Source organism: Mycobacterium sp. IS-1742, from assembly GCF_001500125.1.
In the GTDB taxonomy this organism is placed as follows: Bacteria; Actinomycetota; Actinomycetes; order Mycobacteriales; family Mycobacteriaceae; genus Mycobacterium.
Map to the genome: position 1 here is coordinate 1 of NZ_LQIV01000024.1, position 53828 is coordinate 53828.

At 69.3% G+C, this 53828-nt stretch carries 51 protein-coding genes, 2 tRNA genes and 1 pseudogene; 27 read left to right on the plus strand and 27 right to left on the minus strand.

Translation table 11 applies throughout. From position 1 onward, the window contains the following. Positions 1-123 (plus strand): MspA family porin (locus AU196_RS16215; RefSeq protein ID WP_197415812.1); only part of this gene is annotated, 123 nt, incomplete at its 5' end. Between the two features lie 54 nt (positions 124-177). On the opposite strand, the gene mscL is transcribed toward AU196_RS16215, so the two are convergent. The 4 genes from mscL to AU196_RS16235 all read right to left on the minus strand — a co-directional run bounded on the left by mscL (position 178) and on the right by AU196_RS16235 (position 2407). Beyond that, the gene (gene mscL, locus AU196_RS16220; RefSeq protein ID WP_059096115.1) at positions 178-633 is read right to left on the minus strand and encodes a large-conductance mechanosensitive channel protein MscL; all 456 of its coding nucleotides are present in this window, start codon (positions 631-633) and stop codon (positions 178-180) included. A gap of 65 nt (positions 634-698) precedes the next feature. Beyond that, a complete protein-coding gene (locus AU196_RS16225) occupies positions 699-1355 on the minus strand; it encodes an SAF domain-containing protein (protein WP_059096116.1) in 657 nt (218 codons plus the stop codon). A 68-nt stretch (positions 1356-1423) separates the two neighbouring features. Next, positions 1424-1747 carry an FmdB family zinc ribbon protein gene (locus tag AU196_RS16230; RefSeq protein WP_059096117.1) on the minus strand — a complete coding sequence of 108 codons (324 nt, stop codon included), beginning with the start codon at positions 1745-1747 and terminating at the stop codon, positions 1424-1426. A 66-nt stretch (positions 1748-1813) separates the two neighbouring features. After that, positions 1814-2407, minus strand: coding sequence for a 5-formyltetrahydrofolate cyclo-ligase (locus AU196_RS16235; protein ID WP_059096118.1), 594 nt, complete (start codon positions 2405-2407; stop codon positions 1814-1816). An 83-nt stretch (positions 2408-2490) separates the two neighbouring features. Here AU196_RS16235 and AU196_RS16240 point away from each other — a divergent pair, with 83 nt between their 5' ends. From AU196_RS16240 to AU196_RS16275, 8 genes are all read left to right on the plus strand, one after another. After that, positions 2491-3402 (plus strand): UTP--glucose-1-phosphate uridylyltransferase, encoded by a 912-nt coding sequence (locus AU196_RS16240; RefSeq protein ID WP_059096119.1) that lies wholly within the window; start codon positions 2491-2493, stop codon positions 3400-3402. 42 nt (positions 3403-3444) lie between these two features. After that, the gene (gene glp / locus AU196_RS16245; RefSeq protein ID WP_059096120.1) at positions 3445-4704 is read left to right on the plus strand and encodes a molybdotransferase-like divisome protein Glp; all 1260 of its coding nucleotides are present in this window, start codon (positions 3445-3447) and stop codon (positions 4702-4704) included. A 21-nt stretch (positions 4705-4725) separates the two neighbouring features. Further along, positions 4726-5379, plus strand: coding sequence for a GNAT family N-acetyltransferase (locus AU196_RS16250; RefSeq protein ID WP_059096121.1), 654 nt, complete (start codon positions 4726-4728; stop codon positions 5377-5379). Positions 5380-5514: 135 nt separating this feature from the next. After that, a complete protein-coding gene (sepX, locus tag AU196_RS16255) occupies positions 5515-6546 on the plus strand; it encodes a divisome protein SepX/GlpR (protein WP_059096122.1) in 1032 nt (343 codons plus the stop codon). 50 nt (positions 6547-6596) lie between these two features. Next, a tRNA-Ala gene (locus tag AU196_RS16260) sits at positions 6597-6672 on the plus strand. 200 nt (positions 6673-6872) lie between these two features. Then, positions 6873-7250, plus strand: a complete 378-nt coding sequence (locus AU196_RS16265; protein ID WP_059096123.1) for a hypothetical protein — start codon at positions 6873-6875, stop codon at positions 7248-7250. A 126-nt stretch (positions 7251-7376) separates the two neighbouring features. Further along, positions 7377-8375: an acetyltransferase Pat gene (pat, locus tag AU196_RS16270; RefSeq protein ID WP_059096124.1), complete on the plus strand. Its 999-nt coding sequence runs from the start codon at positions 7377-7379 to the stop codon at positions 8373-8375. Beyond that, positions 8375-9199 (plus strand): shikimate 5-dehydrogenase, encoded by an 825-nt coding sequence (locus AU196_RS16275; protein ID WP_059096125.1) that lies wholly within the window; start codon positions 8375-8377, stop codon positions 9197-9199. Before pat ends, AU196_RS16275 begins: the two co-directional genes overlap by 1 nt. A gap of 4 nt (positions 9200-9203) precedes the next feature. Here the strand turns inward: AU196_RS16275 and lpqN are convergent, their stop codons facing one another. Continuing rightward, the gene (gene lpqN / locus AU196_RS16280; protein WP_059096126.1) at positions 9204-9905 is read right to left on the minus strand and encodes an envelope biogenesis lipoprotein LpqN; all 702 of its coding nucleotides are present in this window, start codon (positions 9903-9905) and stop codon (positions 9204-9206) included. A gap of 556 nt (positions 9906-10461) precedes the next feature. On the opposite strand from lpqN, the gene AU196_RS16285 reads away from it, so the two are divergent. From AU196_RS16285 to AU196_RS16295, 3 genes are read left to right on the plus strand one after another with little or no spacing between them, the layout of a single operon-like run. Then, complete coding sequence (locus AU196_RS16285; protein ID WP_231737614.1) at positions 10462-11925, plus strand: PE-PPE domain-containing protein; 1464 nt, start codon at positions 10462-10464, stop codon at positions 11923-11925. Positions 11926-11960: 35 nt separating this feature from the next. Then, positions 11961-12614 (plus strand): DUF5642 family protein, encoded by a 654-nt coding sequence (locus AU196_RS16290; protein WP_059096128.1) that lies wholly within the window; start codon positions 11961-11963, stop codon positions 12612-12614. 28 nt (positions 12615-12642) lie between these two features. After that, positions 12643-13311 carry a DUF5642 family protein gene (locus tag AU196_RS16295; protein WP_059096129.1) on the plus strand — a complete coding sequence of 223 codons (669 nt, stop codon included), beginning with the start codon at positions 12643-12645 and terminating at the stop codon, positions 13309-13311. A gap of 3 nt (positions 13312-13314) precedes the next feature. On the opposite strand, the gene AU196_RS16300 is transcribed toward AU196_RS16295, so the two are convergent. Together AU196_RS16300 and soxR are read right to left on the minus strand one after the other, a co-directional pair. Continuing rightward, entirely contained in the window at positions 13315-13911 is a 597-nt protein-coding gene (locus AU196_RS16300) for an alpha-ketoglutarate-dependent dioxygenase AlkB (protein WP_059096130.1), read from the minus strand. Between the two features lie 32 nt (positions 13912-13943). Beyond that, the gene (gene soxR, locus AU196_RS16305; protein ID WP_059096131.1) at positions 13944-14375 is read right to left on the minus strand and encodes a redox-sensitive transcriptional activator SoxR; all 432 of its coding nucleotides are present in this window, start codon (positions 14373-14375) and stop codon (positions 13944-13946) included. Between the two features lie 47 nt (positions 14376-14422). Between soxR and arcA the strand changes: the two genes are divergently transcribed. After that, a complete protein-coding gene (gene arcA, locus AU196_RS16310; protein ID WP_059096132.1) occupies positions 14423-15631 on the plus strand; it encodes an arginine deiminase in 1209 nt (402 codons plus the stop codon). A 36-nt stretch (positions 15632-15667) separates the two neighbouring features. Here arcA and AU196_RS16315 read toward each other — a convergent pair whose 3' ends face one another. Together AU196_RS16315 and AU196_RS16320 are read right to left on the minus strand one after the other, a co-directional pair. Beyond that, positions 15668-16537, minus strand: coding sequence for a putative endonuclease domain-containing protein (locus AU196_RS16315; protein ID WP_059096133.1), 870 nt, complete (start codon positions 16535-16537; stop codon positions 15668-15670). A gap of 114 nt (positions 16538-16651) precedes the next feature. Further along, positions 16652-18220 (minus strand): dolichyl-phosphate-mannose--protein mannosyltransferase, encoded by a 1569-nt coding sequence (locus tag AU196_RS16320; protein ID WP_197415813.1) that lies wholly within the window; start codon positions 18218-18220, stop codon positions 16652-16654. On the opposite strand from AU196_RS16320, the gene rsmI reads away from it, so the two are divergent. After that, entirely contained in the window at positions 18219-19055 is an 837-nt protein-coding gene (gene rsmI, locus AU196_RS16325; protein WP_059096135.1) for a 16S rRNA (cytidine(1402)-2'-O)-methyltransferase, read from the plus strand. The two genes, AU196_RS16320 and rsmI, sit on opposite strands and share 2 nt — an antisense overlap. On the opposite strand, the gene AU196_RS16330 is transcribed toward rsmI, so the two are convergent. The 5 genes from AU196_RS16330 to metG all read right to left on the minus strand — a co-directional run bounded on the left by AU196_RS16330 (position 19052) and on the right by metG (position 25425). Further along, on the minus strand, positions 19052-20314 hold the full coding sequence (locus AU196_RS16330; protein ID WP_059096136.1) for an aminodeoxychorismate synthase component I: 1263 nt from the start codon (positions 20312-20314) through the stop codon (positions 19052-19054). The genes rsmI and AU196_RS16330 overlap by 4 nt on opposite strands. Positions 20315-20326: 12 nt before the next feature. Beyond that, complete coding sequence (locus tag AU196_RS16335) at positions 20327-21217, minus strand: RNA polymerase sigma-70 factor (protein ID WP_059096137.1); 891 nt, start codon at positions 21215-21217, stop codon at positions 20327-20329. Further along, positions 21214-22425, minus strand: coding sequence for an NAD(P)/FAD-dependent oxidoreductase (locus AU196_RS16340; protein ID WP_059096138.1), 1212 nt, complete (start codon positions 22423-22425; stop codon positions 21214-21216). The genes AU196_RS16335 and AU196_RS16340 overlap by 4 nt, the downstream gene beginning before the upstream one ends. A gap of 103 nt (positions 22426-22528) precedes the next feature. Continuing rightward, a complete protein-coding gene (gene gdhA, locus AU196_RS16345; protein ID WP_059096139.1) occupies positions 22529-23875 on the minus strand; it encodes an NADP-specific glutamate dehydrogenase in 1347 nt (448 codons plus the stop codon). Continuing rightward, on the minus strand, positions 23872-25425 hold the full coding sequence (gene metG / locus AU196_RS16350) for a methionine--tRNA ligase (RefSeq protein WP_059096140.1): 1554 nt from the start codon (positions 25423-25425) through the stop codon (positions 23872-23874). The genes gdhA and metG overlap by 4 nt, the downstream gene beginning before the upstream one ends. Before the next feature lie 13 nt (positions 25426-25438). On the opposite strand from metG, the gene AU196_RS16355 reads away from it, so the two are divergent. From AU196_RS16355 to AU196_RS16375, 5 genes are all read left to right on the plus strand, one after another. Further along, on the plus strand, positions 25439-26290 hold the full coding sequence (locus AU196_RS16355; protein ID WP_059096141.1) for a TatD family hydrolase: 852 nt from the start codon (positions 25439-25441) through the stop codon (positions 26288-26290). Positions 26291-26384: 94 nt separating this feature from the next. Continuing rightward, on the plus strand, positions 26385-27512 hold the full coding sequence (locus AU196_RS16360; RefSeq protein WP_059096142.1) for a resuscitation-promoting factor: 1128 nt from the start codon (positions 26385-26387) through the stop codon (positions 27510-27512). Continuing rightward, positions 27509-28393, plus strand: coding sequence for a 16S rRNA (adenine(1518)-N(6)/adenine(1519)-N(6))-dimethyltransferase RsmA (gene rsmA / locus AU196_RS16365; protein WP_059096143.1), 885 nt, complete (start codon positions 27509-27511; stop codon positions 28391-28393). The genes AU196_RS16360 and rsmA overlap by 4 nt, the downstream gene beginning before the upstream one ends. 59 nt (positions 28394-28452) lie before the next feature. Beyond that, a complete protein-coding gene (locus tag AU196_RS16370; protein ID WP_059096144.1) occupies positions 28453-29421 on the plus strand; it encodes a 4-(cytidine 5'-diphospho)-2-C-methyl-D-erythritol kinase in 969 nt (322 codons plus the stop codon). A gap of 320 nt (positions 29422-29741) precedes the next feature. Then, complete coding sequence (locus AU196_RS16375) at positions 29742-31376, plus strand: fatty acyl-AMP ligase (RefSeq protein WP_059096145.1); 1635 nt, start codon at positions 29742-29744, stop codon at positions 31374-31376. On the opposite strand, the gene AU196_RS16380 is transcribed toward AU196_RS16375, so the two are convergent. Next, the gene (locus AU196_RS16380; protein ID WP_059096161.1) at positions 31369-32889 is read right to left on the minus strand and encodes a lipase maturation factor family protein; all 1521 of its coding nucleotides are present in this window, start codon (positions 32887-32889) and stop codon (positions 31369-31371) included. The genes AU196_RS16375 and AU196_RS16380 overlap by 8 nt on opposite strands. A 71-nt stretch (positions 32890-32960) precedes the next feature. On the opposite strand from AU196_RS16380, the gene AU196_RS16385 reads away from it, so the two are divergent. Both AU196_RS16385 and AU196_RS16390 read left to right on the plus strand, forming a co-directional pair. Beyond that, positions 32961-33914: an ATP-binding cassette domain-containing protein gene (locus tag AU196_RS16385; RefSeq protein WP_059096146.1), complete on the plus strand. Its 954-nt coding sequence runs from the start codon at positions 32961-32963 to the stop codon at positions 33912-33914. Next, positions 33911-34759: an ABC transporter permease gene (locus AU196_RS16390; RefSeq protein ID WP_059096147.1), complete on the plus strand. Its 849-nt coding sequence runs from the start codon at positions 33911-33913 to the stop codon at positions 34757-34759. The genes AU196_RS16385 and AU196_RS16390 overlap by 4 nt, the downstream gene beginning before the upstream one ends. A 36-nt stretch (positions 34760-34795) precedes the next feature. Here AU196_RS16390 and AU196_RS16395 read toward each other — a convergent pair whose 3' ends face one another. From AU196_RS16395 to AU196_RS16435, 9 genes and pseudogenes are all read right to left on the minus strand, one after another. Next, a complete protein-coding gene (locus AU196_RS16395; protein WP_059096162.1) occupies positions 34796-35320 on the minus strand; it encodes a DUF488 domain-containing protein in 525 nt (174 codons plus the stop codon). A gap of 88 nt (positions 35321-35408) precedes the next feature. Continuing rightward, complete coding sequence (gene pth / locus AU196_RS16400) at positions 35409-35987, minus strand: aminoacyl-tRNA hydrolase (protein ID WP_059096148.1); 579 nt, start codon at positions 35985-35987, stop codon at positions 35409-35411. Positions 35988-35993: 6 nt separating this feature from the next. Next, positions 35994-36680: pseudogene (locus tag AU196_RS16405) on the minus strand (50S ribosomal protein L25/general stress protein Ctc). A gap of 159 nt (positions 36681-36839) precedes the next feature. Continuing rightward, positions 36840-37709: an oxidoreductase gene (locus AU196_RS16410; protein WP_059096149.1), complete on the minus strand. Its 870-nt coding sequence runs from the start codon at positions 37707-37709 to the stop codon at positions 36840-36842. 18 nt (positions 37710-37727) lie between these two features. Beyond that, positions 37728-38387, minus strand: coding sequence for an LpqN/LpqT family lipoprotein (locus AU196_RS16415; protein ID WP_059096150.1), 660 nt, complete (start codon positions 38385-38387; stop codon positions 37728-37730). Next, complete coding sequence (arsC, locus tag AU196_RS16420) at positions 38384-38725, minus strand: arsenate reductase (glutaredoxin) (protein ID WP_059096151.1); 342 nt, start codon at positions 38723-38725, stop codon at positions 38384-38386. Before arsC ends, AU196_RS16415 begins: the two co-directional genes overlap by 4 nt. Before the next feature lies 1 nt (position 38726). After that, entirely contained in the window at positions 38727-39707 is a 981-nt protein-coding gene (locus tag AU196_RS16425) for a ribose-phosphate diphosphokinase (protein WP_059096152.1), read from the minus strand. A gap of 102 nt (positions 39708-39809) precedes the next feature. Next, positions 39810-41291: a bifunctional UDP-N-acetylglucosamine diphosphorylase/glucosamine-1-phosphate N-acetyltransferase GlmU gene (glmU, locus tag AU196_RS16430; RefSeq protein ID WP_059096163.1), complete on the minus strand. Its 1482-nt coding sequence runs from the start codon at positions 41289-41291 to the stop codon at positions 39810-39812. A 4-nt stretch (positions 41292-41295) separates the two neighbouring features. After that, a tRNA-Gln gene (locus tag AU196_RS16435) sits at positions 41296-41367 on the minus strand. A gap of 121 nt (positions 41368-41488) precedes the next feature. Here AU196_RS16435 and AU196_RS16440 point away from each other — a divergent pair. Next, positions 41489-42085, plus strand: a complete 597-nt coding sequence (locus tag AU196_RS16440; protein WP_059096153.1) for a TetR/AcrR family transcriptional regulator — start codon at positions 41489-41491, stop codon at positions 42083-42085. A 1-nt stretch (position 42086) separates the two neighbouring features. Here AU196_RS16440 and AU196_RS16445 read toward each other — a convergent pair whose 3' ends face one another. Continuing rightward, on the minus strand, positions 42087-43766 hold the full coding sequence (locus tag AU196_RS16445; protein ID WP_231737615.1) for a PGRS repeat-containing protein: 1680 nt from the start codon (positions 43764-43766) through the stop codon (positions 42087-42089). Positions 43767-44062: 296 nt separating this feature from the next. On the opposite strand from AU196_RS16445, the gene mfd reads away from it, so the two are divergent. Together mfd and AU196_RS16455 are read left to right on the plus strand one after the other, a co-directional pair. Then, positions 44063-47698, plus strand: coding sequence for a transcription-repair coupling factor (mfd, locus tag AU196_RS16450; RefSeq protein ID WP_059096154.1), 3636 nt, complete (start codon positions 44063-44065; stop codon positions 47696-47698). Further along, positions 47695-48657 (plus strand): nucleoside triphosphate pyrophosphohydrolase, encoded by a 963-nt coding sequence (locus AU196_RS16455; RefSeq protein ID WP_059096155.1) that lies wholly within the window; start codon positions 47695-47697, stop codon positions 48655-48657. The genes mfd and AU196_RS16455 overlap by 4 nt, the downstream gene beginning before the upstream one ends. Here the strand turns inward: AU196_RS16455 and AU196_RS16460 are convergent. Together AU196_RS16460 and AU196_RS16465 are read right to left on the minus strand one after the other, a co-directional pair. Next, on the minus strand, positions 48642-49901 hold the full coding sequence (locus tag AU196_RS16460; RefSeq protein ID WP_059096156.1) for a Dyp-type peroxidase: 1260 nt from the start codon (positions 49899-49901) through the stop codon (positions 48642-48644). The genes AU196_RS16455 and AU196_RS16460 overlap by 16 nt on opposite strands. Then, a complete protein-coding gene (locus AU196_RS16465) occupies positions 49898-50818 on the minus strand; it encodes an EfeM/EfeO family lipoprotein (protein WP_059096157.1) in 921 nt (306 codons plus the stop codon). The genes AU196_RS16460 and AU196_RS16465 overlap by 4 nt, the downstream gene beginning before the upstream one ends. Positions 50819-51093: 275 nt before the next feature. Between AU196_RS16465 and AU196_RS16470 the strand changes: the two genes are divergently transcribed. The 3 genes from AU196_RS16470 to AU196_RS16480 all read left to right on the plus strand — a co-directional run. Beyond that, entirely contained in the window at positions 51094-51807 is a 714-nt protein-coding gene (locus tag AU196_RS16470) for a lytic transglycosylase domain-containing protein (protein ID WP_059096158.1), read from the plus strand. 80 nt (positions 51808-51887) lie between these two features. Then, a complete protein-coding gene (gene eno, locus AU196_RS16475; protein ID WP_059096159.1) occupies positions 51888-53177 on the plus strand; it encodes a phosphopyruvate hydratase in 1290 nt (429 codons plus the stop codon). A 20-nt stretch (positions 53178-53197) separates the two neighbouring features. Then, a partial coding sequence (locus tag AU196_RS16480; RefSeq protein WP_059096160.1) for an FtsB family cell division protein occupies positions 53198-53828 on the plus strand: 631 nt, incomplete at its 3' end.

Genomic DNA, 53828 nt, shown 5'->3' on the forward strand with positions numbered 1-53828 from the left:
TCGAACGCGCACGGCACGGTGACCGGTGCGGCCGGTGGTGTGCTGCTGCGTCCGTACGCCCGGTTGATCGCCTCCACCGGTGACAGCGTCACCACCTACGGCGAACCGTGGAACATGAACTGACGTCTGTACGACAGCGAACAGCCCCCGCCGCGGCGGGGGCTGTTTCGTTGCTGCTCAACGTCTGTCGGCGCTGGTGGTCTCGGCGGTGTCGGGGGTGGGCCCGGTCCCGGGCCCGGTGACCTGTCGCGGCGTGCCGCTGGTGTCGGCCAGTATGTTGCGGATCTCGGTGAGCAGGCTCAACTCAGTGTCCTGGGCCTGCTCGACCTTGCCCCGCTCGCGCAGCTTCTTGTAAGGCAGGATGATCAGGAAGTACACCACCGCCGCGATCAGCAGGAAGTTGATGATCGCCGAGAGCAGCACGTTCAGGTCGATGGTCTGACCGCCGCCGATGTTGATCCGCAGGATTCCGTAGTCCGCCTCACCGCCCGCTCCGATGCGGCTGATCAGCGGTTCGATCACGCTGTCGGTGAACGCCGTGACCAGCCCGGTGAACGCGGTGCCGATGACCACCGCGGTCGACAGGTCGATGATGTTCCCGCGGGCGAGGAACTCCTTGAAGCCTTTCAACATGCGTAGGACCCCCAGTTCAAGAGTGGATGGCTGATAGTGCGCAACGCTAGCCCTCGCGCTCCGGTTTAGTGGAAAGTCAGGGTGACCGCCTGCGTCAGCGACGCACCCGCCACCTCGTTGGCCGCCTGCACCGGCAGCGCCACCAGAACCGCGCGTTCGCCGGCCGCGCCTGCGCCCTGCCTCTTCTCCGACACCAGCACGACCACTGCGCGGGTGGCGACCACGCGGGGCGCCGGATCCGCGCCGGTGTCGGAGATCGGCGCCGCCAGAACGTCCACCACATCGCCTGTTCTCACCAGGTCGACCAGCGCGCCGTCGGCCAACTGCAGTGACACGATCCGGGCGTTCGGCCCGGCGGCGGCCTCGGCGATCCGCGGGCCGAGCACCCGGACGTCGGTGAGCACCTCGCCGCGGCGGGTGGGTCCGGCAACCGTCGATCCGATGACCGAGGACGGGTCGGCGGCGGCGCCGTCGGGAACGGTCGGCAGTGGGCGGCGCTCCAGGCGCAGATGTGTCCGGGTCAGTTCCGTACCGGGTGTGAGATCAGTCGCCGCGACGACAACGTCGACGTGATCGCCGTCGGGATCGGAGCGCACGGCCGCCACCGCGGCGAGCAGCACCAGTGCCGCCGCGGCGATGCGACGCGCGGGCACCGTGCGGCTCCAGTCCGGCCGCAGGCCGGCCAGCCGCGCAAGCGGTGTCGGGTCGAGTGATTCCCCCATGCCGCCAAACTAGGCAGCGAGGGCCCGGCGCGCGCGGATTCGGCGCCGGCCTGTGGATAACCTCCGGGTCAGCTGGAGGCGGCCGCGGCGGGGGCGGAACTGGTCGACGACGAACTCGACGAGGAATCGCCCGACGAGGTCGAGCTGGACTTCTCGGAGGAACTCGTCGACTCCGAGGTGCTCTTGGCCGAGCCGTTGCTCGACGACTTCGTGGCCTCGCGGCTGTCGGTGCGGTAGAAACCGCTGCCCTTGAACACGACGCCCACCTTGCCGAAGAGCTTGCGGAGCCGGCCGCTGCACTGGGGGCATTCGGTCAGCGCATCGTCGCTGAACGCCTGCACCGCATCGAACCGGTTGTCGCATTCGGTGCATGCATAGGAATAGGTAGGCACGAAAACCTCCGAGGTCGTCAAACTTGTTAGCACTCTACCGGCTCAAGTGCTAGAACCGCTACGCGGTCACTGTGATTCCCGCAGAGCGACCAGACCACACCCCGGCGTCAGCGCGTGCGTCATCCGCACGTCGTGGGCTTCGGCGGGCACCCGTGCGACGAGTTCCTCGTCACGCACCACCGCCACCAGCAGCGCCGCCGGCCTCGCCCATCCGAGCGAGCGGTCGTAGAATCCGGCCCCGCGCCCCAGGCGCATCCCGGAGCGGTCCACCGCCAGGGCCGGGATCAAGACCACATCGGCGTCGGCCACCGCATCGGCCGCCCGCCACGGCGCCGCCGGTTCCCGCAGACCGAACGGCGCGTCGACCAGGCGGCCCGGGCGGTACTCACCCCACCGCAGCGGCGTCGGGGCGCCGGCCTCGTCGTGCCGCGCGACCGGCAGCAGGACCCGCGTGCCGCGCGCCAGGAGTTCGTCCAGCAAGGCGAGCGATCCCGGCTCGGAGCCGATCGGCACGTAAGCGCACACGGTTCGCCCGGGCGCGGCGATTTCAGCAAGGTGCGCGGCGAGCGCCGCCGCCTCCCGTTCGTGCGCCTCCGGCGTCACTTTGCGGCGCGCTCGCAGCACCTGCGCGCGCATCTCGGCCTTGGTCGGCGACGTCACGCCTCCACCATGACATCCCGCCCACGGAATCCAGGTGTCGCCATAACGGGTTTAACCTGCGCCCAACGGTTAATCTGTCTGCGATGAGCCGGCCAGAAGTACCCATTCCGTATACCGCCGTCGTGCCCGCCGCGGGCCTTGGCACCCGTTTCCTTCCTGCCACCAAGACCGTGCCCAAGGAATTGCTGCCGGTGGTGGACACCCCCGGAATCGAACTGGTGGCCGCCGAGGCCGCCGAGGCGGGCGCCGAGCGGCTCGTCATCATCACCTCCGAGGGTAAGGACGGCGTCGTCGCGCACTTCGTCGAGGATCTGGTGCTCGAGGGAACGCTCGAGGCCCGCGGTAAGAAGACGATGCTCGAGAAGGTCCGTCGCGCACCCGCGCTGATCAAGGTGGAGTCGGTGGTGCAGGCCGAACCGCTCGGCCTCGGTCATGCCGTCAGTTGCGTCGAGCCCTCGCTGTCCGACGACGAGGATGCGATCGCGGTGCTGTTGCCCGACGACCTCGTGCTGCCGACCGGTGTGCTGGAGACGATGTCGAAGGTGCGCGCCAAACGCGGCGGGTCGGTGCTGTGCGCGATCGAGGTGCCGACGGAGAAGATCAGCGCCTACGGCGTCTTCGACGTCGAAGAGGTGCCCGACGCCGCGAATCCCAACGTCCTGCGCGTCAAGGGGATGGTCGAGAAACCCAAGGCCGAGGACGCGCCGTCGCCCTACGCCGCCGCCGGCCGCTATGTACTCGACCGCGCCATCTTCGATGCACTGCGCCGGGTGACGCGCGGTGCGGGCAACGAGATCCAGCTGACCGACGCGATCGCACTGCTGATCGACGAGGGTCATCCGGTCCACGTAGTGGTGCACCGGGGGACCCGACACGACCTGGGAAATCCCGGCGGCTACCTGAAGGCTGCGGTTGACTTTGCGTTGGAACGCGACGACTACGGCCCCGAGCTGCGGCAGTGGTTGGTCGAGCGATTGGGCCTGACCGAGGACTGAGAACTGCGCGACAGGCCCGACTGAGGTGGAGAAAGGCGTGTTGTGCGTTCGGTTGAGGAGCAGCAGGCTCGGATAGCGGCCGCCGCGGTGGCGCCGCGGCCGGTACGGGTCGCCATCGCCGAAGCCCAGGGCCTGATGTGCGCCGAAGAGGTGGTCACCGAGCGGCCGATGCCCGGCTTCGACCAGGCCGCGATCGACGGTTACGCGGTGCGCAGCGTGGACGTCCTGGGCGTCGGCGGCGGTGTGGGGGCCGACGACCACGACGGCCGCGATGTCAGCCTGCCCGTGATGGCGATGATCGAGGCGGGGGCGCGGACCCCGAGCCGGTTGCAGCCCCGGCAGGCCGCGCGGGTGCAGACCGGCGCGCCGATGCCGACGCTTGCCGATGCGGTGCTGCCGCTGCGGTGGACCGACGGCGGCGCGAACCGGGTGCGGGTGCTGCGCGGGGTGCGGTCCGGCGCGTACGTGCGCCGTGCCGGCGACGACGTGCAGCCCGGTGACGTGGCGGTGCGCGCGGGCACGATCGTGGGCGCCGCGCAGGTGGGACTGCTGGCGGCCGTCGGACGTGAGCGGGTACTGGTCCACCCGCGGCCGCGGCTGTCGGTGATGAGTGTCGGCGGCGAGCTGGTCGACATCTCACGCACCCCGGGCAACGGCCAGGTCTACGACGTGAACTCGTACGCGCTGGCCGCCGCGGGACGCGATGCCGGTGCGGAGGTGAACCGGGTCGGGATCATCGACACCGATCCCGTCCGGCTGCGCGAAGTCGTCGAGGGTCAGCTCAATCGCGCCGAGATCGTCGTGATCGCCGGGGCCGTCGGCGGTGCGGCGGCGGAGTCGGTGCGCACGGTGCTCTCGGAGCTGGGCGAGATGGAGGTCTCCCGGATCGCGATGCACCCCGGTTCGGTGCAGGGCTTCGGACAGTTGGGCCGGGACCGGGTGCCGGTGTTCCTGTTGCCCGCGAACCCGGTCAGTGCGCTGGTGGTCTTCGAGGTCATGGTGCGGCCGTTGATCCGGTTGTCGTTGGGCAAGCGGGCGCCGATGCGCCGCATCGTCGAGGCCCGCGCCCTGTCGCCGATCACCTCGGTGTCGGGCCGCAAGGGATACCTGCGTGGTCAGCTCATGCGTGACCAGGACACCGGCGAATACCTCGTCCAGGCCCTCGGCGGCGCCCCCGGCGCCTCGTCGCACCTGCTCGCCACGCTGGCCGAGGCAAACTGTCTGGTGATCGTGCCGACGGACGTCGACGAGGTCCGAACCGGTGAGACCGTGGACGTCGCCTTCCTGGCGCAACGCGGCTGAGCGCCGCTGATCTGAGTCGAGGTGAACCTGCTGCGGTCCAGTTCTCTCCATCCCGGATGGCCGATGCCGGTGGGCCCGTTGCGGGTGCCTGCCGGGGTGGTGCGACTGCGTCCGGTTCGGCTGCGCGACGCCGCGCAGTGGAGCCGTATCCGGCTGGCCGACCGCGCGCACCTCGAACCATGGGAACCGGTGACAGGAGTCGATTGGCAAGTGCGGCACTCGTTTTCGTCGTGGCCGTCGGTGTGTTCGACGCTCCGATCGGAGGCCCGCAAAGGACGGATGCTGCCGTATGTCATCGAGGTCGACGGGTATTTCGCCGGGCAGTTGACCATCGGCAACGTCACCCACGGCGCACTGCGCTCGGCGTGGATCGGCTACTGGGTGGCCAGTGAGCGCATCGGCGGGGGAGTGGCGACCGCGGCACTCGCACTCGGGGTGGACCACTGTTTCGGGCCGGTGATGCTGCACCGGGTCGAGGCGACCGTGCGACCGGAGAACGCGCCGAGCCGCCGGGTGCTGGCAAAGGTCGGCTTCCGCGAGGAGGGGCTGCTCAAACGCTACCTCGACGTCGACGGCGGATGGCGCGACCACCTGCTGGTGGCGATCACCGTCGAGGAGCTCAGCGGGTCGGCGTCGTCGACGCTGGTGCGTTCAGGTCGCGCCGACTGGGCCTGACGGCTGTTACTGATGTGACACGTGTGACTAGTGGTGCTTGTCACAAGCGAATTACAGGTGTGTAATTGTCTCGGCGCGTCGACCCCAGGTGCGCTGGTCAACCGACCTAGCCTGTAGGGGAAAGGAGCAGGCGCAATGCCAAGCATCCCCCAATCTCTGCTGTGGATCTCGCTCGTGGTGCTCTGGCTCTTCGTGCTGGTGCCCATGCTGGTGAGCAAGCGCGATGCCGTCCGGCGCACGAGCGACGTCGCGCTGGCCACCCGCGTGTTGAACTCAGGGCAGAGCGCTCGACTGCTCCGCCGGTCCGGTCCGGCCGCCGGCCACCACTCCGACCCGGACTGGCGCCCCTCCGCCGACGAACTCGAGGACGAACCGCTCGACGACGAGCGTGAGGGCGCCGTGGTCCTCGCCGCCGCGCCGCGGCGCGACGCCGAACCCGACTACCTCGACGTCGACATCGTGGAAGAGGACTCCGGTGCGCTACCCGTCGGGTCCGCGGCCGACGAACCGCTCGAAGACGTCCTGCCGACCAAGGCCGCGGTCGAGGTCGTGGACGACTTCGAGGACGATCCCGAGGCCGAGGATGAGGCCGAGGACGAATCCGGCGGTCTCGCAGAGGATTCGGACCACACCGAACACGCCGACGACGGCACCGAAGACGAGTACGAGTACGTGCCCGACTCGTCGGGGATCGAGACCGCCCCGGAGCCCGAGCAGGCCGACGACACGATCGGTGCGGCCCGCAGACGGCGCTACGAGTCGAAGACCGCCGAGGCCGTCAGCGCCCGCAAGTTCCGGTTCCGCAAGCGGATGGTGACCTCGATGGCGGTCGCGCTGCTGGCGTCGGCCGTGCTCGCCTACCTCGTCGCGCCGTGGGCGTGGTGGTTGTGCGGGGCGGTGGGTGCTGTGACCGTCCTCTACCTCGGTTACCTGCGCAGGCAGACCCGCATCGAGGAGCAGGTGCGGCGCAGGCGCGCTCAGCGCATTCGCCGCTCCCGGTTGGGTGTGGAGAACACCGACGACCCGGAACTGGACGTGGTGCCCGCCCGCCTGCGCAGGCCAGGCGCGGCGGTGCTGGAGATCGACGACGAGGACCCGATCTTCGAACACCTCGACGAGGTGGCCTTCGCCCGGCACTTCGACCTGCCCAGGGCCGCCGGGCAGTAGGTCGGTTTCGACCGGTGCGCGACGGCTGGTAGCCTTTCGTTCCGGTATCAGGGGCTATGGCGCAGTTGGTAGCGCGACTCGTTCGCATCGAGTAGGTCAGGGGTTCGATTCCCCTTAGCTCCACCAGTCAGACGCAGGGTCGGCCCCGGGCGCCTGTTCTCCTTCCCGCCACACCGATGTCGATTCGATGCCGGAAACCTGCCCCGAAAATTCACAGAATCTGATACGTCCGTGCAGGTGCGGGGTATGACCTTCCCTGATAATCTTCGTCAGCGCGCTTGAGTGAACAGTCCCGGGACCTGATCCCGCAGAGAAAGGGGAGGCAGATGGCCGAACACGCCGAAGCCCTCGTCCGCAGAACCAAGAAGCTGGGCATCCTGGGATTCGGTGCGGTCGCCGTCACCGGAGCCTTCCTGGCGTTCGGAGCCGGTACGGCCGGCGCCGACGTGGAGGACGTCGAGGGTGACCCCGCGGCGCCGTCCGCATTCCCCGTCGCCGAAGACGGCATCCGCGTCGCCGATCCCGGTGTGGTGAACGCCGGTCCATCCGAGGTGCGCGCGGCCGACGTCAACGCGCCGCTGCCGCCGGCCGGTGGCGAGTCGAAGGATTCGCTGCGCGCCGTGCCCTCCATCACCGGTGGTATCGGCTCGTACATCGACTTCGGTCCGTTCGGTGGCGCCGGCGCCCCGATCTGGGATTGGTAACCCCCGGCTCAGTCTGACGACCAGCGCCCGGTTCCGTGTCGACGGAACCGGGCGCTTCTCGTTGTGCGCAAGACGTCACTGACCTTTCCTTGTCGGCCCCGGCGCGTGCGCCGTAGCCTCGGACCCATGGCCGGTGCGACTGCCGCCCGCGCGGACGATCTCGCGGAACTGGACTTCTTCGCCGGCTGCTCCCCTCAGAACCTGGAGCCTTTGGCGGCACAGCTGCGCCCGTTGACCGCCGCGCCGGGCGAGATCCTCATGCGCCAGGGCGAACACGCGGTGTCGTTCCTGTTGATCTGCTCCGGCCGGGTTCAGGTGAGCCACACCGGCGCGGAGGGCCTGCACGCCGTCGTCGACGTCCACCACGGCATGATCGTCGGCGAGATCGCGCTGATGCGCGAGACCCCCCGCACCGCCACCGTCATCGCCCTCGACGAGGTGACCGGGTGGGTCGGCGCCCACGAAGCCTTCGCCACCATGCTCGAAGTGCCGAACATGATGGCCAAACTCGTCCGCCTCGCCCGTCAGCGGCTCGCGGCATTCGTCGCCCCCATCCCTATCGTGGTGCGCGACGGAACCGAGCTGTTCATCCGTCCGGTGCTGCCCGGGGACAACGAACGCACCATCAACGGCCCGGTCGAGTTCTCGAGCGAGACGCTCTACCGACGGTTCCAGTCGGCCCGTAAGCCCACGCCCCGGCTGATGGCCTACCTGTTCGAGGTCGACTACGCCGACCACTTCGTCTGGGTGATGACCGACGGCGCCGACGGCCCGGTGGTCGCCGACGCCCGGTTCGTCCGCGACGAGGGCGATCCCGCGACCGCCGAGGTGGCGTTCACGGTGGGCGACGACTACCAGGGCCGGGGCATCGGCACGGTCCTGATGTACGCACTCGTCGTCGCGGCGAGCTATGACGGCGTTCGCCAATTCACCGCCCGGGTGCTGACCGACAACTACGCGATGCGCCGGATTCTCGACCGGTTCGGCGCGCAGTGGCACCGGGACGATCTCGGCGTGGTCACCACCACCGTCGACGTGCCCGATCCCGCCACGTTGCCCTTCCCGCCGGAACTGACCGCCCAGATCCGCGACGTCACCCGTCAGGTTATCCGGGCCGTCGGCTGATGGCACGGCCGCCGCTGACCAAGGACACCCGGCTGTGCATCTCGCTGGCCGGCCGCCCGAGCAACATCGGCACCCGGTTCCACAACCACCTCTACGAGGTGCTCGGGCTGGATTTCCTCTACAAGGCGTTCACCACCACCGACATCGGTGCGGCCATCGGTGGGGTGCGCGCGCTCGGCATCCGGGGCTGCTCGGTGTCGATGCCGTTCAAACAGGACGTGCTCGCCCTCGTCGACGAGGTCGAGCCGTCCGCACGGATCATCAACGCCGTCAACACGATTGTGAACGACGACGGGAGGTTGACCGCCTCCAACACCGACTACCTCGCCGTGCAGCGACTCATCGACGACCACGCCCTGGACCCCGGGCAGTCCGTGCTGATCCGGGGCAGCGGTGGGATGGCGTCGGCGGTCGGCGCGGCGTTCCGCGACCGCGGGTTCGCCTCCGGAACGCTGGTGGCGCGCAACGAGACCACCGGCCGTGCCCTCGCGGAACGGCTCGGCTACGACTACGCCGCCGACGTGGGACCGCGCACCGCCGAGGTGATCGTCAACGTCACACCCATCGGGATGGCCGGCGGTCCCGAAGAGCGGCAACAGGCGTTCGACGCCGACACGATCGTCAAGGCCCACACCGTGTTCGACGTCGTCGCGACGCCCGCCGAGACCCCGTTGATCCGCGCCGCCCGCGAGGCCGGCGTCGGCGTGATCACCGGTGCGGAGGTGGTGGCCCTGCAGGCCGCCGAGCAGTTCGAGCGCTACACGGGTGTGCGGCCGACCCCGGAGCAGGTCGCAGAGGCGTCGGCGGTGTCCCGGCGGGGCTGACCGGTCAGGCGGTGATCGTCGTCTGCTCGTCGATCGCGGCCGTCGCGTCCATCAGCGGGCCGATCTGGTCTTCGAGCCCGTCGGCGTTGATCTGCAGAACGTAGAGCCCGCCGTCACCCGGGATGACCACGGTCTTCTGCGCGATCATGCGCTTGGCGCCGTCGCGGGTGTACGCGCCCCCGATCTGGTACGCGGCGAACCCGCCGAGCTCACTCGGGTTGCCGTCGCCCAGGTTCTCGTAGCCGGGCAGGTTCTTGATCTCGTTGGGGGCGTATTCGAGGATCTTCGCCGGGTCGGCGTCACCGGTGAGCTTCGACATCAGCGCGACGATCGTCGGCGGGTCCTCGGCCATCGCCGGGTCGGTGAACACCATTGCGCTGTAGGCCCATTCGGGTGCGCGATCGCCGGCGTCCTGCCACCCCGGTGGCAGCGGCAGGCTCACGTCCGGCGCGCCGGGGGCGCCGCGCTTGACCGGTGCCTCTTCGATCTTGTTGTCGCGGATGTAGTCCACGATCGTGTAGGCAGGCCCCTGCTGCTCCGGTGCGGTGGTCTCCGCGGCGGCCGGCGTCTCCGGCGCGCTGGTCGACGTTTCCTCGGCGGCGCTCGGCTGCTCGGAGGATGACGAGTCGGACCCGCATCCGGCCAGGGTGATGCCGAGCGCGACGGCGAGGGCCGCGACGCCGCCCACCCGCAGTGACGTTGCCATGGCGGTCTCCTCCTCGATCGAGAAAAGTCGGAATGAGCCTACGGTCCGGATGCGCCCGGCAGAGGGTGAAACGCCGCCGGGAACCGTCGGAGTGGCGCGATGTCTCTGCTGTCCACGCAGCGCAAGGGTCTCCGGGTTTGTGCAGTACGGACGGGTTCGGACCGGCAGTGATTCTTCTTCTCGGCAATGAGTTTCATTCCGCGTGCAAATTGTTTCTCAGGTTTGCCAGCTTCGCAGCATTTTGTGTAGTCAACAACCGGTAATTCCTTTGGAAACCATCTCAGAATAGATGGCCGGAGAATCTCGACTGGTTCGCTTCCACCCGGCAAAATTGCTGTGAACTGCTGGTGAGGTGGAAATACCGGTTGTCTGCCGATGCGGCAGTTACCCAAAAACCCCTCCCGGTGAATCTGGGGATATCGGAGGGGTCTTTTTCATGCGTGTTTCTGTCGGTTCGCTACTGACGGTTGTCACCGCCATCGCCGGTGCTGTACTCCTGGCATTCTCAGGAATGCTCACAGGAATTGTTCAGCTTCTGGCGACGACGGCCTTGATCATGGGCGGAACGGACCACCCGCTGTCCACGCCGCCGGACAGCATCGCCTTCGTGGACGGCTATATGGACGACGCCGTCGACAACTACATCGACCCCGATCCGGAGACCGACCCGTCCATCAACAAGGTCGCGGTCATCACGCCCGAGCAGTTCTTCCCCGCGTTCGGCACCATGACGTTCGACGATTCCGTGGAGCAGGGCCGCGACAACCTCAACGACTGCGTGGCCGGAACCTCGTGTGAGTACAACGACAGTCCCGCGCTCGGGTCGCAGGCGCCGGAGGAGGGCGACACCTTCATCATCTTCGGCTACTCCCAGAGCGCCGTCATCGCCTCGCTGGTCAAACGCGATCTCATGGAGCTGCCCGCCGCCGAAGCGCCCGATGCGTCGTTCGTGCTCGTCTCCAACGCGATGCGGCCCAACGGCGGCATCCTCGCGCGTGGTTTCGAGGGCATGACCATCCCGCTTCTCGGCGTCACCTTCCACGGCCCGACGCCCACCGACTCGTGTGAGGACAACGGGCCCTGTTACCGCACGGTCGACGTCGCCCAGCAGTACGACTTCATGGGCGGCGACGCCCCCGTGGCCCCGCTCAACGTCGTGGCGATGGCGAACTCGCTGGCGGCGTACTACTACCTGCACGGTGCGGTTCCGTCGAAGTCCCTCGACGACCCGAACGTCATCTACCAGGGCGAGTACGGCGATACCGACTACTACCTGATCCCGGCCGAGCGGCTGCCGCTGCTCATGCCGTTCGAGCAGGCCGGTGTCCCCTCGCCCATCCTGGCCGTTCTGGATGCGCCGCTGCGGGTCATCGTCGAAGCCGGCTACGACCGCGAGAGCAGCCCGGGCGAGCACGTGCAGTTCCGAATCCTGCCCATCGGCGACCCGTTCGACTTCCTGGTGAACCTCGCCCGGTCGGTTCCCGTCGGCATCGACGACGGGCTGCAGGAGGCCGGGATCGGCCGAGCACTGGGAACCGAGGACGTCTTCCGGCCGTACGGCGTGGGCGGTGAGGACCTGCCTCAGCCTGGCGACACCGCTCTCGCCGCCTCCAGTGCCGCCGACGACGACACGGCCCGCAATGCCGCGGTGCCCGCGGAGCAGGTCGGGTCGCAGGCTCCCGCCGGACCGGCTGCGAGTGGACCGGTCGACGGCACCCCGACCAATCGGGAAGCCGACGAGACGGGCACGCCGAGTGGCGATCCGGTTGTGCCGGCTGCCGAACCGGTCAAGGAACGACGGCTCTCATCGCTGATCCGCGGGCTGCCCGAGCGGGACGAAGCCGCCGCGCCGAAGCCGTCGATCCGCCTGCCGGGCGAGCGTCTGGTGCGGCGCGTGGTCGAGAGTGTGACGGGACCGCGCACCCAGCAGTCCGACGACTCGGAGGGTGACGCCGGCGGCGGGACGGACGCGGCGGGCAGCGATCCGGGCGGGGCCGGGAACGACCCGGGCACAACCTGACCGAAGTGCGGCGCACGTTGTGATATCAACGCGACGTGCGCCGCTTCGCGGTCGTTGTGGCCGTCGCCGTCAGTGTCTCGTCGTGCGGTCAACCGCCGCCTCCGCCACCCGCCCCGTCAGCCACTGAAGCGGCCGGTCCCATCGACCCGTCGCGGATGAACCGCGCCCGCTACGAACTGCCGCCGGGCTACGAGGTGTCCGATCTGCAGGGGCGGGTCGCACCGCTCGCGCAGTGGGGATACGGCCCCAACTGGTCGGCGGATCCACCGCAGTGCGGTGCGCTCGCCGAGCCCCCGGTCGATCCGGCCACGGTCCGCGGCTTCTCGGCTTCCGGTGACGGCGGCATCGTGTACGCGGTGGCGGCGGACGGGGCGATGCCGGTCGACCCCGTACTGCTCGACGAGTGCGGTCAGTGGACTCTGGCGGCCGGACCCACGAGCGGTGCCGTCCGCGGCACCGATCCGCCGCCGGTGCCCGGCGTCGCCGGCTTCGGAATGGTCGCCGACACCGTCACGGTCGTCGAGGGCGGAACGGAAACCCGTTCGCACGCAGAGACATTCGTAGCCGCCGAGGGCGAACGCCTGGTGTACGTAACCGTCGTGACCGACCCCGGATCGCCGAGCCCCGCGCTCGACGGCGAATTCGCCGCGGATCTGCTGACCCGGACCGTGGCGGCGTTGAGGGGTTGAACGCCGGCGGCCCGGTACATTGGCGGCGATGTCCACCCCGAAGAAGCTCGCGGCCACGGCGTGCGTCGGACTGCTCGCCGCATGCGGGTCCGCCCCGGGCGCCGAATCCGATCACGCCGACGCCGACATCGCCCGCATCTCGGAGGTCAGGGCGACGTTCGGGGACCGGTTCCAGTACCGCGACATCGCGCCGACCGGCATCGACCCCAAACTCCTCCAGCCTCAGAAGATGCCGCCCGGCATGACCTTTCAGCCCCCGGACTGCGCGAAGCTCGCCGAAGGACAGCTGCCCGAGGCGGACCTGAAGGGCAACATGGCCGCCGCGACCGCCGAGGGGGAGGGCAACCGGTTCATCGCCATGGCGGTCGAGACCAACTCCCCGGTGCCGGCCGCGGATCCGGGGGACTCCTGCAAGAAGGTCGGGTTCAGCGGGCCGGGGCTGCGCGGCGCGGTCGAGGTCGTGGAGGCGCCGCACATCGACGGTGTGCGCACCAGCGCCACGCATCGCGTCCTGCAGACCGTGGTGGCCGGCGCACCGCGCACCGGTGAGCTGTACAACTACACGGCGCGCTTCGGGTCGTACCTGGTGATCGTGACGGCCAACCCCCTCGTCACGCCGGGCAAACCGGTGGCGCCGGTGAACACCGAACGGGCCCGTCGCCTGCTGGTCGACGCGGTGGCCGCCGTCCAGGGCTGACCGTCACCGCACGTCGTGCGGCCGGAACTGGATGCTGATCCGGGGGCCGGTCGGCCGGGTGGTCTTCGGGATCGCGTGCTCCCAGGTGCGCTGGCAGCTTCCGCCCATCACGAGCAGATCGCCGTGGTGGTGCTGGATGCGCAGCGACGGACCGCCGCCGCGGGGCCGCAGCGCGAAGATCCGGGTGGCGCCGAGGCCGACGATCGCGACCATCGTGTCCTCGCGGCTGCTTCGGCCGATGTTGTCGCCGTGCCAGGCGACGCTGTCGTTGCCGTCGCGGTACAGGCAGAGGCCGGCGGTGGTGAAGGGTTCACCGAGTTCGCCGCCGTAGGTGTCGTTGAGCCGCCTGCGCATCTGTTTGAGGCGTGGATGCGGCGCCTCGTCCTCGACGAGGTTGTGGAAGCTCAGCAGCCGGGGCACGTCGAGCACCCGGTCGTACATCTGTCGGCGCTCGGCCCGCCACGGAATGCCCTCGCGCAGTTCGTCGAACAGGGTGTCCGCGTCGGTCAGCCAGCCCGACCGGACGTCGAGCCATGCGCCGTTGCCGAGTGTGCGGCGCTCTGCGTGCTCGAAAAGCGAGCCCTGTAGAGCCAGCTCCATGGCCCGAGTGTATCGCACAGGCGTTCGACATCTCAGAGGCGAACGGGTCCTGGTCCACTCCCGGCGAGGACGTCCCCGGGGTTGGCGAGGCTGCACGTCTTGAGGCTCAGGCAGCCGCAGCCGATGCAGCCGGCGAGGTTGTCGCGCAGGCGCTGGAGATGCAGGATCCGCTCGTCGAGGTCGGCGCGCCAGCTCTCGGAGAGCTTCGCCCAGTCCTTGCTCGTCGGCACGCGGTCGGCCGGCAGGGTGGCCAGCGCCGCGCGGATGCGGGCCAGCGGGATGCCGAGCCGCTGCGACATCCGGATGAACGCGACGCGCCGCAACGTCTCGCGCGCGTAGCGGCGCTGGTTGCCGGTGGTGCGCCGGCTGGTGATGAGGCCTTCGCGTTCGTAGAAGTGCAATGCCGAGACCGCGACACCGCTGCGGGCCGACATCTCGCTGGGGGTCAGCTCATGGCCGTCCATGACCTGAACAATACTTCAGGTCTCGGCGTCGAGGCGTTGGCGCTACGGTGCTAGATGTGACACTGGGCTGCGATTCCGAGGTCGGCACGCTGCGTGTGGTCATCCTGCACCGTCCCGGCGCGGAACTGCAGCGGTTGACCCCGCGCAACAACGACGCGCTGCTGTTCGACGGGCTGCCGTGGGTGTCGCGTGCGCAGGACGAACACGACGCGTTCGCCGACCTGCTGCGGTCGCGCGGTGTCGAGGTGCTGCTGCTGGCGGATCTGCTGGCCGAGGCGCTCACCAGCGGGGCGGCGCGGATGCACGGTATCGCCGCCGCCGTCGATCCTCGACGATTAGGACTGCCTCTGGCGCAGGAACTCTCGGCGTACCTGCGGACGCTGGAGGCGGCGCCGCTGGCCCATGTCCTGGTCGCGGGCATGACGTTCAACGAGTTGCCGTTCGCGGCGAGCGACCTGTCGTTGGTGCGCCGGATGCACCACGGTGGCGATTTCGTCATCGACCCGCTGCCGAACCTGCTGTTCACGCGCGACTCGTCGTTCTGGATCGGCCCTCGGGTGGCGATCACGTCGCTGGCGCTGCCCGCCCGGTCGCGGGAGACGTCGCTGACCGACCTGATCTACGCCCATCATCCGCGGTTCCTCGGCGTGCGACGGGCCTACGAATCGCGGTCGGCTCCGGTCGAAGGTGGCGACGTGCTGCTGCTGGCCCCGGGCGTCGTCGCGGTCGGGGTGGGGGAGCGGACGACGCCCGCCGGTGCGGAGGCGTTGGCGCGCAGCTTGTTCGACGACGATCTCGCACACACTGTGCTGGCCGTGCCGATCGCCCAGGAGCGGGCGCAGATGCACCTCGACACGGTGTGCACGATGGTCGACGTCGATGCCGTGGTGATGTATCCGAACGTCGTGGATTCGCTGTCGGCGTTCACGATTCGACGCAACGGCGACGGCGGGGTGCGGATCGACGACGCGGCGCCGTTCGTGAGCGCCGCCGCGGAGGCGATGGGGATCGACAGGCTGCGGGTGATCGATACCGGGCTCGATCCGGTCACCGCCGAACGCGAGCAGTGGGACGACGGTAACAACACGCTCGCGCTCGCGCCGGGTGTGGTGGCCGCCTATGAGCGCAATATGGAAACCAATGCGAGGCTTGCGGATTCGGGTATCGAGGTGCTGCCGATCGCCGCGTCGGAGCTCGGGACGGGCCGGGGCGGGCCGCGGTGCATGTCGTGTCCGGCGGCCCGCGACCCACTCTAGCGCCGCTGCTCTTCCGCGAAACAGCATTCCTTGTCGTCAAGCCGAGCGTTTGGCAACACTGTGCGCTGTCTCGCGTTGCGCCCACGCCTCGCGCACCCGTCGCACAATGTCATAGGGGCGGTCCTCGTTGATCACCCGGACATGAAGCCAGCCGCGACGTTTCAGCATGGTCAGCCGTTTGTGGTCCCACACATAACGCGGGCGGTCGACCTGATGTTGTTTGCCGTCGTACTCCACCGCGATCTTGAGGTTCTCCCAGCCCATGTCGAGATGGGCGAAGGGGTCCCCGTAGTCGTCCAGCACCGGAATCTGCGTAGTCGGCCGCGGGAAACCGGCGTCGAGGAGCAACAACCGGAGCCACGTCTCCTTGGGGGACTGGGCACCTGCGTCCATCAGATCGAGAGCCTTCCGACACAGCCGCACACCGCGCGCGCCCTTGTACCGGTCGGCGACGGGCATCACGTGGTCTGCAGTCAGACCCGTCGCACGCGCGAGCGCGTCGAGATGTGCGACGGCCGCGCCACGCCCGAGGAATCGCCCGAGGTCGAACGCCGTGCGCTGAATCGAGGCGACCGGCAAACCGTTGATCTCGACGACTTCGTCGCAGGTGAATCGATCGTTCCGCGTGATGATTCCCTGCGGAGGGCGGTTGTTGCGCCAGATCAGCTCGATCGGGGCGTTCTCGTCGATCCACTCGGCGCCGTGCAATGCGGCTGCTGCCCTGCCGGTGATCACGCCGCGACGCTTCGACCACAGCCATGCTCCGACCGTGTTCGCGTACAGTGACGGCTCCGCAACCGCTGGTTGGTAGACATCCGGAAAAATCGCCCGATACGCCGATCGGAGTCGATACTGTGGAATTTCGCCACGAGCCACTGCTTCGCTACCCAAGAAGACGGTTCCCATGGGCACAGATGATGCCCACTTCGTCCGACAGCTCGCCGAGACAGCAGCGAGGGTTGTCAAAGGGCCCGCCTGACGACAAGGAATGCTGTTTCGCGGACGGCAGCAACGAAGTCCCTAGCGCCAGCTCGGCAGCCAGATCTGCATGTTCCACGTCGACTGGCTGATCGGGATGCCCGTGAGGATCGGGAACAACCACGCGAAGTTCGTGATCACGAGCGCCACATAGCCGGCGACGACGATCAGCCCGAGCGTGCGCCGCTCGGCGTTCTGCCTCGGCGCGTGCAGGATGTCGCCGAGGATCAGCGCGATCGCCATCACCAGGAACGGCGCCATCACCGCCGCGTAGAAGAAGTACATCTGCCGGTCGATGTCGACGAACCACGGCAGGAAGCCCGCCGAATAGCCGACCAGCACAACGGCGTAGCGCCAGTCGCGCTTGACGAACGCCCGCCACACCGCCCAGCCGAGGACCGGCACCGCGATGAACCACATGGCGGGCGTACCGACCAGCATCACGGCCTTGACACACGACTGCGCGCCGCAGCCCGGCACGTCCTGGTTGTCGATCGCGTAGAGCACCGGTCGCAGCGACATCGGCCACGTCCACGGCTTCGACTCCCACGGATGGTGGTTGCCGTCGGAGTTCGTCAGCCCGGAGTGGAATCGGTAGGCCGCGTAGGTGTAATGCCACAGCGATCGGACGGCGTCGGGCACCGGCCACGCGCTGTCCTCGCCGATGGACTGCCCGGCCTCGTGCCGGTTCACCCCGGTCTCGGAGGCGAACCACGGCGTGTACGACGCCAGGTACACACCGAACGGGATCAACACCATCGCGTACAGCGACGGCCCGAGATCCCGCCGCAGCGCCCCTCGCCACGGCCGCGGCACCCGGTACTGCCGCCGTGCCACGATGTCGAGCACCAGCGTCAGGACACCGAAGAACGCGACGAAGTAGAGCCCCGACCACTTCGTCGCGCACGCCAGCCCGAGCAGCACACCGGCACCGAATCGCCACCACCGCACCCCGAGCCGCGGCCCCCAGGGCGTCTCGGCGATCCGCCCCTCGAGCAGCGCGACGTGCATCCGCTCGCGGACCTGGTCGCGGTCGACCATCAGGCAGCCGAACGCCGCGACCACGAACACGGTGAGGAATCCGTCGAGCAGCGCGGTGCGCGAGGTGACGAACGTGACGCCGTCGGCGATCAGCAGCAGCCCGGCGATGCCCCCGACGGCCGTCGAACGGCTGATGCGCCGCGCGATCCGGGCCACGAGCAGGATCAGCACCACCCCGCACACCGCGCCGGAGAACCGCCAGCCCACCCCGGTGTATCCGAACAGCGCCTCGCCGATCGCGATCAACTGCTTGCCGACGGGCGGGTGCACCACCAGCCCGTAGCCGGGGTTGTCCTCGACGCCGTGGTTGTGCAGCGCCTGCCAGGCCTGCGGCGCGTAGTGCTTCTCGTCGAAGATCGGTGTGCCCGCGTCGGTGGGCGAGCCGAGATTGAGGAACCGGGTGAGCGCGGCCAGGGCCGTGATCACCGCCGTCATGGCCCAGCCCTGCAGCCGGTCGACGGGTCCGAAGTCGGCCAACGGCATCAGAGGGGCGGGGCTGATGACCGGAACCGCGCGCGGAGCGTCGGTGGCGGGGGCGGTCACGCCTTCAGATCGTAGGCTGTTGGTCATGACCGCCGGTCGTCTGCTGCTCGGCGCCACCCCCCTCGGCCAGCCCGGCGACGCCTCGGAGCGGCTCGTGAACGCGCTCGCGCGGGCGGACGTCGTTGCCGCCGAGGACACCCGCAGGGTCCGCCAGCTCGCCCAGGCACTCGGCGTGCGGCCCGTCGGCAAGGTGCTCAGCCTCTTCGACCAGAACGAGGCGTCACGCGTTCCATCGCTGGTGGAGGCGATCAAGTCGGGCGCGACGGTGCTGGTGGTCAGCGACGCCGGGATGCCGCTGATCAACGACCCCGGCTACCGCCTGGTCAGCGCCTGCATCGAAGCCGGCGCGCCGGTGCACTGCCTGCCGGGCCCCTCCGCGGTGACGACGGCGCTGGCGGTCTCCGGGCTGCCCGCGGACCGGTTCTGCTTCGAGGGCTTCCCACCGCGCAAGCAGGTCGCGCGGACCGCCTGGCTGCGGGCGCTGAGCACCGAGCAGCGCACCTGTGTGTTCTTCGAATCGCCCCGCCGGCTGCCCGACACCCTGCGCGACGCCGTCGACGCGCTCGGCGGCGACCGCAGGGCGGTGGTCTGCCGGGAGCTGACGAAGACCCACGAGGAGGTCAGGCGCGGCACGCTGGCCGAACTCGTCGACTGGGCCGCCGACGGTGTGCTGGGGGAGATCACGGTCGTCCTCGCGGGTGCGGTGCCGTCCGCCGATCTGGACACGCTCGTCGCCGACGTCAACGACCGTGTCGCGGCGGGCGCGCGCGTGAAGGATGCGTGCGCGGAGGTGATCGCCGCCAACCCCGGGGCTCCGTCGCGGCGTGAGCTCTACGACGCGGTGTTGCGCTCACGCGGCTAGGACCGGTCGGCGGTGACCGCCACGGCCGGGCCTTCGCGCGGCTCCGCCGAACCCGAGCCGACGATGGACGCGGCCTTGTGCAGGCACTCGTCCCATTCGCGGTCGGGATCGGAGTCGGCGGTGATGCCGCCGCCGACGCCGAGCACCGCGGACCCGTCGGCGCCGAACTCGACGGTCCGGATCGCGACGTTCAGCTCGCACCCGGCTGCCGGTGAGGCCAGACCGATTGTGCCGCAGTAGATTCCGCGTCGATTGTGTTCCCACTTCCGCAGTAGGCTGCGCGCCCGGCCCTTCGGGGTGCCGGTGACCGACGCCGGTGGGAAGGTCGCGTCGAGCACGTCGGCCATCGGCAGGCCGGTGTCGACCTGTGCGGTGACCGTCGAGACCAGATGCCAGACCCCGGGCGCCGGCCGGACGGTCAGCAGTTCGGGCACCGTCACGGTTCCGGTTCGGGCCACCCGGCCGAGGTCGTTGCGGACCAGGTCGACGATCATGATGTTCTCCGCCACGTCCTTGACCGAGTTCCGCAGTTCGGACGGATCCGCCCAGGACGGCAGGGTGCCCTTGATCGGGCTGGAGGTCACCGCGGTACCGCGGCGGCGCAGGAACAGCTCCGGCGACAACGACGCCACCGCGCCCCAGTCGCCCGCCAGGTAGGCGGCGCGGGCCGGGGTGGTGCGGCGCACGGTGTCGACGAAGAAGTCCAGTGGGGACCCGTGCAGGCGTCCGGTGAACTGCGTGCACACGCAGGCCTGGTAGACCTCGCCGGCTGCGATCGCCGCGAGGCAGTCGGTCACGCCCTTGCGGTGGGCGTGGCGGTCCGGCGCCGTCCAGTCGACTCCGGCGGTCGACGGCGCCGCCGGCCGCCGCGCGGCATCCAGTGCCCATGCGGGAGCCGTTGCGTCGCAGAGGCTTTCGTACCACCAGCAGCCCTCGCGGTCGCGTCGCAGGACACAGTCCGACCAGCCGCCCGCCGCCGCGGGGATACGCGGTCCTGCGCCGTCGGCGCCCGGATCCGGATAGGACAGGTAGCCGAACCACCCGCCACCGACGGCCCGTCCGGCGCCGGGCGCCACCTCGAACACCGAGGTGGCCTCGACGGGCGCGATCACCACCGAGGGGGCGATCACGGCCGTGGCGCCGAACCAGTCGCCGAGCAGCGCCGCGGGCAGCGGCAGGCCGAGTGCCGCTCCCGACGAGGCGACCGCGGCGAGCACCGCGGGCGCGTCGCCGAGGTCGCCGAGCCGCTCGATCCGCACCGCCTCAGCTTCTCAAATCGTGCGCGTGATCTCCCGCGGGACGTCCGCGCCGACCAGCTTGTCCGGGTTGCGCATCGCATAGAAGTGGCTGATCCGGCCGTCGACGACCTCGGCGATCACGATGCCCTCGAAACTGTCGCCGAGGTAGAGCTTCAACGCGGGGGCGTTGTTGTAGACGGCCGGTTCGACGCGGCCGCCTTCCCCGGCCATCCGCATCAGGCCGAGGACCAGCTTGCGGACCCGATCGGCGCCGCTCACCGGACGGCGCGCCGCGCTCCGCTTGCCCGCGCTGTCGGCGGTCCACACCACGTCGGGCGCCAGCAGCTCCATCAGGCCGTCGACGTCGCCGGTCGACGCCGCGACGAAGAACCGCATGGTGATCTCCGACGAGGTCTTCGGATCGACCGGCTCGAAACGCTTGCGGCGCGACTGGACGTGCTCGCGGGCGCGGTGCGCCATCTGTCGCACCGCGGCCGTCGACTTGCCGACGGCCGCGGCGATCTCGTCGTGCCCGAACCCGAACACCTCGCGCAGCACGAACACGGCGCGCTCGTCGGGGGTGAGCGTCTCGAGCACCACCAGCATCGCCATCGACACCGACTCGGCGAGCACCACGTCGGCCTCGGCGTCTCTGCTGTCCACCAGCAGCGGTTCGGGTAACCACGGACCGATGTAGTCCTCCCGCCTGCGGGATTGGGCCCGCAGCGCGTTGAGGGCCTGCCGGGTGACGAGCTGGGCGAGGTAGGCCTTCGTGTCCTGCACCGTCGACAGGTCCACCTCCGCCCAGCGCAGGTAGCTCTCCTGCAGCACATCGTCGGATTCGGTTGCGCTACCGAGGATCTCGTAGGCGATCGTGAACAGCAGCGGCCGCAGCAGCGTGAACCGTTCGGCGTGGTCGTTCACGGCACCGGCACTTCTGGGCCGCTCATGGCGAGCCGTCGCTCGCGGTTGCCGCCCTTGAGCCAGAAGTAGCTGCCCGGTTTGCGCGCCTCGCGGGACAGGAACGAGACCGTGCCCTTGCAGACGGTCTCCTTGACGGAGGCGGCGACCCGCCCACCGATGTGCAGCGGCATCACCCGGTCGTCGAGGTGCGCGAGCTGGATGAGCCCGGCCTTGCGCCCCAGGCTGATGCACTGGCCGGTGAACGCCTGGTTCAGCACCTTGGGCTCGGCGCCGGCGATGCGGCTCAGCACGGTGTTGGCGGCCTGTGCGCCCAGCGGGATGGCGGCCTGGCAGCTCATGCGCAGCGGGAGGTTCGACGGTGCCGACGCATCGCCCGCCGCGACGATGCGGTCGTCGTCGACGCTGGTGAGGGTCTCGTCGGTGAGCAGCCGGCCGATGCGGTCGGTGGCCAGGCCGCTGCGCGCGGCGAGGTCGGGCACTCCGAAACCCGCCGTCCAGACGGTGACCGCGCCGGGCAGCCGGCGGCCGTCGGAGAGCGTCACCGCATCGTGGTGCACCTCGGTGACCACGGCACCCGGCCCGTCGAGCACGGTCACGCCGAGCTTGGCGAACCGCCTGTCGGCCGTCCGCCGTCCCGCGGTGCTCAGGTAGGGGCCCAGGACGCTGCCGCACACCAGGGTGACCCGACGGCCCTGCTCGGCGAGTTCGGCGGCCATCTCCATCCCCGTCGGCCCCGCGCCCACCACGACGATCGGCGCGTCGGGTGCGGCGCCGGCGACGGCGGCGCGCAGCGGTTCGCCGTGTTCGTATTCGGAGATCGGGTGGGCGGATTCGGCGGCCCCTGGCACCTCGAGCGCGGCGCCGGTGCTGCCGACCGCGTAGATCAGGTAGTCGTAGTCGACCGTGCCCCCGGACGCGAGGTCCACCCGACGGGCCGCCGCGTCGATCCGGTGCGCCGAGTCGACGACGAGTTCGATGCCCTCGCCGAGCACGGAGCCGAAGTCGACGACCGCGTCATCGGATCCGGTCACCAACTGGTGCAAGCGGATCCGCTCGACGAACTGCGGTCGCGGGTTGATGAGCGTGACGGCGACATCGCCGTCGAGGCGCAGATGGTTGGCGGCCATCACACCGGCATAACCACCGCCGACAACGACGACGTGGGTTTTCTGTCCTCCTCGCGTGCGGTGGGTCCTGGCTTCGGTCATTCTCTGTCTCCTCCGGTCATCCGGCTCCATCGCCGGTCTGTCCTCGAGACACCGCGACGCGTAGGAGTGTGACAGTTCGGACGCCGAATGTGAGCCAGGTCACCTAGATGAGGCCGAGGGCGAGCATCGCGTCGGCCACCCGGGTGAAACCGGCGATGTTCGCGCCGGCCACGTAGTTGCCCGGTTGCCCGTACTCGTCGGCGGTCTGCAGGCAGCGGTCGTGGATGCGGCCCATGATCTCGGCCAGTTTGTCCTCGGTCTCGTCGAAGGTCCACGAATCGCGGGACGCGTTCTGCTGCATCTCCAGCGCGCTGGTCGCCACCCCGCCGGCGTTGACGGCCTTCCCCGGGGCGAAGACGGTCCCCGCCTCGGCGAAGAGTTTGACCGCCTCGGGCGTACACGGCATGTTCGCGCCCTCGGCGACGATGCGGCAGCCGCCCTTGACCAGTTTCGCCGCGTCGGCGCCGTTGATCTCGTTCTGGGTGGCGCTGGGCACCGCGATGTCGCATTCGATGTCCCACACGTTGCCCTGCACGAAATGTGCTCGGCCGCCGCGCATCTCGGCGTAGTCCGAGACGCGGCCGCGCTGGACCTCCTTGACCTCCTTGAGCACCGCCAGATCGATGCCGTCCGGGTCGACGACGTAACCGTCGGAGTCCGAACACGCGATGACCGTGCCGCCGAGCTGCTGGATCTTCTCGATCGCGTAGACGGCCACGTTGCCCGATCCGGAGACCACCGCGCGCTTGCCCTCGAAGGATTCGCCGCGGGCCTTGAGGATGTCGGCGATGAAGTACACGGTCCCGTAGCCGGTGGCCTCGGTGCGGACCTGCGATCCGCCCCACGTCATGCCCTTGCCGGTCAGCACACCGGATTCGTAGCGGTTGGTGATGCGCTTGTACTGACCGAAGAGATAGCCGATCTCGCGCATGCCGACGCCGATGTCGCCGGCGGGCACGTCGGTGTACTCGCCGATGTGGCGGTACAGCTCGGTCATGAACGACTGGCAGAACCGCATGATCTCGCCGTTCGACCGGCCCTTGGGGTCGAAGTCCGAGCCGCCCTTGCCGCCGCCGATGGGCATGCCGGTCAGCGAGTTCTTGAAGATCTGCTCGAACCCCAGGAACTTCACGATGCCCAGATACACCGACGGGTGGAACCGCAAGCCACCCTTGAACGGGCCCAGCGCCGAGTTGAACTCGACGCGGAATCCGCGGTTCATCTGGACGGTGCCGCTGTCGTCGACCCACGGCACCCGGAACAGGATCTGCCGCTCCGGTTCGCACAGCCGGCGGATGACCGCGGCGTCGGCGTACTCCGGATGTTTGGCCACCACCGGTCCCAGGCTCTGCAGCACCTCGTAGACGGCCTGATGGAATTCGGTCTCGCCGGGGTTGCGCCGTGCGACCTCTTCGTAGATGTCCTGAAGGTTCTCGTGCAGCCCGTTCATGCTTCCTCCACCTGGTACCTCGGGAACACCCCAACGGGCTTCGGCAGTGCGGTGCCCGGGGTCAGGCGTGCCGAAACGGTGGCGAAGGTGCGCCGATCGGCCGGCTGGCCGAGCAGGTCGAGCAGAGTCGCAGATGAGTCCGGCATCACCGGCTGGGTGAGCAGTGCGGCGATCCGCACCGTCTCGAGCGTCGTGTACAGCACGGTGCGGAAGCGGACCTGGTCGGCGGCGGCCTCCGACTTCCGCAGCACCCACGGTTCCTGGGCCGAGAAGTAGCGGTTGGCCGCGCCGAGCACCGACCAGATCGCCTCCAGCGCCAGGTGCATCGCCTGGTCGTCGAAGTGGCGGCGGACCCGGTCCAGCAGCGCGTCGGCGGTCTCGAGCAGCGCGAGGTCCTCGGCGGTGAACTCGCCCGGCTCCGGCACGGCGCTGCCGAGGTTCTTGGCCACCATCGACAGGGAGCGCTGCGCGAGGTTGCCCAATTCGTTGGCCAGGTCGGCGTTGATGCGGCCGATGATGGCGTCCTCGCTGTAGCTGCCATCCTGGCCGAACGGCACCTCGCGCAGGAAGAAGTAGCGCACCTGGTCGAGGCCGAACGTGTCGACGAGGTTCACCGGGTCGACGACGTTGCCGATCGACTTGCTCATCTTCTCGCCGCGGTTGAGCAGCCAGCCGTGCGCGAAGACTTTGCGCGGCAGGTCGATTCCCGCCGACATCAGGAACGCGGGCCAGTAGACGGTGTGAAACCGGATGATGTCCTTGCCGATCATGTGCAGATCGGCCGGCCAGTAGCGCTGGAACGCCTCCGAGGAGGTGTCCGGGTAGCCGACGCCGGTGAGGTAGTTGGTCAGCGCGTCCACCCAGACGTACATGACGTGGTCGGGGTGGTCGGGCACCGGCACGCCCCAGTCGAACGTGGTGCGGGAGATCGACAGGTCGCGCAGTCCGCCGGAGACGAAGCTGACGATCTCGTTGCGCCGGACGTCGGGCTGGATGAAGTCGGGATGGGCCTCGTAATGGGCGAGCAGCCGGTCGGTGTAGGCCGACAGCTTGAAGAAGTAGGTCTGCTCCTCGGTCCACGTCACCGGGGCGCCGGTTTCGGTGGCGATGCGAACACCGTCTTCGCGCAGCGTCGTCTCACCCTCGGTGAAGAACCGTTCGTCGCGCACCGAATACCAGCCGGAGTAGGCGTCGAGATAGATGTCGCCGGCGGCGTTCATCCGCTGCCAGATGTCCTCGGACGCCCGGTAATGGTCGGTGTCCGAGGTCCGGATGAACCGGTCGAAGGAGATGTTGAGCTTCTCCTGCAGCCGCTGGAACACATCCGAGTTGCGCCGAGCCAGGTCGGCGACGGGCACGCCGAGCGCCGTGGCCGTCTCGGCCATCTTCTGCCCGTGTACGTCGGTGCCGGTCAGGTAGCGCACGTCATATCCATCGAGCCGCTTGAACCGGGCGATCGCATCTGTGGCGATGTACTCGTAGGCGTGGCCGACGTGCGGATCGCCGTTGGGGTAGGCGATCGCGGTGGTGATGTAGAACGGCTGACTCATTTGGGTTCACCTTATGGTGTGGGGCGTGAGTCGATCGAACCGTCCGGCGCCGCCCGCTCCCGAGCCGCTGACGCCGCTGATCGACGCGCACACCCATCTCGACGCCTGCGGCGCGCGCGACGCCGACGACGTGCGGGCGGCCCTGGACCGCGCGGGCGCGGTCGGGGTGCAGGCCGTCGTGACCATCGCCGACGACCTGGCCGCCGCGCGCTGGGCCACCCGGGCCGCCGAGTGGGACGACCGGGTGTACGCGGCGGTGGCGCTGCACCCCACCCGTGCCGGGGCGCTCACCGACGAGGCGAAGGCTGAGATCGAGCGGCTCGCCGCCCACCCGCGGGTGGTGGCGGTGGGGGAGACGGGGCTGGATCTGTACTGGCCCGGCAAGCTCGACGGATGCGCTGAACCGGACGTGCAGCGGGAGGCGTTCGCCTGGCACATCGACCTCGCCAAGCGGATCGGCAAGCCGCTGATGATCCACAACCGCGACGCCGACGCCGCCGTCCTCGACGTGCTCGCCGCGGAGGGCGCCCCGGAGACGGTGATCTTCCACTGCTTCTCCTCCGACGCCCAGATGGCGCGCACGTGCGTCGAGGCGGGCTGGCTGCTGAGCCTTTCGGGAACCGTGAGCTTCCGGAACGCTCATGCGCTGCGAGAGGCCGCGCACCTCATCCCGGGCGGACAGTTGCTCGTCGAAACCGATGCCCCTTTCCTCACCCCGCACCCGTACCGCGGCGCGCCCAACGAGCCGTACTGCCTGCCGTACACCGTGAGGGCGCTCGCGGAGGTCCGTGACCAGCCGGCTGAGGAGTTGGCTCAGCAAACAGCCGACAACGCCATCGGCGCATACCGGCTCGCAGCAAGTTGATCTCAGTAAAGGAGTTCGTTACCGTCTTGTGATCATAAGCGGACTTAGCGACGCATTTTTGAAACGTTTGTACCAAAACAGGGATTGAACCGACTTGACTGCTCTGAACAGGCTGCACGAGGCGCGTTCGCCCATGCTGCGCATCATCGTGGGCGCACTGCTGGTGGCGTTGACCTTCGCGGGCGGGTATGCCGTCGCCGCTCACAAGACCGTCACCCTCTCGGTGGACGGCACCGAGACCACGGTGTCGACGATGAAGTCGCGGGTGATCGACGTCGTCCAGGAGAACGGCTTCGAGGTCGGCGACCGCGACGACCTCTTCCCCGCCGGTGACGCCGAGGTGCGCGAGTCCGAGACCATCGTGCTGCGGCGCAGCCGGCCGCTGGACATCTCGCTCGACGGTCAGCACACGAGGCAGGTGTGGACCACGGCGTCGACGGTCGACGAGGCGCTGGCGCAACTGAAGATGACCGACAGCGCCCCGGCCGCCGCCTCGCGCGCCAGCCGGGTGCCGCTCGGCGGGATGTCGCTTCCGGTCGTCACTCCCAAGACCGTCCAGATCGACGACGGCGGGGCGATCAGCACGGTGCGCCTGGCCGCGCCGAACGTGGCCGGTCTGCTCGACGCCGCGGGCGCACCGCTGCAGCAGCGGGACAAGGTCGTGCCGGCCGCGTCGGCCCCGGTGGTCGACGGGATGCAGATCCAGATAACTCGGATCCGGGTCGAGAAGGTCACCGAGCGGCTTCCGCTGCAGCCGGCCGACACCCGCATCGAGGACGTCGAACTCAACATGAGCCGTCAGATCGTCGAAGATCCGGGCAGCCCCGGCGTTCAGGACGTAACCTTTGCTATTTCAAAGGTGAACGGCGTCGAGACCGGCAGGCTGCCAGTAGCCAATGTCGTTGTTTCACCTGCAAGGAACGCCGTTCTGCGGGTTGGCGCCAAGCCCGGTACGGAGGTCCCCCCGGTGCGTGCCGCGGCGACGTGGGACGCCCTCGCACAGTGCGAAGCCGGAGGTAATTGGTCCATCAATACCGGTAACGGATATTTCGGTGGCGTCCAATTTGATCAAAACACCTGGGAGCGCAACGGGGGTCTGCGGTATGCTCCGAGGGCAGATCTGGCAACAAGAGAAGAACAGATCGCGATTGCTGAGGTCACGCGGGCAAGGCAAGGCTGGGGAGCCTGGCCCACGTGTAGTGGAAGGTTGGGGGCGTCGTGACAATCCGACTACTCGGGCGCACCGAGATCCGGCGCCTTGCGAAGGACATCGATTTCCGCCCGCGCAAGTCGTTCGGGCAAAACTTCGTCCATGACGCCAACACGGTGCGCCGGATCGTCTCGGCCTCCGGTGTGCATCGCCACGATCACGTCCTCGAGGTGGGGCCCGGCCTCGGCTCGCTGACGCTGGCGCTGCTCGACCGCGGTGCGCACGTGACGGCGGTGGAGATCGATCCGCTTCTGGCGCAACAGCTTCCCACCACGATCGCCGATCACTCGCACAGCGAGATCAACCGGCTGACGGTGCTCAACCAGGACATCCTGACGCTGATGCCGTCGGATCTGGAGAACCAGCCGACCGCACTGGTCGCCAACCTGCCGTACAACGTCGCGGTGCCCGCGCTGCTCCATCTGCTCGCCGAGTTCCCGACGATCCGGTCGGTCATGGTCATGGTCCAGGCGGAGGTGGCCGAGCGGCTCGCCGCCGACCCCGGCGGCAAGGACTACGGCGTGCCGAGCGCGAAGGTGCGGTTCTACGGCAACGTCCGCCGCTACGGGATGGTGTCCCCGACGGTCTTCTGGCCCATCCCGCGGGTGTACTCCGGTCTGGTCCGCATCGACCGCTACGAGACGTCCCCGTGGCCGACCGACGCCGATTTCCGTGCCCAGGTCTTCGATCTGATCGACGTGGCGTTCGCGCAGCGCCGCAAGACGTCGCGCAACGCGTTCGCCGAGTGGGCCGGCTCGGGCAACGAGTCCGCGCGCCGGCTGCTGGCGGCCAGCATCGACCCGTCGCGACGGGGTGAAACCCTTGCGATCGCGGACTTCGTCCGGTTGCTGCAGCGCTCCGGCGAGGCCGAGGAGCAGGTGCGCGTCCAGTAGTGCCGGATTCGGTCGCGGCTGGAGTTTGCGCCGCTCACATGCGGCGTTAGTGTCGAGCGGTGCGCAACGGCAACACCGCCTCCGAGTGGGTTCCCACCGGGTCGGTCACCGTGCGGGTGCCCGGCAAGGTGAACCTGTTCCTGGGCGTCGGTGACCTGCGCGACGACGGCTACCACGACCTGACCACGGTCTTCCACGCCGTATCCCTGCTCGACGAGATCACCGTCTCGACCGCGGACACGCTGTCGGTGGAGCTGGCCGGCGAAGGCATGGAGTCGCTGCCCACCGACGACCGCAACCTCGCCTGGAAAGCGGCCGAGCTGATGGCCGACCACGTCGGCCGATCGCCCGACGTGGCGATCTCGATCGAGAAGTCGATACCGGTGGCCGGCGGAATGGCCGGCGGCAGCGCCGACGCCGCCGGCGTACTGGTCGCGATGAACCATCTGTGGGAGCTCGGCGTACCTCGGCGCGATCTGCACGCGATGGCCGCCGAACTGGGCAGTGACGTGCCGTTCGCGCTGCACGGCGGTACCGCGTTGGGCACCGGCCGCGGCGAGGAGCTCGCGACGGTCCTGGCCCGCAGCACCTTCCACTGGGTGCTCGCGTTCGCGAAGAAGGGGCTGTCCACGCCGAAGGTGTTCGGTGAGCTCGACCGGCTGCGCGCGTCGGCCGGCGGGGCGAGGTCCGAACCCGCCCGGCTGGGTGATCCGGAGCCGATGCTGGCCGCGCTGGCGTCCGGGGACGCCGATCAGCTGGCCCCGCTGCTCGGCAACGACCTGCAGGCGGCCGCACTGAGTCTCTATCCGGAGCTGCGGCGGACGCTGCGCGCCGGACTGGATGCCGGTGCCCTGGCCGCGATCGTGTCCGGTTCGGGGCCGACGTGCGCGTTCCTGTGCGCATCGTCGCCCGGGGCGATCGACGTCGGCGCCCGGCTGGCCGGTGCGGGGGTGTGCCGGACCGTGCGGGTGGCCAGCGGCCCCGTGCAGGGAGCCCGGGTGGTGCCCGCACCGTCGTCATCGGTGTGAGGTCATTGCGACCGGAAAGTGTGACCCACGCCTCAATCGTCGCGACGGTTTGGCAGGTTACTTAAGGGTCTCTTAAGATGGTCCGCGGTGAAAGCTAGCGGTCGAGCGGACGCGTGTCCTTTCCCCGCCGGCGCCGTCGGCGGGTCACCGTGTGATCCCACCGGACCCGATCGGGCCGCAAAGCACGCCCGGGCCGATCGTCCATCACCGTTTCGATACCCAACTGCTCCTCAATCGTGTGCGCGTGCCTACTCGGCAACGTGCGTGAACAGGCGGAGCATGAAAAGCCGGGCAGTGGCGCCGGTCCACAGGAGGATGTCGTGAGCAGGTTCACCGAGAAGATGTACCGCAACGCGCGAACCGTGAGCACCGGCATGGTGACCGGCGAGCCGCACGACCCGATCCGCCACACCTGGGGCGAGGTGCACGAACGGGCCCGCCGCATCGCCGGTGGACTGGCCGAGGCCGGTGTCGGCCTCGGGGACGCCGTGGGTGTGCTGGCCGGCTTCCCGGTCGAGATCGCCCCGACCGCCCAGGGGCTGTGGATGCGCGGTGCGAGCCTGACGATGCTGCACCAGCCCACCCCGCGCACCGACCTCGCGATGTGGGCCGAAGACACCATGAACGTCATCGGCATGATCGAGGCGAAGGCGGTCATCGTCTCCGAGCCGTTCGTGGTCGCGATCCCGGTGCTCGAGGAGAAGGGGATCAAGGTCCTCACCGTCACCGACCTGCTGGCCGCCGAGCCGATCGACCCCATCGAGGTGGGCGAGGACGATCTGGCGCTGATGCAGCTGACGTCGGGGTCGACGGGGTCGCCGAAGGCCGTGCAGGTCACGCACCGCAACATCCACTCCAACGCCGAGGCGATGTTCATCGGCGCCGAGTACGACGTCGACAACGACGTCATGGTCAGCTGGCTGCCCTGTTTCCACGACATGGGCATGGTCGGCTTCCTCACGATCCCGATGTACTTCGGCGCCGAACTTGTCAAGGTCACGCCGATGGACTTCCTGCGCGACACTCTGCTGTGGGCCAAGCTCATCGACAAGTACAAGGGCACGATGACGGCGGCGCCGAACTTCGCCTACGCGCTGCTGGCCAAGCGGCTGCGCCGCCAGGCCAAGCCGGGCGACTTCGACCTGTCCACGTTGCGCTTCGCGCTCTCGGGGGCGGAGCCGGTCGAGCCGGCCGACGTCGAGGACCTGATCGACGCAGGCAGGCCGTTCGGGCTCAAGCCCGAGGCCATCCTGCCCGCCTACGGCATGGCCGAGACCACGCTCGCCGTGTCGTTCTCGCCGTGCGGCGCGGGTCTGGTCGTCGACGAGGTCGACGCCGACCTGCTGGCCGCGCTGCGCCGCGCCGTGCCCGCCACCAAGGGCAACACCAAGCGACTGGCCGATCTGGGCCCGCTGCTCACCGATCTCGAAGCCCGCGTCATCGACGAGAACGGCAACGTCATGCCGCCTCGCGGGGTGGGCGTCATCGAACTGCGCGGCGAATGCGTCACACCGGGCTACATGACCATGGGTGGATTCATCCCGGCCCAGGACGACCACGGCTGGTACGACACCGGCGACCTCGGCTACATCACCGAGGACGGCCACGTCGTGGTCTGCGGGCGCGTCAAGGACGTGATCATCATGGCCGGGCGCAACATCTACCCGACCGACATCGAACGCGCGGCGGGCCGCGTCGAGGGTGTCCGTCCGGGTTGCGCCGTCGCGGTGCGACTCGATGCCGGACACTCGCGGGAGACGTTCGCCGTGGCCGTGGAGTCGAACGCCTGGCAGGATCCCGCCGAGGTGCGCCGCATCGAGCATCAGGTGGCCCACGAGGTCGTGGCCGAGGTCGAGATGCGTCCGCGCAATGTCGTGGTGCTCGGACCGGGCAGCATCCCGAAGACCTCCTCGGGCAAGCTGCGCCGCGCCAACTCGGTCTCGCTGGTCATGTAGTCCCGCGACGGCCGCCGTGAGTGTGGCGGCGTGGGGCCCTGTCCAGCGTGACGGGTGGCAGGTACTCGGCGACGAGGGTGCGCCGCCACCAGATCCGCTCGTGCACCAGCTCGTGCCACGTGGTGAACCGGTACTCGTAGAGCCGGGCCCGCACATATCGCGGCGGCGAATTGGGGAACGGGTTGTGCCGCAGCAGACGCAGTGTCGCCTCGTCGTTGCGTAGCAGCCGAATGATGAACTCGCCGAACCAGTCCCGCGCGTAGGCCGGGCTCAGCGCAACGAACCACATCAGCCAGTCCAGACGCAGATGGTAGGGCGCCCACTGGCGCGGGAGCCGGTGCGGGTCACCCGGCTTGCCCTTGAATCCGTACTCCTTCCACGCGGTGTGGTCGGTGATCTCCGCGTCGTCGGTCCCCTCGATCACCACCTCGTTCCGGACGCGGCTGATGCTGCCGAATGCGCCGTAGGTGTTCATCACGTGATACGGGTTGAACGCCGCGTTCATACGCTGTCGGGTCGAGACCATGTTGCGCACCGGCCAGTAGCTCATGACCACGGCCGCCGCGGCGGCCGCGGTCACCAGCGCCGCGAACCACACCGGTGTGTCCGGCTGGGCGGGCGGACCCGTCACCGGCAGCACCGACGCGAAGGCCGCGTCGTCGAGCGCACTGACGGCGAGGACGATCGTGATCCAGTTGAGCCAGGCGAAATTGCCGGAGAGCACCAGCCACAGCTGGGTGACGATGACGATCGCCGCGGCCACGCTCGCCACCGGTTGCGGGGCGAAGAGCGCGAAGGGGACGATGAGCTGGGCGACGTGGTTACCGGCGACCTCGACCCGATGCAGGGGTCTCGGCAGATGGTGGAAGAACCAGCTCAACGGACCCGGCATCGGCTGAGTCTCGTGGTGATAGTCCAGGCAGGTCAGGTCGCGCCAGCACCGGTCGCCGCGAAGTTTGATCAGGCCCGCGCCGAACTCCACCCGGAAGACCAGCCAACGGGCGAGCACGATCGCCAGCAGCGGTGGCGCCGTCTCATCGTTGCCGAGCAGGAGCGCCACCAGCCCCCCCTCCAAAAGGACTGACTCCCAACCGAATCCGTACCATCGCTGACCGACGTTGACGATGGACAGGTAGAGCGCCCAGATCACCAGCCACATGACCGTCGCCGCCGGGAGGGGAACCAGATCGGTGACGCCGGCGACCATCGCCGCGGACACGGCCGCGCCGAACCAGCAGACCGCGGCGAACAGACGGTCGGAGTAGCGGATGTGGAAGATGCTGGGCGCGGCCCGGAACGACACGCGCGCCACGTAGGCCGGGACGGGGAGCATGCCGCGTTCGCCGATCAACGCCCGGAACTGTCGCGCCGCAGCGATGAAGGCGATCAGGTAGATCGCCGCGACACCGCGCTGGAGGACCTCTCTGGCCAGCCGGTACTCGGGTGCTACGAACCACTGGGCGTCCACTTCGGGTACTCCTGAGACGACGGCCTGCTCCTCCCGTGTACCCATCATGCGCTGCGTACAGCCGGTCGTCCGAAAGTCATTCGCCCCGCGTCGGTGGTCGCGGTTACCGTCGTGGCATGACACCGGCAATCGAAGCGATCGACCTGGTGAAGCGCTTCGGCGACCAGACGGCCGTCGACCACGTCAGCTTCTCGGTGCCCGCGGGTACCGTGCTCGGGTTGCTCGGCCCCAACGGTGCGGGCAAGACCACCACCGTGCGGATGATGACGACGCTCACCCGGCCCTCCGGCGGGACGGCGCGGGTCGCCGGATTCGACGTCGTGCGCGAACCCGACGAGGTGCGCCGCCACATGGGGCTGACCGGTCAGGTCGCCACCGTCGACGAACTGCTCACCGGCCGGGAGAACATCCGGATGATCGGCGGGCTCTACGGCATCCGGCGCAAGGACCTGGCCCGGATGGGCGACGAACTGCTGGAGCGGTTCTCGATCGACCACGCCGCCGACCGGGTGGTGAAGTCCTACTCCGGGGGGATGCGCCGCAGGCTGGACCTCGCGGTCAGCCTGCTCGCCGCGCCGCCGGTGCTGTTCCTCGACGAACCGACGACCGGGCTGGACCCGCGCAGCCGCAGCGAGCTGTGGGAGGTGCTGCGCGGTCTCGTCGAGGGCGGCACCACGCTGCTGCTGACCACCCAGTACCTCGAGGAGGCCGACCAATTGGCCGACGACATCGTGGTGATCGACAAGGGCCGCATCATCGCCGAGGGTTCGCCGCTGGAGCTCAAACGGCAGGCCGGTAACGCCAGCCTGGTCGTGACGGTGGCCGACGGTGACGACCTGGCCGCGGCCCAGGCGCTGCTGGCGAAGACCGGCGCCGAGGTGTTCGTCGACCGGGGCGCCCGCCGGCTGACCGCGGCCGCCGACGGGCTGGCCGACATGGTCCGGGTCGCCGGCTGGCTACGCGACAGCGACATCGACGTCGACGACATCGGGCTGTCGCGGCCCAGCCTCGACGACGTGTTCCTGTCGCTCACCGGCCACCGCACCGAAGACGAGGAGGCCACCGCATGACCGCCGTCGAACCACGCCTGCAGCACCAGGCCCGGCGCCCGCTCACCCATCGCACCAATCTCGCGCAGCAGTCGTGGATCATGGTCAAGCGCAACATGATCCACACCAAGCGGATGCCGGAGATGTTGAGCGACGTGACCGCGCAGCCGATCATGTTCGTGCTGCTGTTCGCGTTCGTCTTCGGGGCGTCGATCACCAACACCGGCGGGGCGTCCTACCGCGAGTTCCTGCTGCCGGGGATCCAGGCGCAGACCATCGTGTTCTCCGCGTTCGTCGTGGCCTCCGGCATCACCGCCGACGTCGAGAAGGGCATCATCGACCGGTTCCGGTCACTGCCGATCTCGCGGTCCTCGGTGCTCATCGGGCGCAGTATCGCCAGCGTGATCCATTCGTCACTGGGGGTGGTCGTGATGGCGTTGACCGGTCTGGCGATCGGGTGGCGGATCCGGGGCAGTGTGGGCGAGACGGTGCTGGCGTTCGCGCTGCTGCTGTTGTTCGGGTTCGGGATGATCTGGTTCGGCATTCTGATCGGCTCGCTGATGCGCACGGTCGAGGCGGTCAACGGCGTCATGTTCACCGCGCTGTTCCCGATCACGTTCCTGGCCAACACGTTTGTGCCGACCGAGCCCATGCCGCACTGGCTCCGCGTGATCGCCGAATGGAATCCGGTGTCGTCGCTGGCGCAGGCCATGCGGGAACTGTGGGGCAACGGCGGCCCGGCCGCGCCGGATGCGCAGTTGCCGCTGCATCATCCGGTGCTGGCGACGGTGCTGTGGTCGCTGGCGCTGACGGCGGTGTTCGCGCCGTTCGCGCTGCGGGCCTACGCCAAGCGCACCGGAGGCTGAGCCCGCCGCTCGACCCCGAGTGTGCAATCGCGGCGTCTACCCGTCCCACACGACGTGGCCGTCGTCCCGCACGCGTGCGCCCGCCGCCACCGGATGCGGCGTCACCCTGCCGTCGTGCATGAGATGGCCGACCGCGGCGTCGAAGCGCAGCACCGCGACATCGGCCACCAGTCGGCGGTGGCAGCGCCACCACACGCTCTCGCTGCACATGACCGCGACTGTGCGGGAGGCGCTTTCGTCGAGTACCTCGCGCAGTGCCGCGTCGAACTCGGCGGTCCTGGTGTGCGTGGCGTAGGCGGCGAACTGGTCGACCTGCCACCACGGATCCAAGCGCGGGGCGTCGGCCGCAAGGCGCCGCCGCCCGCCCAGGCGTTCCTCCCACCGGTAGACGATCCCCGCGTCGGGCAACCAGGACCCCATCGCATCGCGGGACATGTCGGGGTGGGTGCGGCTGCCGGGGAAGCGGCGGATGTCGACGAGCGTCTGCACCCCGGCGCCGCGCAGCAGGTCGGTCAACTCCACGCCGGTGAGCCGACCGTGCCCGGCCGTCAGCAGCGTCATGGTCCCCATCCTTCGCGAGCAGACAGAGAATCGCCCGAATCCGCGAGGAATAGGGCGATTCTCCGTCTGCTCGCGGGGACGGGCCGGGTCATGCCCAGGCGTGCACGAGATTCTGCGCCGGCTCCAGCCCCTGCGCGATCAGCAGTTCGGTCGCGTCGGCGGCCTGTTCGCAGATCGTCGGCACCTCGGCCCGTTCGGGCGCGGTGAACGGTTCGAGCACGTACGTCGCCGGGTCTTTGCGGCCGGGCGGGCGGCCGACTCCCACGCGGACGCGCTGAAAATCCTTCGTGCCCAACGCCGCCGCCACCGACTTCAGGCCGTTGTGGCCCGCGACGCCGCCGCCGAACTTCAGCCGGATGCGGCCGAAGTCGATGTCGAGTTCGTCGTGGATGACGATGACGTCGGCGGGCGCCACCGAATAGAACTTCGCGAGGGGGCCGACGTTGCGGCCCGACTCGTTCATGTACGTGCGTGGCTTGGCCAGCACGACGGCCCTGCCCGCCAGGCGGCCGGTCGCGATGTCGGCGCCGGATTTCCGGTGCACCTTGTATCCCGATCCGATCCGCCCGGCCAGCAGATCCGCGACGACGAAGCCGACGTTGTGGCGGGTCTTGGCGTAGTTGGGCCCGGGGTTTCCCAGGCCCACCACCAGCAACGGGTCGGCCATGTCGTCTTACTCGGCCGATTCCTCGGCGGACTCGGCAGCCTCGCCCTCGGCAGCCTCGGCCTCGGCCTCGGCGACCTCCGCGGACTGCTCCTCGAGCGACGCGCCGCCGCCCTCGGCCTCGAGCTCCTAGGCGGTCGGCGCGCTGACGACGTTGACGACCAGGGTCTCCCGATCGGAGATCAGGGTGACGCCCGACGGCAGCTCCACCTGGCCAGCGGTGATCTGGGTGCCCTCCTCGGCGCCCTCGACCGACACGGTCAGCTGCTCGGGGATCGACAGGGCCTCGGCCTCGACCTCGATGGCGTTGGCCTCCTGGGTGACCAGCGCACCCGGGGTGGCCTCGCCCTCGACGACGACGGTGACCTCGACGGTGACCTTCTCACCGCGGCGCACGACCAGCAGGTCGGCGTGCTGGATGTTGCGGCGGATCGGGTGGATCTCGAGCGACTTGGTCAGCGCGAGCTGCTCGGTGCCGTCGATGTCGAGGGTCAGCACGGCGTTGGTGCCGGAGTGGCGCAGCACCGCGGCGAAGTCGCGGGCGTTGACCTCGAGGTGCTGCGGATCGGTGCCGTGGCCGTAGAGGACCGCGGGCACCTTGCCCTCGCGGCGGGCGCGACGGGAGGCGCCCTTACCGGTTTCGGTGCGGACGGCGGCGGTCAGCTTGTTCGGGGTGGAGGCCGCGTTCTTGGCCATGTTCTGTGCTCCTGTATGCCGGTGGTGGACACGGCAGGGGGAGGACAACAGCGTGAACAGTGTGTTCCCGTCGATAACGGTGGCCGGGCCACCCTCGCCGTGATGCGGCGTCGAGGTTACCGCAACCGGGTGGTGCATCAAAATTTCTGAGCGGGAAATTCAGAGCGGGAACGTGGTGCCGGTGAGCTGCTCGGACAGCGTCCACAGCGCGGCGGCCGTCTTCATGTCGCGGGCCAACGGGGTACGCCACACCGGGCCGGTCGGACCGCGCATCGCGAACCTCGGGCCGACGAACGTGTCCCCGGGCAGGTCCCGGGCGACCGCGTACAGCGTCTGACGGGCACCGAAGTCGGCGTCGGTCGCGAAGTACTTACCTCCGACGGCCATCACCGTGTCACCCAGTCTGCGACCGGACTGTCCCTGCAGGTTGGTGTGCGAATATCCCGGGTGGGCGGCCAGCGCCCGCACCGGTGAGCCGGCACGGCGCAGCCGGTTCTGCAGTTCGCTGGTGAACAGCAGGTTGGCCAGCTTCGACTGCCCGTAGGCCAGCCACGCGGAGTACGGCCGCGCCTTCCAGTTGAGATCGGCGAGGTTGATGCGGCCGAAGACGTGCATGAACGACGACACCGTCACCACACGGTCGGTGATCCTGGGCAGCAGCAGGTTGGTCAGCGCGAAGTGCCCGAGGTGGTTGGTGCCGATCTGGCTCTCGAACCCGTCGACGGTCCGCGCGTACGGCACCGCCATGATCCCGGCGTTGTTCACCAGCACGTCCACCCTGTCGGTGCCCGCCGCGAAGTCGCGGACAGACGCGAGGTCCTGCAGGTCGAGCTTGCGGACGGCGACGTTACCGGTCATGGTGGCCGCGGCCTCGTCGCCCTTGGCGGTGTTGCGCACCGCGAGCACGACGTCGGCGCCGACGCGCGCCAGCTCGCGGGCGGTGACCAGGCCGAGGCCGCTGTTGGCGCCGGTGACGATCACCGTGCGGCCGGAGAAGGAGGGAAGGTCGGCAGCGGTCCAGTCACTCATGGCTGCCACTGTATGCAGTTACTTTTTCGGCGCGACAGTGAACCCGGCGAGGATGGTCTCGATGTCCTTGCCGTGCTTCTCGGCCTCGTCGGCGAAGCTGGTCACCGTCAGCTGGACCAGGTAGCGCTGGTTGGCCGGCGGCGCCCCGGTTGCGATGACGATCCGGTTGTAGGTCTGCATCCGTTGGCCGTTGAGGTCGTAGGTGCCCTCGACCATCGCCGACGGCAGACCGCGCCAATTGTCCTGTGAGGCGTTGAGTTCCTTGAAGTTCTCCGACAGCCGGGCGTCGTCGTCGCCGTGTTTGATCGCCTCGGCGGGGTCGAACTGACCGGTGAGCTCCAACACCAGCAGCATCGCGATCGGATACGTGTCGCCCTTGGCGATGACGCGGGTGCCCGGTTCGAACTGGGTGCCGGGGTACGGCTGCCAGCCGGGCGGCGTCGGGATGCTCACGGTCAGGTCGGGCAGTTTCTCCGGGGCGACCGTGCGGCCGGTGACACCGGCTCCCTCCAGGTACTGCGCGATCGGAACCGGGGTCTCGGTGGGGGACTCCGACGGCGGGGGAGCACTGCTCGTGGTGCTCCAGAGCGCTTGGTAGTCAGGGGTTTCCGCGCCGCACGCGGTGGTGGCGAGGACCAGCAGCGCGGCTGCGGCCGCCGCGACGCGGCGAGGCGTCACAGGACCTCGCGCACCGCGTCGATCGGGCGGGCCAACCGGGTGCCCTTGTCCGTCACGACGAACGGCCGCTCGATGAGGATCGGGTGTTCGGCGAGCGCGTCGAGCAGCTCGTCGTCGGTCGCGTCGGCCAGATTCAGCTCCGCGTAGAGCGATTCACGTTTGCGGACCGCGGTGCGCACGTCGATGCCCGCGGCCTCGATCATCGCGGCGATCTGCTCCCGCGACGGCGGGGTCTTCAGGTACTGCACCACCTCGGGCTCGATCCCGCTCTCGCGCAACAAATCCAGTGTTTTGCGCGACGTCGAACACTTGGGGTTGTGGTAGATCCGTGCGTCCACGCTAGGCGGACCCGTCGAAAAGGCTTGTCACCGAACCGTTGTCGAACACCGCGCGGATGGTGTTGGCCAGCAGCGGAGCGATCGACAGCACGGTCAGCTGCGGGAACTGCTTGTCCTCGCCGATCGGCAGGGTGTTGGTGACGATGACCTCGCGGGCGCCGCATTCGGCGAGGCGTTCGCGCGCCGGATCCGACAGCACACCGTGGGTCGCGGCGATGATCACATCGTCCGCACCGTTCTGCTTGAGCAGCTTGACCGCTCCGGCGATGGTGCCGCCGGTGTCGATCATGTCGTCGGTGAGGACGCAGGTCTTGCCGCGCACGTCGCCGACCACGCGGTTGGACACCACCTGGTTCGGCACCAGCGGATCGCGGGTCTTGTGGATGAAGGCCAGCGGCGTGCCGCCCAGCGAGTCGGCCCACTTCTCGGCGACGCGGACGCGACCGGAGTCTGGGGAGACCACGACCATGTTCTCGCTCGGATAGTGCTCGGCGATGTAGCCGGTCAGCAGTTTCTGCGCCCGCATGTGGTCGACCGGACCGTCGAAGAAGCCCTGGATCTGGTCGGTGTGCAGGTCGACGGTGAGGATCCGGTTGGCGCCCGCGGTCTTGAGCAGGTCCGCGACCAGTCGGGCCGAGATCGGCTCGCGGCCCCGGTGCTTCTTGTCCTGCCGCGCGTACGGGTAGAACGGCAGGATCGCGGTGATCCGTTTGGCGCTGCCGCGCTTGAGCGCGTCGATCATGATGAGCTGTTCCATCAGGTGCTGGTTCAGCGGTGCCGGATGGGACTGCAGGACGAACGCATCGCAGCCGCGTACGGATTCGTCGAAGCGGACGAAGATCTCACCATTGGCGAAGTCGCGCGCGGTCTGCGCGGTCACCGGGGTGTCGAGCTCCTTGGCGACCTGTTCAGCCAGTTCCGGGTGCGCGCGGCCCGAGAAGAGCATCAGGTTCTTGCGGTTGTCGGTCCACTCGGTGCCCACTTGTGCGCCCTCGCCGGTCGGGGATCGTGTCGGCCCAATCGTACGTAGCGAATCTGGGTGCTCGTGCCCGGGTTGCCGGATCGCGAACAGAAGTGGTCGAGGTCACGACCCCTGGGAGTCGTCGGGGTGGCCGGGATCCCGCCCCGCTGCCTCGGCCCGTGCGCGCTCGGCCGCGCGTGCCGCGGCGGACCCGGGGCGTTTGCGCGCCACCCAGCCCTCGATGTTGCGTTGCGACCCCGACGAGACGGCCAGCGCGCCCGGCGGCACGTCCCGGCGGATCACCGTGCCCGCGCCGGTGTAGGCGCCGTCTCCGACGGTGACGGGCGCGACGAACATGGTGTCCGATCCGGTCCGCACGTGCGAGCCGATCGTCGTGCGGTTCTTGGTCTCGCCGTCGTAGTTGACGAACACACTCGACGCGCCGATGTTGCTGTGCTCGCCGATGTCGGCGTCGCCGACATAGGTGAGGTGGGGGACTTTGGTGCCCGCGCCCACCGTCGCGTTCTTGGTCTCGACGAACGCGCCGAGCTTGCCGTCGGCGCCCAGGACGGTGCCGGGCCGCAGATAGGTGAACGGACCCACGGTGGCGCCGTCGCCGATCACGGACTCCGAGCCGTGGGTGCGGACCACCGACGCCCCGTCGCCGACGGTGACGTCGGCGAGTGTGGTGTCGGGTCCGACCTCGCAGCGCCCGCCGACCCGGGTGCGGCCCAGTAGCTGGGTCCCGGGCCGGACGACGGTGTCGCGGCCGATGGTGACGTCGACGTCGATCCAGGTGGAGCCCGGATCGGTCACGGTGACACCGGCCCGCTGGTGGGCGGTGACGATACGACGGTTGAGTTCGGCGCCCAGCGCTGCCAGTTGGACGCGGTCGTTGACGCCGGCGACCAGGGCGCTGTCGTCGACATGCGTGGCCCGCACGCTCAGGCCGTCCTGACGGAAGATCGCAATGACGTCGGTGAGGTACAGCTCGTGCTGGGCGTTGTCCGACCCGAGCCGGCGCAACGCCGACCGCAGCGCGGTGATGTCGAACGCGTACACGCCGGCGTTGACCTCGCGGATGGCCTGCTGCGACGGGTTGGCGTCGGCCTGTTCGACGATGCGGGTGACCTCGTTGTCCTGCGTCCGCAGGATGCGCCCGTATCCGGTCGGGTCGTCGACCGTCGTGGTGAGCACGGTGGCCGCGGCCGATCCGTGGGTGGCCAGCAGGTCGGCGACGGTGCCGGCGTCGAGCAGCGGCACGTCGCCCGCGGTCACGACGACGGTCCCGGTGAAGTCCTCGGGCAGCGCCGAGAGGCCGCATTCAGCGGCGTGGCCGGTGCCGAGCTGCTGGTCCTGGATCGCGATGTCGACGGGGCGGCCGAGTTCGGCGGCCAGCGCGTCGACGGCGGGGGCGATGCGCTCGCGGTCGTGGCCGAGCACCACCACGAGGTGCTGCGGCGCGACCTCGGCCACGGTGTGCAGGGCGTGGGCGAGCATGCTGCGGCCGCCCAGTGTGTGCAGCACCTTCGGGATGTCGGAGCGCATCCGCGTTCCGGCGCCGGCGGCCAGCACGAGAATCGCGGTATCGGTCGATGTGGTCATGTTGCTCCGTCGCCAGGACTCGAACCTGAACTATCTGAACCAAAATCAGAGGTGCTGCCGATTACACCACGACGGATCGATCACCTCGAGACTGTAGTCGAAGCCGATACCGCCGACGGGCAGGAGCGAAGCGACCGGGGGATTACCCTGCGAATATGGCAGCGCCCGACAAAGAAGTGCGTCCACCCCGCGCCAGGATGACCGGCAGCGAGCGGCGGCAGCAGCTCGTCGAGATCGCGAAGTCGCTGTTCGCCCAGCGCGGGTACGAGGGCACCTCGATCGAGGAGATCGCACAGCGGGCGAATGTGTCCAAACCCGTGGTCTACGAGCACTTCGGCGGTAAGGAGGGTCTCTACGCGGTGGTCGTCGACCGCGAGATGTCGGCGTTGCTCGACGGCATCACCTCCTCGCTGACCAACAACCGCTCGCGGGTGCGGGTGGAGCGGGTGGCGCTGGCGCTGCTGACCTACGTCGAGGAGCGCACCGACGGCTTCCGCATCCTGATCCGCGATTCGCCCGCGGCAATCACCTCCGGCACGTATTCGACATTGCTCAACGACGCGGTCAACCAGGTCAGCTCGATCCTCGCCGGCGACTTCTCCCGCCGCGGCCTCGACCCCGAACTCGCTCCGCTCTACGCGCAGGCCCTGGTGGGGTCGGTGTCGATGACCGCGCAGTGGTGGCTCGACACCCGGGTGCCCAAGAAAGAGGTCGTCGCAGCGCATCTGGTGAACCTGATGTGGAACGGGTTGACCCACCTCGAGGCCGACCCCCGGCTGCAGGACGAGGAGTAGGTCAGTCGTCGGTGCCGCCGCTGCCGTTGGTGCCGTCGTGTCCTGACCGCGAGCGGGCCTCGCCGCCTGCGCCGCCGGTGCTGCCGCCGTCACCGCCGTCGCCGGCTCTGATGCCGCCGTCGCCGCCGCGACCACCGGAGCCCGACCAGCCGGTGCCGTCGCCGCCGTCGCCGCCGTCGCCGAATCCCCTGGCGTCGCCACCGTCGCCGCCGCCGCCGATGCCGTCGTCGTCGCCCCCGACACCGTCACCGCCACGGCCGCCGTTGCCGCGGATGCCGCCGCCCGCGCCCCCGTCGCCGCCGATGCCGGCGAAGGTGCCCGCGCCCTGGCCGCCGTCTCCGCCGTCGCCGATACGCCCGCCGTCGCCGCCGTCGCCGCCGACCGCGACGCCGTCGTCGGAATCGGCGACGATCTCGGCGTCACCGCCTGCGCCGCCGTTGCCGATGCCGTGGGCGTGTCCGCCCCAGCCGGCGACCGCGGTGGAGATGGCGTAGGCGTCACCGCCGCGGCCACCGTTGCCGGCGAGTCGTCCGCCGTTGCCGCCGTCACCGCCGTAGGCGACGTCGTCGTACTGTCCGCCGCGGCCCCCCTGGCCGCCGTTCCCGATCAGCCCGGCGGCGCCACCGTCGCCTCCGACGCCGTGATTGCCGATCGCGATGCCGCCCTGGCCGCCGCTCCCGACGAGCCGGCCGCCCCGGCCGCCCGTTCCGCCGGTCCCGTACTCGTAGCCCGAGAAGCCACCCACGCCACCGTTGCCGAACCACCCGGCGTCGCCGCCGTGGCCGGCGTCGACGAACTCTGGGCCGGCGATGCCGCCGTTGCCGCCGTTACCGAACAGGAGGCCGCCGCGACCTCCGTCACCCGCTGCGGCGGTGGCGGTCGCTCTACCGCCATGGCCGCCGTTGCCGATCAACCCGGCAGCGCCGCCGACGCCGCCGTTGGCACCGTCGCCGCCGTTGCCCCACAGCAGTCCGCCGCGACCACCGTTGCAGGCCGTGCCGGTGCAGTCCCTGGCGGCGTCGACCCCGTCGCCGAACAGACCGAACAAGGGGCCGCCGGGGCTCGGCATTGCGGCGAGTGCCGGACGCCCGAACGGGCCGGTGTTGGGTGGCGTGGAGCACACGACAGTGCCGTTGCGGCAGAACACATGCCGGTCACCCCTGAGGTGGTACGTGCCGCCGTGCACATTCCGGTAGTCGACGCTGTTCTCATATCCCAGGATCGACAGGACGAAATTGGAGCCCTCTGCGTTGACGTGGTTCGCGCGCCCGAGGTCGATCAGGACGGAGATGCCGTCTCCTTCGACCGTGGCGCGGCTGTGCGAGCTGTTGACCGTGGCGCGGCTGCCGGCTCCCGTCACGTAGGCCAGGCTGCGCTCCTCGGTCACCAGGGCGGTGGCGCCGTCACCGGTGGCTTCGGCGACCGACCGATCAGCGCGCACTTCCGCCCTGGCGTTCGCCCCCTTGGCCGTCGCCCAGTTGTTGGACGACCAATCGTTCTCTCCCCCGCCGACCGAGCTGGCGGTCGCGGTGCCCTGCTGGTGTTTGAGTTCACCGTTGATCGAGATGGCGAGGTGGCCGGGTGTGGGAGCGGTGGCCGCGTGCGCCGCGAACGAAGGGGTGAAGCCGACCCCGAGGGCGGCTGCGAGTACTGCGATTCGACCGACAGGCGTACGCGCCATCGTGACCTTTCGACTGCCCCGCACACGGTGACGGGTCGGTGATTGCCCCAGAGAAATCGTCGTTGTTGCTCGGTGTCGAGTTCACTGCTCGAAGCCGTGAGACGGCTCACCGGTTGGCGATGTCATCCCCGTCGGTTAACCCCTGTTCGACAACGTATCTCGCAAGCTAGAGCGAATTGTTTTCGCTGTCAATAAAGTTGCGTCAGCGTAACCGCGAATGTGCTCGGCAACGTGGTGAAGGTGGCTCTCGCCGGCCGTTTCGCGGCCGACGCGCCGACACCTAGAATGGGCTCATCATGACCGTATCGGGGCTTCAGCATGTCCAGACCCCGATTGCGGGGCTCGTCGAGTCGGCCCTGCGCGATCCGTGCCTGGCCGATCTCACCCGCCGCGCCCTCGACAAACCCGACGACCTCGCGATGGTCGGGCCGTCGAGCGCGCGGCTCCTCGTCACCGCCGCCCTGGCACAGGCCGGTCCGCTGCTGGTCGTCACCGCCACCGGCCGCGAGGCCGACGATCTGACCACCGAACTCAAAGGTGTGATTGGTGAGTCCGCGGCGCTGTTCCCGTCCTGGGAGACGCTGCCGCACGAGCGGCTCTCACCCGGTGTCGACACCGTCGGCGCGCGGATGATGCTGCTGCGCCGGCTGGCGCATCCCGACGACGCCCGCCTCGGCCCGCCGCTGCGGGTCGTGGTCACCGCGGCCCGCTCGCTGGTGCAGCCGATGGCCCCGGGTCTCGCGCAGGTCGAACCGGTCACGCTCGCCGTGGGCGCCGAGCTGGAATTCGAGGACGTCATCGCACGGCTGGTCGGCCTGGCCTACACCCGGTGCGACATGGTGGCCAAGCGCGGCGAGTTCGCCGTGCGAGGAGGCATCCTCGACGTCTTCCCACCCACCGCCGAACATCCGGTGCGCGTCGAGTTCTGGGGGGACGAGGTCTCCGAGATGCGGATGTTCGCGGTCGCCGATCAGCGGTCCATTCCGGAGATCGAGGTCGACACCGTCGTCGCGGTGCCGTGCCGCGAACTGCTGATGACCGAGGACGTCCGCAAGCGGGCCGCCGCCCTGGCCGCCGACCACCCCACCGGGGAGAACACCGTGCCGGGCAGCGTGCCGGACATGCTGGCCAAACTCGCCGAGGGCATCCCCGTCGACGGGATGGAGGCGCTGCTGCCCCTGCTCCGGCCCACCGAGTTGGCGATGCTGTCGGACCACCTGCCGGATTCGGCGCCCATCCTGGTGTGCGATCCGGAGAAGGTGCGCACCCGCGCCGCCGACCTGATCAAGACCGGGCGCGAATTCCTCGAGGCCTCGTGGTCGACTGCCGCCGTCGGCGGTGACGCGCCGATCGATCTGGAGGCGATGGGCGCGTCGGGTTTCCTCGGCTTCGAGGAGGTGCGCACCGGCGCGCGCGCAGGCGGACACCCGTGGTGGACGTTGAGCCAGCTGTCCACCGAGTCGGCGATCGAACTCGACATCCGGTCGGCGCCGTCGGCGCGCGGGCAGCAATCGTCGGTCGAGGAGATCTTCGCGATGCTGCGCGCCCACGTGGCGACCGGCGGATACGCCGCGGTCGTGACACCTGGCGCGGGCACCGCGCAGCGGGTCGTCGAGCAGCTCGGCGAAACCGACACGCCCGCAACGATGCTCGAGCCCGGCGCCGAGCCGAAGGCCGGTGTCGTCGGGGTGCTCAAGGGGCCGCTGCACGACGGCGTCGTGCTGCCCGGCGCCTCGCTGGTGATCATCACCGAGGCGGATCTGACCGGCAGCCGCGTCGCCGCCACCGAGGGCAAACGGCTGGCCGCCAAACGCCGCAACGTCGTCGACCCGCTGGCGCTGACCGCGGGCGATCTGGTCGTGCACGATCAGCACGGCATCGGCCGGTTCGTGGAGATGACCGAACGCGTCGTCGGCGGTGCGCGCCGCGAGTACCTGGTGCTGGAGTACGCCTCCTCCAAGCGGGGCGGTGGAAGCGACCGGCTGTACGTGCCGATGGATTCGCTCGACCAGCTGTCGCGCTACGTCGGTGGCGAGGCGCCGTCGCTGTCGAAACTCGGCGGCAGCGACTGGGCCAATACCAAGACCAAGGCCCGGCGGGCCGTCCGGGAGATCGCCAGCGAGCTGGTGGCGCTCTACGCCAAGCGGCAGGCCGCGCCCGGCCATTCGTTCAGCCCGGACACCCCCTGGCAGAACGAGATGGAGGATGCGTTCGGGTTCACCGAGACCGTCGACCAGCTCACCGCCATCCAGGAGGTCAAGGCCGACATGGAGAAGCCGGTCCCGATGGACCGGGTGATCTGCGGCGACGTCGGCTACGGCAAGACCGAGATCGCGGTGCGCGCGGCGTTCAAGGCGGTACAGGACGGGAAGCAGGTCGCGGTCCTCGTGCCGACGACCCTGCTCGCCGATCAGCACCTGCAGACCTTCACCGCCCGGATGGCCGGCTTCCCGGTCACTGTGAAGGGCTTGTCGCGGTTCACCGACCCCGCCGAGTCGCGGGCGACGCTCGAAGGCATGAAGGACGGGTCGGTCGACGTGGTGATCGGCACCCACCGCCTGCTGCAGACCGGGGTGCTGTGGAAGGACCTCGGGCTGATCATCGTCGACGAGGAACAGCGGTTCGGTGTGGAGCACAAGGAGCACATCAAGTCGATGCGCACCCACGTCGACGTGCTGACCATGAGCGCGACGCCGATCCCGCGCACGCTGGAGATGAGCCTGGCCGGCATCCGCGAGATGTCGACGATCCTCACGCCGCCCGAGGAGCGCTACCCGGTGCTGACCTACGTCGGCCCGCACGACGACAAGCAGATCGCCGCAGCGCTGCGCCGCGAACTGCTGCGCGACGGGCAGGCGTTCTACATCCACAACCGGGTGCGCACCATCGATCAGGCCGCCGCGAAGATCGCCGCTCTGGTGCCCGAGGCCCGGGTGGTGGTCGCGCACGGGCAGATGCCCGAGGAGATGCTGGAGAAGACCGTCGAGGGGTTCTGGAACCGCGAGTACGACATCCTCGTCTGCACGACGATCGTCGAGACCGGCCTGGACATCTCCAACGCCAACACGCTGATCGTCGAGCGCGCCGACACCTTCGGGCTGTCCCAGCTGCACCAGTTGCGGGGCCGGGTCGGGCGTTCGCGGGAGCGCGGATACGCCTACTTCCTCTATCCGCCCGAGCAGCCGCTGACCGAGACGGCCTACGACCGGTTGGCCACGATCGCGCAGAACAACGAACTCGGTGCGGGTATGGCCGTTGCGATGAAGGACCTCGAGATCCGGGGCGCCGGCAACGTGCTCGGCGCCGAACAGTCCGGCCACGTGGCGGGGGTGGGCTTCGACCTCTACGTGCGGCTGGTCGGTGAGGCCGTAGAAGCATATCGAGCGGCAGCCGACGGCAAAACCGTTGCCACACCGCAGGAATCGAAGGACGTGCGGATCGACCTGCCGGTCGACGCGAACCTGCCGCCGGACTACATCGGCAGCGACCGGCTGCGGTTGGAGGCCTACCGCAGGCTGGCCGCCGCACCCGACGACGCCGGGATCGACGCCGTCATCGACGAACTCGTCGACCGTTACGGGCCGCTGCCGGAGCCCGCGCAGCGACTGGTCGGGGTGGCTCGGCTGCGGCTGCTGTGCCGCGCCTACGGCATCACCGACGTCAGTTCGGTGTCGGCGTCGACGGTCAAGCTCTCGCCGATGGAGCTGCCGGACTCCGCGCAGTTGCGGCTCAAGCGGATGTACCCGGGTGGCGGTTACCGGGCGACGACGCAGACGGTGACCGTGCCGATCCCGCGCACCACCGACAGCGTCGGGTCGCCGCGGATCCGGGATGCCGAACTGGTCGCGATGGTCGCCGGTTTGATTCTGGCCCTCAACGGAAAACCGCAGGCTGACATCGATATGGCGAAGTTCGGGGGGTCACGGACATGACGGTCGTCCTGGTCGATCCCCGCCGCCCCACCCTCGTCCCGGTCGACGCGATCACCCTGCTCGCCGGCGACGTGCAGTACACCGAGGAGATGCCGATCAAGGTGCCGTGGTCGCTGCCCGCGGCCCGCCCCTGGTTCTCCGACGCGCCGGACGAGGAAGCCGCCCCGGTGCTGCTGTCGTCGGATCCGGACCATCCCGCGGTGAGAGCTCGCCTCGCGGCGGGCGATCGGTTGATCTCCGCGCCCGATCCGCAGCCCGGCGAACGCCTCGTCGACGCCGTCGCGATGATGGACAAGCTGCGCACGTCCGGGCCGTGGGAGAGCGAGCAGACCCACGATTCGCTGCGCCGGTACCTGCTCGAGGAGACCTACGAACTCTTCGACGCGGTGCGCAGCGGCGACGCCGAGGAACTGCGCGGCGAACTCGGCGATGTGCTGCTGCAGGTGTTGTTCCACGCCCGGATCGCCGAGGACGCGTCCCAGCACGCGTTCACCATCGACGACGTGGCCGATTCCCTGGTGCGCAAACTCGGCAACCGGGTACCGGCTGTGCTTGCGGGAGAATCGGTTTCGCTCGACGAGCAGCTCGCTCAGTGGGAGGAGCGCAAGGCGGCCGAGAAGACGCGCGAGTCCTGTATGGACGACGTGCCGACCGCCCAGCCGGCGCTGGCGCTGGCACAGAAGGTGTTGGCCCGGGTCGCCACGGCGGGTCTGCCCGCCGACCTGATCCCCGAGGCGCTGACGACGGTGCGGGTGTCGGCGGACCACGACGCCGAGAACGCCCTGCGCGCAGACATTCTCGAGTTCATGGACACCGTGCGCCGCGTCGAGCGCGCGGTCGCGGCGGCCCGCCGCGGCGAGGACGTCCCCGACGAACTCGACAGTGTGCCGCCCACCCGGATCGCCGAAGAGGAGTGGCGGGCGCACTGGCCGTCGGGCGTGACTCAGCCGACCAGCTGATCCCCGAGGAAGCGATCCTCACCCGTGACGCCCGGCAGCATGAAGAAGAATCCGCCGCCGACGGGCAGGATGTACTCCTCGAGCGGTTCGCCCTTGAGTCGGCGCGCAACGGTCAGGAAGCCTCTCTCGAGGCTGCGCTGGTATGACACGAACGCCAGACCCTGGTCGAGGCGGCCGGCGCCGTCGAAGCCCCGCGAGTACGAAAAACCGCGGCGCAGAATGAGATTCTGCTCGGTCTCGGCCGTGCGGGGGTTCGCCAACCGGATGTGCGCGTCGAGTTTGATGCGGGTGCCGTCCGGGTCCTCCGCGTAGTTGGGATCGGCGAACTCGTCGGTCATTCCGATCGGTGCGCCGCTGACCTTGCGCCGGCCGAAGATCGCCTCCTGCTCGGCGAGCTGGGTCCGATCCCAGAACTCGACGAACATGCGGATGATGCGCACGGCCTGATAGGAGCCGCCGACCGCCCATTCGGGTTCCCCGTCGTCGGGTCCCACCCACACGTGACGGTCCATCACCGCATCGTCCTCGGCATCGAGGTTCGACGTTCCGTCCTTGAAGCCCAACAGGTTGCGTGGTGTGGCGGCCTCCGACGCCGGGCCGGCGCCGATCCCGCGCGCGTAGCCGTCGATCATCCAGCGCAGCACGAGATGGCTGCGCGTGCGGCGCATCAACTGGCGCAGGGCGAACTGCAGGGTGTCGTGGTGGCCGGCCTCGAGGATGATCGACACGTCGCCGTGTGAGAGCTTGGGGTCCAGCCGGTCGTTCGCCAGGAACGGCATGGTCTCGAGTTCGCGGGGCTTGCGGTCGGCCAGGCCGAAGCGGTCGTCGAACAGGGAGGCGCCGACGCCGACCACCACCGACAGGTCGTCGGCAGGCGGTTTCTCACCGAGGATGCCGGAGTCGACCGGGGGATAGGCGGGGTCGCGCACCTCGGGTGGGCGGCCGGCCATCAGCCCGCGGATCTCGTCGGTCAGTTCGGCCAGCGTCGCCTTGAGCCCGGCCCGGTCCTTCGAGAGCACGTTGAAGGAGGCGATCAACCCCTGTTCGGGAATCGGCACCGCCGTGATGCCGGTCTGGTGCGGGCCGTCGAACGGCACGAAACGCGGGGCGTACACCGGTGCTGCCGGCGGCGCGTCCGAACATCCCGCCAGCGCGGCACCGACGCCGACTGCGGCGCCGGTGCCCAGGGCGCCGGTGAAAAATGATCGGCGCGATAAACCGGTACGCCGCGAACCTCCGGTCACGTCAGCTTCAACACCCCTGACACCTGGGACAGGTTCTCCGACAGCCCCGCCAGCTGCGCCTTCATCGTGTCGATCGTCGCGGGATCGACGGTCACCTCGGGGCAGCGCGGCGACGGGTACGGGTCGTTCTCGGTGCAGAACAGGACGAAGCCGTCACCGCGGCGCAGCGGGCCCAGGGTCGCGAAGATCTCCGAGAAACCGGCCTCGATCTTGCCCAACAGTGCGGGGTCGGCTTTCACCAGCGCAGGCGACAGCCGGTTCAGCGCGGCCTCCGAACCCTCCAGGTTCGCCTGGAAGTCCCACAGGTCGGTCTTGGAGTAGCGGTCCTCCTCGCCGGTGATCTTGCCCTCGGACACCTCTTCGATCAGCTCGGCCGCACCGTTCGACACGTCGACCGGCGTGACGTCGACGGTCGGCAGCTGCTTCTGCAGCGTCGCGACGTCCGCGTCGAGCTGATCGGCGAACTGGGCGCCGCCCTCGGTGGTGTTCTGCGAGAACAGCAGGTATTCGAGGCGGTGCCAGCCGGTGAACGCCGGGTCGTCGACGCCGGCGAAGTCGTCGACGCGTGCGTCGACCTTGCCGTCGATCTCCTCGACCAGGCCGGCCAGCGGCTCGATGCGCTCCCACGGCAGGCGCGAGGGGGCGTAGGCGTCCTGGGCGGCCTGCAGGTTGTTGGCCCGCACCGCGTCGGTCAGCGTCTTGACGGCCCCGACGAGCTCGTCGGCCTGTGCGATTGCGTACGCCTTGTAGTCGGCGGCCGCCTTCTCCGCCTCGGGGCTGGGCGCCGCGGCGGCCGCGGAGGTGGTCGTCGCCGAGGAGGTCTCGGACTCTCCGCCACTCTCGCTGTTGCTCGAACAACCGGCCAGAACCACAGCCAGTGCCACCACCGGTACCTGCCAGGCGATTTGCCGTCCCATCGGACCTCCTTGGTCGGAGCCGAACATTACCCTGCACCCACGCTGAGAGGGTAGGCATACCTAAAGATTGCCCCCGGGGTTCGGGCCACGGCCGTACTCCGGCGGAGTCGTTACCCTGGGAGACCGGCCTGTCGACGCGTCACAGCAACCTCGCCACGGCTCGCGAATCGGCCGGTTGCGTACCGTCGCATGGGAGTATGAAGCGACGACAGTCGGTTTGAGGGAGTGCGTTGTCTGACGAGGGGAGCCTGTCGACCCGGACGAAGAGTCGCTTGATGATGGTGGCAGCCGTCGTCGTCGCGACGCTCCTGGTGCTGGCCTCGAGCTGCTCATGGCAGATGGGCATCCCCATTCCGGAGGGTGTCCCGCCGCCGGCCGGAGACCCCGTCCCCGCGGTCGACACCTATGCCGAGGGACGGCCCGCCGATGCGCTGCACGAGTGGGCTGCGGAGCGGGCGCCGAAACTCGGCATCCCGGTGACCGCGCTGGAGGCCTACGCCTACGCCGCCCGGGTCGCCGAAGTGGAGAATCCGGACTGTTCTCTGACCTGGACCACGCTCGCCGGGATCGGCATGGTCGAAAGCCACCACGGCAACTACCGCGGTGCGATGGTCGCCTCCAACGGCGAGGTCACCCCGCCGATCCGCGGGATGCGCCTGGACGGGTCGAGCGGCAACCTCGAGATCAGGGACACCGACTCCGGCCAACTCGACGGCGACGACGAGCTGGACCGCGCGATGGGGCCGATGCAGTTCATCCCCGAGACGTGGCGGCTCTACGGGGTCGACGCCAACGGTGACGGCAAGGTCGACCCCGACAACATCGACGACGCCGCACTGTCCTCGGCGGGCTACCTCTGCTACACGGGCAAGGATCTGTCGACGCCGCGCGGCTGGATGAACGCGCTGCGGGCCTACAACTACTCCGAGCAGTACGCCCGCACCGTGCGCGACTGGGCCACCGCGTACGCCGAGGGCCGCCGTCTGTAAACGGGCCTCTGGTCACGCCGCCGCCGCACGCAGCCTTTAGGCTGAGGCGACGTCCGCACAGCCCCCCGAAGGAGACGCCAGTGCCCATCATCGAGCAGGTCGGAGCCCGCGAGATCCTCGACTCCCGCGGCAACCCGACGGTCGAGGTCGAGTTGGCGCTGACCGACGGCACGTTCGCCCGCGCCGCGGTCCCCTCGGGCGCGTCGACCGGTGAGCACGAGGCCGTCGAACTCCGTGACGGTGGCGCCCGCTACCTCGGCAAGGGCGTCGACAAGGCCGTGCAGGCCGTGCTCGACGAGATCGCACCCGCGGTCATCGGGATGAGCGCCGACGATCAGCGACTCATCGACCAGGCCCTGCTCGATCTCGACGGCACCCCGGATAAGTCCCGGCTGGGCGCCAACGCGATCCTCGGGGTCTCGCTGGCCGTGTCGAAGGCCGCCGCCGAATCGGCCGGACTTCCGCTGTTCCGCTACCTCGGCGGACCGAACGCCCACATCCTGCCGGTCCCGATGATGAACATCCTCAACGGCGGTGCGCACGCGGACACGGGCGTGGACGTGCAGGAGTTCATGGTCGCCCCGATCGGTGCGCCGTCGTTCAAGGAGGCGCTGCGCTGGGGTGCCGAGGTGTACCACTCGCTCAAGTCGGTGCTCAAGAAGCAGGGCCTGTCGACCGGGCTCGGTGACGAGGGCGGTTTCGCGCCGGACGTGGCGGGCACCAAGGCCGCACTGGACCTGATCTCGTCGGCGATCGAGGCCGCCGGGTTCTCGCTCGGCACCGATGTGACGCTGGCGCTCGACGTCGCGGCCACCGAGTTCTACACCGAGGGCACGGGTTACAGCTTCGAGAAGGAGACCCGCACGGCCGAGCAGATGGCCGAGTTCTACGCCTCGCTGCTGGAGGCCTATCCGCTGGTGTCGATCGAGGATCCGCTGTCCGAGGACGACTGGGACGGCTGGGTGGCGCTGACCACGCGGATCGGCGACCGGGTGCAGCTGGTGGGCGACGATCTGTTCGTCACCAACCCCGAACGCCTCGAGGAGGGCATCGAACGTGGCGCCGCCAACGCGCTGCTGGTGAAGGTCAACCAGATCGGCACGCTCACTGAGACGCTCGACGCCGTCGCGCTGGCCCACAACAGCGGGTACCGCACGATGATGAGCCACCGCAGCGGCGAGACCGAGGACACCACGATCGCCGACCTCGCCGTCGCCGTGGGCAGCGGTCAGATCAAGACCGGCGCACCGGCCCGCAGCGAGCGCGTCGCCAAGTACAACCAGTTGCTGCGCATCGAGGAGACCCTCGGTGACGCCGCCCGTTACGCCGGCGACCTGGCCTTCCCGCGCTTCGTCCTGGAGACCAAATAGGCATGGTGCGCTGAAAGACGATGCCCGAATCGAAGCGGCCCGATCCGAAACGTCGGTCCCCGGCCTCCCGGCCGGGTAAGCCCGGCGGTGCGAACCGGGGCCGCCCGAAGGGCACGTCGACCCCCCGCCGCGAACCGCGCGCGATCGAGGCCAAACCGGCGTCCGAACACCAGGATTCCGAACCGGTCGGTCATGCGATCGTGCGCCGGGCCGAACGGCTCGCGGTCGAGCAGTCCGAGCAGCGGTTCGGTTCGGCGGCACGCCGGGCCGCGATCCTGGCGGCGGTGGTGTGTGTGTTGACCCTGACGATCGCCGGGCCGGTGCGCACGTACTTCTCGCAGCGCACAGAGATGAAGCAGCTCAAGGCCACCGAGGAGCAGTTGCGTGAGCAGATCGCCGAACTGGAGCAGCAGAAGGTGAAGCTGGCCGATCCGGTGTTCATCGCCGCGCAGGCACGGGAGCGGCTCGGTTTCGTGATGCCTGGGGACATCCCGTTCCAGGTGCAGCTGCCGCCGGGGGCGGTGCGGCCCGGCGGCGTCCCGGCCGACGAACAGCCGAACGCTCCGTCCGGTCAGCCCTGGTACACGTCGCTGTGGAAGACCATCGCCGACGACCCGCACGGACCCCCCGCTGCGCCCCCCGCCCCGGGAC

Bases quoted from the DNA above. Each gene is read 5' to 3' on its own strand.
- mscL (WP_059096115.1), bottom strand. From the start codon at position 633: ATGTTGAAAGGCTTCAAGGAGTTCCTCGCCCGCGGGAACATCATCGAC.
- AU196_RS16225 (WP_059096116.1), bottom strand. From the start codon at position 1,355: ATGGGGGAATCACTCGACCCGACACCGCTTGCGCGGCTGGCCGGCCTG.
- AU196_RS16240 (WP_059096119.1), top strand. From the start codon at position 2,491: ATGAGCCGGCCAGAAGTACCCATTCCGTATACCGCCGTCGTGCCCGCC.
- sepX (WP_059096122.1), top strand. From the start codon at position 5,515: ATGCCAAGCATCCCCCAATCTCTGCTGTGGATCTCGCTCGTGGTGCTC.
- AU196_RS16265 (WP_059096123.1), top strand. From the start codon at position 6,873: ATGGCCGAACACGCCGAAGCCCTCGTCCGCAGAACCAAGAAGCTGGGC.
- pat (WP_059096124.1), top strand. From the start codon at position 7,377: ATGGCCGGTGCGACTGCCGCCCGCGCGGACGATCTCGCGGAACTGGAC.
- AU196_RS16275 (WP_059096125.1), top strand. From the start codon at position 8,375: ATGGCACGGCCGCCGCTGACCAAGGACACCCGGCTGTGCATCTCGCTG.
- lpqN (WP_059096126.1), bottom strand. From the start codon at position 9,905: ATGGCAACGTCACTGCGGGTGGGCGGCGTCGCGGCCCTCGCCGTCGCG.
- AU196_RS16285 (WP_231737614.1), top strand. From the start codon at position 10,462: ATGGGCGGAACGGACCACCCGCTGTCCACGCCGCCGGACAGCATCGCC.
- AU196_RS16295 (WP_059096129.1), top strand. From the start codon at position 12,643: ATGTCCACCCCGAAGAAGCTCGCGGCCACGGCGTGCGTCGGACTGCTC.
- AU196_RS16300 (WP_059096130.1), bottom strand. From the start codon at position 13,911: ATGGAGCTGGCTCTACAGGGCTCGCTTTTCGAGCACGCAGAGCGCCGC.
- soxR (WP_059096131.1), bottom strand. From the start codon at position 14,375: ATGGACGGCCATGAGCTGACCCCCAGCGAGATGTCGGCCCGCAGCGGT.
- AU196_RS16315 (WP_059096133.1), bottom strand. From the start codon at position 16,537: ATGGGAACCGTCTTCTTGGGTAGCGAAGCAGTGGCTCGTGGCGAAATT.
- rsmI (WP_059096135.1), top strand. From the start codon at position 18,219: ATGACCGCCGGTCGTCTGCTGCTCGGCGCCACCCCCCTCGGCCAGCCC.
- AU196_RS16320 (WP_197415813.1), bottom strand. From the start codon at position 18,220: ATGACCAACAGCCTACGATCTGAAGGCGTGACCGCCCCCGCCACCGAC.
- AU196_RS16340 (WP_059096138.1), bottom strand. From the start codon at position 22,425: ATGACCGAAGCCAGGACCCACCGCACGCGAGGAGGACAGAAAACCCAC.
- gdhA (WP_059096139.1), bottom strand. From the start codon at position 23,875: ATGAACGGGCTGCACGAGAACCTTCAGGACATCTACGAAGAGGTCGCA.
- metG (WP_059096140.1), bottom strand. From the start codon at position 25,425: ATGAGTCAGCCGTTCTACATCACCACCGCGATCGCCTACCCCAACGGC.
- AU196_RS16355 (WP_059096141.1), top strand. From the start codon at position 25,439: ATGGTGTGGGGCGTGAGTCGATCGAACCGTCCGGCGCCGCCCGCTCCC.
- AU196_RS16380 (WP_059096161.1), bottom strand. From the start codon at position 32,889: ATGGGTACACGGGAGGAGCAGGCCGTCGTCTCAGGAGTACCCGAAGTG.
- AU196_RS16385 (WP_059096146.1), top strand. From the start codon at position 32,961: ATGACACCGGCAATCGAAGCGATCGACCTGGTGAAGCGCTTCGGCGAC.
- AU196_RS16390 (WP_059096147.1), top strand. From the start codon at position 33,911: ATGACCGCCGTCGAACCACGCCTGCAGCACCAGGCCCGGCGCCCGCTC.
- AU196_RS16395 (WP_059096162.1), bottom strand. From the start codon at position 35,320: ATGACGCTGCTGACGGCCGGGCACGGTCGGCTCACCGGCGTGGAGTTG.
- pth (WP_059096148.1), bottom strand. From the start codon at position 35,987: ATGGCCGACCCGTTGCTGGTGGTGGGCCTGGGAAACCCCGGGCCCAAC.
- AU196_RS16410 (WP_059096149.1), bottom strand. From the start codon at position 37,709: ATGAGTGACTGGACCGCTGCCGACCTTCCCTCCTTCTCCGGCCGCACG.
- glmU (WP_059096163.1), bottom strand. From the start codon at position 41,291: ATGACCACATCGACCGATACCGCGATTCTCGTGCTGGCCGCCGGCGCC.
- AU196_RS16440 (WP_059096153.1), top strand. From the start codon at position 41,489: ATGACCGGCAGCGAGCGGCGGCAGCAGCTCGTCGAGATCGCGAAGTCG.
- AU196_RS16445 (WP_231737615.1), bottom strand. From the start codon at position 43,766: ATGGCGCGTACGCCTGTCGGTCGAATCGCAGTACTCGCAGCCGCCCTC.
- mfd (WP_059096154.1), top strand. From the start codon at position 44,063: ATGACCGTATCGGGGCTTCAGCATGTCCAGACCCCGATTGCGGGGCTC.
- AU196_RS16455 (WP_059096155.1), top strand. From the start codon at position 47,695: ATGACGGTCGTCCTGGTCGATCCCCGCCGCCCCACCCTCGTCCCGGTC.
- AU196_RS16465 (WP_059096157.1), bottom strand. From the start codon at position 50,818: ATGGGACGGCAAATCGCCTGGCAGGTACCGGTGGTGGCACTGGCTGTG.
- AU196_RS16470 (WP_059096158.1), top strand. From the start codon at position 51,094: ATGATGGTGGCAGCCGTCGTCGTCGCGACGCTCCTGGTGCTGGCCTCG.